The sequence below is a fragment of the Pseudomonas sp. MWU16-30322 genome (assembly GCF_020515535.1).
Lineage (GTDB): Bacteria > Pseudomonadota > Gammaproteobacteria > Pseudomonadales > Pseudomonadaceae > Aquipseudomonas > Aquipseudomonas fluorescens_H.
In genome coordinates this window covers 1-54,201 of record NZ_JAIWYL010000007.1, presented here as the reverse complement: position 1 = coordinate 54,201, position 54,201 = coordinate 1, and the positions used below count along the sequence as shown (strand labels likewise).

Below are 54,201 nucleotides of genomic sequence, written 5' to 3'. Positions count from 1 at the left end.
GGAAGTTACCATTAACACGCACACCGAAGGCGACAAGGTCATTCAGGAATACAGCCGCAGTGGCTTCGTGTATGCGATCAAGGTCACGCCGAAGGGCGGTAAACCGTATTTCCTGGTGCGCGCCGATGGTTCGGACGCGAACTACATCCGTTCCGACCAGCCGGATATGCTGATTCCGTCGTGGGAAATCTTTACCTGGAAGTAAGATTCCCGACTTTTAATCGGCGCCGCTTGATCGCGGCGCCCGAACTGAGCAGTTTTTAACCATGTCTGTGTTCACCCCCCTGGCTCGGCCCGAGCTGGAAACCTTTCTCGCCCCTTACGGGCTCGGCCGTCTGCTTGATTTCCAGGGGATCGCCGCCGGCAGCGAAAACACCAATTTCTTTATCAGCCTGGAGCAGGGCGAATTCGTCCTGACCCTGGTCGAGCGCGGCCCGGTGCAGGAAATGCCGTTCTTCATCGACCTGCTCGACGTCCTGCACGAGGCCGATCTGCCGGTGCCCTACGCGCTGCGTACCACCGACGGCGTGGCGCTGCGTGAGCTCAAGGGCAAACCGGCGCTGCTGCAGCCGCGCCTGTCCGGCAAGCACATCAAGGTCGCCAACGCCCAGCATTGCGCGCAGGTCGGCGAGTTGCAGGCGCATCTGCACCTGGCGACCCAGGGCGAGCGCATGATCAAGCGCAAGACCGATCGTGGCCTGGACTGGATGCTGGAGGAGGGCACCGAGTTTCTTTCGCACCTGAGTGACGAGCCGCGTGCGTTGCTGCACAAGGCACTGGAAGAAATCACCCTGCAGAAAGACAAAATTCTCGCGCTGCCACGGGCCAACATTCACGCCGACCTGTTCCGCGACAATGCGATGTTCGAAGGCACGCACCTGACGGGTCTGATCGACTTCTATAACGCCTGCTCGGGGCCGATGCTCTACGACGTGGCGATTGCCTTGAACGACTGGTGTTCGGACGAGGAAGGTTTGATTGACGGGCCGCGTGCCCGCTCATTCCTCGGTGCCTATGCGGCGCTGCGCCCGTTCACGGCCGCTGAAGCGGAGCTATGGCCGACCATGCTGCGTGTGGCGTGTGTGCGGTTCTGGTTGTCGCGGTTGATCGCCGCCGAGCAGTTTGCCGGGCAGGACGTGCTGATTCACGATCCGCAGGAGTTCGAGCAGCGTTTGGCGCAGCGGCAGCAGGTGCATACACCGCTACCTTTCGCCCTTTAAAAGCTTCGCGAGCAGGCTCGCTCCCACAGGGTCTCGGCGATCCTGTGGGAGCGAGCCTGCTCGCGAATGGGGGCAACACCTATGCCGGGGATTACAACGATTCCAGGCACCCGGCCAAATCGTTGCCCAGCTTCTCCAGCACCTGCTCATACCCCTGAGCTGTCGCCGGCGTATAGCCGCCCAGTGCATCCAGCTCCGCCAGCTTCACCGGCAGGCCTGCCACCAGGGTTTCCGCCAGGCGCGGACGCAGCGGGGGTTCACTGAACACACAGGTCTTGCCCACTTCCTGCAGGCGCTTGCGCATCGCGGCGACATGCTGCGCGCCCGGTTGGACTTCGGCGGCCACGCTGAACACGCCAGTGTGCTTCAGGCCGTAAGCGTCTTCGAAGTAATCGAACGCCTCGTGGAACACGAAGTACGGTTTGCCCTCGACATCGGCCATGCGCTTCTTCAAGCGTGCATCCAGTGCGTCGAGGCGCTCATCGAAAGCCTTGGCGTTGCTCTGATAGCGTTCGGCGTTGGCCGGATCGGCTGCGCTGAGGTCGGCAGCCATTTTCTCGGCAATGACCCGCGCGTTGACCGGCGATAGCCACAAATGCGCGTCCAGCGTGCCCGGGCGATGATCGTGATCATGCTCGTCGGCGTCTTCGGCGTGGGAGTGGCTGTCTTCGGCGAAGCGGCGCAGCTTCATGCCCGGCAGATCCTGCACGGCCACGCTTGGCAGCGTACGACCGTTGAGCACGCGGGGCAGGAAACCTTCCATGTCCGGGCCGATCCAGTACAGCAGATCCACCGATTGCACCTTGCGCACGTCGGACGGGCGCAGCGCGTAGTTATGCGGCGAAGCGCCCGGCGGCAGCAGTACTTCGGGAATCGCCACGCCGTCCTGCACGGCCGCGGCAATCAGCTGCAACGGTTTGATGCTGGTGAGGACCTTGACCTCGGCCTGAGCCGAACCGATCAGCAGAAAACTGGCGATAAACGCCACAAAAACAGAAAAAAGTCGGGACACGATGACCACTCAAGGAGGCGAGAACGGGTAACATAATAACGTCTCTATCAAAACTCGTCGCCGCCCATGCCTATTACACCGATTGCCAGCCGTCCACACGACCACTCTCATTGCGTGCACAGCGCACTGACCGAGGCCGATACCTTGTGCGCCCAGAAAGGCCTGCGCCTGACTGCGTTGCGCCGGCGGGTGCTGGAGCTGGTGTGGCAGAGCCACAAGCCGCTGGGCGCCTACGACATTCTGGCGGTGCTCAGCGAGCAGGACGGCCGCCGCGCCGCGCCGCCGACCGTGTACCGCGCGCTGGATTTCCTCCTGGAAAATGGCCTGGTGCACCGCATTTCTTCGCTCAACGCCTTTGTCGGTTGCGTGCATCCGGAACATGCGCATCAGGGCCAGTTCCTGATCTGCCGCGACTGCCACGCCGCCATTGAGCTGGAACAGAAAGCTATCAGCGACGCGATCATCAATAGCGCCAAGGATGTCGGTTTCATCGTCGAAGCACAGACCGTCGAAGTGGTCGGCCTGTGTTCCGGTTGCCAGGGGGCCTGATGAGCAACCCGTTGATCCGTCTGGAGCACGTCGCCGTCACGTTTGCCGGGCAGACCGTGCTGGACAACATCGAGCTGAGCGTCGAGCCGGGGCAGATCGTCACCCTGATCGGTCCCAACGGCGCCGGCAAGACCACACTGGTGCGCGCCGTGCTTGGCCTGCTGAAGCCTGACAGCGGCAGTGTCTGGCGCAAGCCGAAACTGCGCGTCGGCTACATGCCGCAAAAACTTCACGTCGACCCGACCTTGCCGCTGTCGGTGCTGCGCTTCCTGCGTCTGGTGCCGGGTGTTGATCGCCCGCGTGCGCTGGCTGCGCTGAAGGAAGTCGGCGCCGAGCACGTTATCGACAGCCCGGTGCAGAACGTTTCCGGCGGCGAAATGCAGCGCGTGCTGCTGGCCCGGGCGCTGTTGCGCGAGCCGGAATTGTTGGTGCTCGACGAGCCGGTGCAGGGCGTGGATGTCGCCGGCCAGGCCGAGCTGTACAGCCTGATCACCCGCTTGCGCGACCGGCATGGTTGCGGGGTGCTGATGGTCTCGCACGATTTGCATCTGGTGATGAGCACCACCGATCAGGTGGTCTGCCTCAACCGACACGTCTGCTGTTCCGGGCATCCGGAGCAGGTCAGCGGCGATCCGGCGTTCGTCGAGCTGTTCGGCAAGAATGCGCCGAGTCTGGCGATCTATCACCACCATCACGACCACGCCCACGACCTGCACGGTTCGGTGGTCAAGGCGCCCGCTGCGGGCCACACCCACGTTCACGGAGACCACTGCAAGCATGGCTGATTTTCTGTTGTATGCCCTGCTTGCAGGTCTGGCGCTGGCGCTGGTGGCCGGGCCGTTGGGTTCGTTCGTGGTCTGGCGGCGCATGGCCTATTTCGGCGACACCCTGTCCCACGCCGCGCTGCTTGGCGTGGCCCTGGGCTTTCTGCTGGATGTCAGTCCGACGGTGGCGGTGACCGTCGGCTGCCTGCTGCTGGCGGTGCTGCTGGTGACGTTGCAGCAGCGTCAGCCGCTGGCGTCGGACACGCTGTTGGGGATTCTCGCGCCGAGTACGCTCTCTCTTGGCCTGGTGGTACTAAGCTTCATGCATGAAGTGCGGATCGACCTGATGGCCTATCTGTTCGGCGACCTGCTGGCGATCAGTCCGACCGATCTGGCGTGGATCCTCGGTGGCAGCGCGGCAGTGCTGGTGCTGCTGGTGACGCTGTGGCGGCCGCTGCTGGCGATTACCGTGCATGAGGAATTGGCCAGGGTCGAAGGCCTGCCGGTGGCGGGTCTGCGCATGGCGCTGATGCTGTTGATTGCGGTGGTGATCGCGGTGGCGATGAAAATCGTCGGTGTGTTGCTGATTACTTCGCTGTTGATCATCCCGGCGGCTGCGGCACAACGTCACGCCCGTTCGCCGGAACAGATGGCGCTGGGCGCGAGCCTGCTGGGCATGCTCGCCGTGTGTGGCGGGCTGGCGCTGTCATGGTTCAAGGACACCCCGGCGGGGCCGTCAATCGTTGTGACGGCAGCCGCACTGTTTCTGCTGAGTTTTGTTCTGCCCCGTCGAGGGGTGTAGACTTGCTCGCTTTTTGCGCAAATAGAGAGTCGCAGGAATGAAGCCGTTCGCCTCCCGTTATCTGCTCCTTGTCGCATTTTCCGTGCTGCTGGGCGCCTGCCAAAGCACGCCGCCGGTGGCCGAAGCCCCCGACGCGCGGGCCACGGCCATCGCACAGCTGGAGCAAAGCCTGGCCAGCAGCGAACTGGCCACCGCCGAAGACCAATTGGCCGCCTTGCAGGCACAGAACCCCAACGATCAGTCGCTCGAGCAATACCAGCGCCAGTTGGCCGAGGCCTACCTGCGCCGTAGTCAGATCGTGTTGCAGAAAGGTGATGTGAACGCGGCAGCGACCGCACTGAGCCGTGCCCGCGCCCTGATGCCCAAGGCCCCGGCGCTGACCGGTGGCGTCAACGGCGCGATCACCGAAGCCCGTAAAGCCGAGCTGGAGAAAGCCGAAGCGGCGCTGCTGGCAGCCGAAGCCAAACCGAAAGCCAAGGTCATCGATCCGACTGCCGAAAGCACCACGGTGGCGCTGAACATCAACGATAGCCGCAAACTTCGCCGGCAACTCGACGCGATCGCCGCCGATGTGGTGAATTACGAATGTGCCGTGAGCATTCAGGCACCGCGTACTCAGGATTACCCTTGGCTGGCGACTCTGCTGAGCAAGCGGGTGAAGAAACTGAATCCGGATTTCGAGTTGCGCATCGAGAAGCAGATTCTGCGCACGGTGCCGGCGCAGATGGTTCTGATTCCAGCTAAACCCTGAAAAGCTTCGCGAGCAAGCCCGCTCCCACAGGTTCAGCGTGAACCCTGTGGGAGCGAGCCTGCTCGCGAAGGCGTCCTCTCAGGCAGCCAGTTTCCTTAAGCTGGAACAGCTTTGGCCTTAGGCTCGCGATCCCAAACCCGATGCTGCCCGATTGCCGCGAAGAACGGCTTGGTCAACCCCGGCACATCCTTGCCCTGCAGCAACCCCGCATCCGCCTCAAGCTTCAGCAGGTCCTGCAACTGCTTGGCCTCGCCGTGCAGCGCAATCGCCTTCAGGTGCTTGTACGCCTCCAGCAGGTAGTGCAACGCTACACCGTCAGCGCTCAACGCCTTGATCGACGCCGCGCCACCCGGCACGAACACCGCATCGAAGATCACCGAAGGCATGCCTTCCATGGAAGCGTCCACCGGCAGGGCTTTGCCGTCGGCCGTCTTCACCGGTGCCGACGTCGGGCCGAGCAGCTTGGCGTGGGCACCTTCCGCTGCCAATGCCTTCTTCATGGCATCAATTGCCGCACCATCGACACCGTTCGCCGCAAGAATCGCCACTTTTCGGGTTTTGATGTTCTCTGGCAGCAGATTGGCCTGACTCAGCGCTGGCGAATGATCGAACGAAGTCTTGCGCACCTCGACCGTGCCTTTGCTTGGCGCCGGCAGCCCGAGGTTGGCCGCGACACGTTTGGCCAGTTCCAGGTCGATATTGGCGAGAATCTCATTCACCTGCCGTGCACGGATGAACTCGCGCTCAACCTTGCCCAGCTCGAAGCTGTAGGCGGCGATGATGTGTTCCTGCTCGTGCTTGCTCATGCTGTTGAAGAACAGTCGCGCCTGCGAGAAGTGATCGCTGAACGATTCGCTGCGCTGGCGGATCTTGGCGGCGTCGATGCGTTCCGGATAAGTCTCGAAACCACCGTCCTGCGCGGCTGGCGGGGTTTCTTTCGGCCAGCCGCCATCAATCGAGTTCGGCTCGTAGGACGCGCGCCCCTTGTCGATCACCGTGCGGTGTTGGGCATCGCGCTGGCCGTTGTGGAACGGTGCCACCGGGCGGTTGATCGGCAGCTCATGAAAGTTCGGCCCACCGAGTCGGCTGATTTGCGTGTCGGTGTAGGAAAACAGCCGGCCTTGCAGCAGCGGATCGTTGGAGAAGTCGATCCCCGGCACGATGTGGCCCGGGCAGAACGCGACCTGCTCGGTCTCGGCGAAGAAATTGTCCGGGTTACGGTTCAGGGTCATCTTGCCCAGCGGGGTGATCGGCACAATTTCTTCGGGGATCAGCTTGGTCGGGTCGAGGATGTCGAAATCGAAGTCGTGCTCGTTTTCCTCCTCAATGATCTGCACACCCAGCTCCCATTCCGGGTAGTCGCCCATCTCGATGGCTTCCCAGAGATCGCGACGGTGGTAGTCGGTGTCTTTACCGGCGAGCTTCTGCGCCTCGTCCCACACCAGCGAGCAGGTGCCGGCGGTCGGGCGCCAGTGGAATTTGACGAAGCGCGATTTGCCCTCGGCGTTGACCAGGCGGAAGGTGTGCACGCCAAAGCCCTGCATGCTGCGCAGGCTTTTCGGGATCGCCCGGTCGGACATCGCCCAGATCACCATGTGCGCCGATTCCGGCACCAGCGAAACGAAGTCCCAGAACGTATCGTGGGCCGAGCCGCCGGTCGGGATTTCATTGTGCGGTTCGGGTTTTACCGCATGGACGAAGTCGGGAAACTTGATCGCGTCCTGAATGAAAAACACCGGCATGTTGTTGCCGACCAGATCGAAGTTGCCCTCGTCGGTGAAGAACTTCACCGCGAAACCGCGTACGTCACGCACGGTATCGCCGGAACCGCGCGGCCCCTGCACCGTGGAAAAACGCACGAACACCGGGGTCTTTTTCCCCGGATCCTGCAGGAAGCCGGCCTTGGTCAGCGTCGAATGGTTCTCGTAGGCCTGAAAGAAACCATGGGCGCCAGTACCGCGCGCGTGAACGATGCGCTCCGGAATTCGCTCATGGTCAAAATGCGTGATCTTTTCCCGCATGATGAAGTCTTCCAGCAACGACGGCCCGCGTGGGCCGGCCTTGAGGGTGTTCTGGTTATCGGCGACCTTCACTCCCTGATTGGTGCGCAGGGCCTGGCCGGTCGCGTCGGAGCGAAACTTCTCCAGACTGTCGAGTTTGGCGTTGGTGTTGGCGCGATCCTTGGTATCGGTTCCGGCCAGTTGGCTTTTGTCGGTCGTAGGTTTCTTGCTGCTCATCAGACGTAAACTCCTCGGTTGACCCCGTTTCAACGGGGACTCTTGAGCGTTTCCGGGCACGGTTACCCAGGGTTTCAAGTCGCTTAACTAGTGACCAATGAGCAGGAATGGGCGTTCCTTTTTTATGACCTTTGATCTTGTTATTGCCAAATCGAAGGTTAATTGCGAAATAAATGCTAAGAACCTCTATACGGACAGGCTAAAATGCGCGCCCGGCTAACCGCTGATCCTTTTCTAACGCGCCCCACAAGGTTCGCTACGTGATCGAGTTTCAAAACGTCCACAAAACTTACCGCGTCGCCGGTAAGGACATCCCCGCCCTGCACCCGACCAGTCTTTCGATTGAAAACGGTCAGGTCTTCGGCCTGATTGGCCATTCCGGTGCGGGAAAAAGTACCCTGCTGCGTCTGATCAATCGCCTGGAAGACTCCAGCGGCGGCAAGATCATCGTCGACGGCGAAGAAGTCACCGCGCTGGACGCCAACGGCCTGCGGCGCTTCCGTCAGCAAGTCGGGATGATCTTCCAGCACTTCAACCTGCTCGCCTCCAAGACCGTGGCCGACAACGTCGCGCTGCCCCTGACCCTGGCGGGCGAGCTGTCGAGCAGCGAGATCAATCAGCGTGTCGCCGAGTTGCTGGCGCGGGTCGGTCTGTCCGATCACGCCAAGAAGTACCCGGCACAATTGTCCGGCGGTCAGAAACAACGCGTCGGCATCGCCCGCGCCCTGGCGACCAAGCCGAAGATCCTGCTGTGCGACGAGGCCACCAGTGCCCTCGATCCGCAGACCACCGCGTCGGTCCTGCAACTGCTGGCCGAGATCAACCGCGAACTGAAGCTGACCATCGTCCTGATCACCCACGAGATGGACGTGATCCGTCGCGTCTGCGATCAGGTGGCAGTGATGGACGCCGGGGTGATCGTCGAGCAAGGCTCGGTGGCCGATGTGTTCCTGCATCCGCAGCACCCGACCACCAAGCGTTTCGTCCAGGAAAGCGAGCAGATCGACGAAAGTGAACAGCGCGATGACTTCGCTCACGTGCCGGGTCGCATCGTACGTCTGACCTTCCAGGGCGAAGCAACCTACGCGCCGTTGCTCGGTACCGTTGCCCGGGAAACCGGGGTCGACTACAGCATCCTCGCCGGTCGCATCGACCGCATCAAAGACATTCCTTACGGGCAATTGACCCTCGCCGTCACCGGTGGCGACATGGAAGCGGCATTCGCCCGCTTCACCGCCGCTGACGTTCATATGGAGGTGCTGCGTTAATGGAAGCCCTGATGAGTTTCTTCACCAATATCGACTGGTACGAAATCTGGCTGGCCACCGGCGACACCATGCTGATGCTTGGCGGATCGCTGCTGTTCACCGTGTTGCTCGGCTTGCCGTTGGGCGTGTTGCTATTCCTCTGCAGTCCGCGTCAGTTGCTGGAAAGTCGTGGCCTCTACGCCTTCATGTCGCTGGCGGTGAATATCCTGCGCTCGCTGCCGTTCATCATTCTGCTGATCGTGATGATCCCGTTCACCGTGCTGATCACCGGCACTTCGCTGGGCGTGGCCGGTGCGATTCCACCGCTGGTGGTAGGTGCGACGCCGTTCTTCGCGCGTCTGGTGGAAACCGCGCTGCGTGAAGTCGATCGCGGCATCATCGAAGCCACCCAGTCGATGGGCGCGACCACTCGGCAAATCATCATGAACGCCTTGCTGCCGGAAGCCCGTCCAGGCATCTTCGCAGCGATTACGGTGACCGCGATTACCCTGGTGTCCTACACGGCGATGGCCGGTGTGGTCGGCGCCGGTGGTCTGGGTGACCTGGCGATCCGTTTCGGTTACCAGCGTTTCCAGACTGACGTGATGATCGTCACCGTGGTGTTGCTGCTGATTCTGGTACAAGTGCTGCAAATGGTCGGCGACCGACTGGTCGTGCATTTCTCGCGCAAATAACCGGTTTTTGTAAATCAAGAGATGAGCCGGCCATTCGCTGGCAGGCGCCACACGGGCGCCTTATAAGGAGTTAGCTGAATGAAAAAACTGATCGCTGCTTTCGCTGCCGTAGCCGCTTTTTCGGCCCACGCTGAAACCCTGACCGTTGCCGCCACTCCGGTGCCGCACGCGGAAATCCTCGAGTTCGTGAAGCCGGCCCTGGCCAAAGAAGGCGTGGAACTGAAGGTCAAGGTCTTCACCGACTACATCCAGCCGAACGTACAGGTTGCCGAAAAGCGCCTGGACGCCAACTTCTTCCAGCACCAGCCGTACCTCGATGAGTTCAACAAAGCCAAGGGCACCAACCTGGTGGCTGTGACCGGGGTGCACCTGGAGCCGCTGGGCGCCTACTCGAGCAAGATCAAGGATCTGAAAGACCTGCCAAGCGGCGCCAACGTGGTGATCCCGAACGACGCCACCAACGGCGGCCGTGCGCTGTTGCTGCTGGCCAAGGCTGGCCTGATCACCCTGAAGGATCCGACCAACATTCTGTCGACCCCGAAAGACATCGCGCAGAACCCGAAAGACCTGAAAATCCGTGAACTGGAAGCCGCGACCATCCCGCGCGTGCTGACCCAGGTCGATCTGGCGCTGATCAACACCAACTACGCGCTGGAAGCCAAGCTCGATCCGTCCAAGGACGCGCTGGCGAAGGAAGGCAACGACTCGCCGTACGTCAACATCCTGGTGTCCCGTGCCGACAACAAGGACAGCGATGCGATGCAGAAACTGGCTGCTGCCCTGCACAGCCCGGAAGTGAAGAAATTCATCACCGAGAAGTACAAAGGCGCGGTATTGCCGGCGTTCTGATTTAGATTGCTGCAAAAAAAAGGGGGCGCCATGAGCGCCCCCTTTTTTTTGCCTGAAACACCGTCCTTGTGGGAGCGGGCTTGCTCGCGAAAGCGGTGTGTCAGCCAACATTTCTTTATCTGACCCACTGCATTCGCGAGCAAGCCCGCTCCCACAGGGGATCTCTGTTGGTCTTACTTGCGGTTAAGCATCACCGGCAGTTGCGCCACCAGTTTGGCGTTGTTCAGCGGCGCACGGATGAAGCCGCGCTGCGTGCCGTCCGGGCCGATCACCGCCAGGTTGCCGCTGTGATCCACGGTGTAATTCGGCTTGCTGGTGTCCGCCGGAATGAACGGAATACTCACCGCATTCGCGACCTTCTGCAGCTCTTCGATCGATTTCGGCGTCAGGCCGACGAACTGTGGATCGAAGTATCCCAGGTACTGCTTCAACTGCTGCGGGGTGTCGCGGTTCGGGTCGACGCTGACCAGCACGATCTGCAGTTTATCCACAGCATCCTTGGGCAACTCGCTCTTGATCTGGCGCAGTTGGGCGAGGGTGGTCGGGCAGATGTCCGGGCAGAAGGTGTAGCCGAAAAACAGCAGGCTCCACTTGCCTTTCAACTCGTCGATGGCGACCGGCTGGCCGTCCTGATTGGTCATGGTCACGCCCGGCAACGTGCGGCTCTGCGGTAGCAGGATGATGCCGGCGTCGATCAGCGCGGTGGGGTCGCCCTGGCCCTTGCCACTCAGCACTTTGTTGACGGTAAGTCCCAGGATCAGCGCGATCACGGCGACGAGGATGAAGACGGTTTTCTGGGTTCGAGTCATAGGTTCAACAGTAAGTAGTGGTCTACGAGCAGGGCGATGAACAACAGGAACAAGTAATAAATAGAGTACTTGAAGGTGTTGATCGCCGCGTGCGGCCGAGTGCCACGGTACAGCACCACGGCCCATTGCAGAAACCTTGCGCCCAGCGCGAGGGCGCAGATCAGGTAGAGCACGCCGCTCATGTGAATCACGTACGGCAGCAGGCTCACCGCGAGCAGCGCGAAGGTGTACAGCAGAATATGCACCTTGGTGTAGTGCTCGCCGTGGGTCACCGGCAGCATCGGGATGTCGGCCTTGGCGTATTCCTCCTTGCGATGGATCGCCAGCGCCCAGAAGTGCGGCGGGGTCCAGGCGAAGATGATCAGCACCAGCAGCAACGGTTCGGCGCTGACATGGCCGGTGGCGGCGGTCCAGCCGAGCAGCGGAGGAGCGGCGCCGGCAAGACCGCCGATGACGATGTTCTGTGGCGTCGCACGTTTGAGGAAGCCGGTATAGATCACCGCGTAGCCGAGTAACGAAGCGAGGGTCAGCCACGCGGTCAGCGCATTGGTGAACGTCAGCAGCATCGCCTGCCCGAGCAGCGCCAGCACCAGCGCAAAGGTCAGCGCCGCTGCCGGCGAAACCCGGCCCTCGGCCAATGGCCGTTTGTGCGTGCGCGCCATCACCGCGTCGATACGCCGATCCACCACATGATTAACCGCCGCCGCGCCGCCGGCACACAACGCAATCCCCAGATTGCCGAACACCAGCACCGTCCACGGCACCCCGGCGCGGGTCGCGAGGAACATGCCGACCAGCGAGGTGATCAGCATCAGCACCACCACTTTCGGCTTGGTCAGCTCCAGATAGTCACGCCACAGCGCTTGCGCGGGACGTTCGCCGATCAGAAGCGCCATGGCGTTTCTCCTTTAATGGTGATGGGCGCCGCCACGTGTTTGCGCGGGCTGAGGCGCCAGCGGGCGAGCACCGGCTGTTTGACCCGAACCAGACTGGTGCGCGCGTGATAATTGACCAACACCATGGTCAGCAGCAGCGCTGCGCCACCGGCGTTGTGGGCCACGGCCACCGGCAGCGGCAGATGGAACAATACGTTGCTGATACCGAGGGTGATCTGTGCGCCGAGGGCGACCAACACCAGTCCGGCGAGTCGGGTCATGCCGACGGCTTTCAGTTGCCAGGCCAGACCGAGCAGGACGATCGTTACCAGCAGCGCGCCGATGCGGTGGGTCAGGTGAATCGCTGTGCGCGCATCGCTGTCGAGTTGGCCGCCGAGATAATTGGGGCCGATGTGTTGGGTCAGATGAAAGCCGTTGGCAAAGTCCGCTGGCGGCAGCCACTGGCCGTGGCAGGTCGGGAAGTCGATGCAGGCCACCGCCGCGTAGTTGGAGCTGACCCAGCCGCCGAGGGCAATCTGGCCGATCACCAGCAACAGCCCCGCCGTCGCCCAATACTGCAAGCGCTTGGGCACGGTCAGCGCCGGTAGCACGCCGGACAGGCGCAAGGTCAGCAGAAACAGCAGACTCAATGTCGCAAAGCCGCCGAGCAGATGCCCGGTGACCACTTGCGGCCAGAGCTTGAGCGTCACCGTCCACATGCCGAACGCCGCTTGGGCGAGCACCACCGCCAGCAGAAACAGTGGCAGCTTCAGCGGCTGCCCCGGATGCCGACGATTGACCCAGGCGCGCCCGGCCAGAATCGCAATCAGCAGGCCGAGAGTGCCGGCGAAGTAGCGGTGGATCATCTCGTTCCAGCCCTTGTGCGCCACCACCGGCGAGTCGGGGTAATGCAGCTCGGCATGGGCCAGTTGGGCTTCGCTTTTCGGCACGCTGATAAAACCGTAACAGCCCGGCCAGTCCGGACAGCCCAAGCCTGCGTGGGTCAGGCGGGTGTAGGCGCCGAGCAGCACGACGATCAGTGCCAGCAGGGTGGCAAACAACGCGAGGCGAAATCCAGGTTTGGCCATGACGATGCCCTTATCCGATGTTCGACAGTTTCAGCAGGTGGCGCAGGTCGTTGAGCAGATCCTTGCCTTTGACACTCGGGTCGTAGCGCAGCACCAGGTTGCCGTGGGGGTCGATGATCCACAGTTGCGGCGTGGCCTTGTCGCCGGTGGTCTTGCTGAACGCAGCGCTGTCCAGTGGATAGCGTTGCAGCTGCGGGTATTCGCGGGTCAGCTTGGCCTCGTAGTCGGCGCTCAACGGTTGCGCGGCGGCGAGGGCGTGGCTGGCGCGACCGGCGTCGCGACCGAGGCCGATCTGGATCTGCCGCGCGAGGTACACCAGTTGCTGACAGTCCACCGCGCAATCCTTCGGCGCGGTCACCAGCATCTGCCAGCGCTGTTCATCGGCTTGTACGCCGAGGTCGGCGCGGGTCTGGCCGTTGCCGATCAGTTCGCCGTGGTAGCTGCGACCTTCCGGTACCCAGAACTGCAGTTTGTACATGCCGGTCGCCAGCACCATCGGGCCGACCACGCCGAGCAGAATCAGCAGCAGCTGAATCCGCCCGCGGCGGCGGGTGGCCGGGGTTTTCGCCTCAGACATGCTGGGTGGATTCATGGCCGTTCCCATGGTGTTTCTCCTTTGCGTTGTGCAATCCAAGGTAGAGGTAGAGGCCGAGCAGGGCGGTGGCCATGGCGAACCACTGCACGGCGTATCCAAGGTGTTTTTCCGGGCCCATGGCGACAACCGGCCAGTCGGCCTCATAGCTGGCGGGGCCGGGTTCGGCACGAAGTTCGTAGGCGAAGCCGTCGCGTTCGAGGGTTTTCCACAGCTTGGCCGGCTCCACGGCGGTGATCGTTTGCGGCCAGGTGCTGCTGGCCGGGTCGGCGTGCAACTGAAAGGTCGCGCCGGGGGCGACGTAGACCCAGGCATCCAGGTTGACCGCGTCGGTGGGGGTAGCAAATTGCGGCGTCACCCGGCGATCCGGCCATGGCAGCCAGCCGCGATTGACCAGCAGCCACTGGCCGGTGGCCCGATCCTGAAACGGTTGCAGCAGCTCGATACCGACCTTGCCGTTGCGCTGGCGGTTGTCGAGCAGCAGGCTGTGGGCGCCATCGAACTGGCCGTACAGATGCACGCGGCGAAAGGCCGGGTCGGCGCTGTGCAGCAATTCGCTGCTGGCCATCGGATCAGCCGCGCGGCGCTCGGCGTAAGTGGCGAGCAGGGCGGTTTTCTCCGCCCCCCGGCCCAGTTGCCAGAAGCCCAGTGACACCAGCAGCGGCAACAGCAACGCCACCACCACGGTCGGTATCACGCCCGGCCGGAAGCGCTTCATGGCCGTGCCACAAAGTCAGTCGTCGCGATCGCTATACTCAACTGCATCGCCTGTCCCCCGGAGTCTTCCCATGCTCAAAGCAGCCATCGTCCTGCTGCTGATTGCCACGGTGATCAGCCTGTTCAGCGGCCTGTTTTTCCTGGTCAAGGACGACAGCAGTTCCAATCGCCTGGTGATCGCCTTGAGTGTTCGGGTGGCATTGGCCGCGGCCACCGTCGGCCTGATCGCCTGGGGCTTCTACAGCGGCCAACTGGTGTCGCACGCGCCTTGGTGATCAGCGCTCAGAGTACGTAAACGAAGACGAACAAGCCGATCCACACCACATCGACGAAGTGCCAGTACCAGCTCGCCGCCTCGAAGCCGAACTGATGCTCGGCATCGAAATGGCCCTTCATGATGCGCATCAGCATCACGAACAGAATGATCGTGCCGATGGTCACGTGGGCGCCGTGGAAACCGGTGAGCATGAAGAACGTCGCGCCGTAAATGCCCGAACCCAGCGTCAAACCCAGTTCGTGATAGGCGTGCATGTACTCCTCGGCCTGCAATGCGAGGAAGCCGCAGCCCAGCAGCACGGTGATCGCCAGCCAGATTTTCAGCGCACCGCGATGGCCTTTTTTCAAGGCGTGGTGGGCGATGGTGATGGTCACGCTGGAGCTGACCAGCAGAATCGTGTTGATCAGCGGCAGGCCCCACGGGCTGATGACTTCCTTGGGCGGCGGGAACAGTTTCGGGTCCGGGGTGTGCAGCAGCGGCCAGGTGAACTGGAAGTTCGGCCAGAGCATGTGCGCGATGCCTTTCGGGCCTTCACCACCCAGCGCCGGGCCGGAAATGTGCCGCACGTAGAACAGTGCGCCGAAGAAGGCGACGAAGAACATCACCTCGGAGAAGATGAACCAACTCATGCCCCAGCGGAACGAGCGGTCGAGCTGCGGGCTGTACAGCCCGGCGCGACTTTCCTTGATCACCGCCCCGAACCAGCCGAACAGCATGTACGCCAGCAGCAGCCCGCCGACGAAAAAGATGTATGGGCCGTGGGATTCCGGGCGCGCTGCCTTCAGATCGTTGAACCAGGTCGCCAGGCCGTACACGGTGGTAACCATGCCGATGGTGGCGACGATCGGCCATTTGCTCTGGGCCGGAACGTAATAGTGCTCATGAGTTGCCATTTATTGTTCTCCTTATCGGGCACGCTTAACCGCCAGTGTTTGCAGCCACCGGTGGATGACGGGCGGTGATATCGAACAGCGTGTAGGACAGCGTCAGGTGCTTCACGTCCTTGGGCATGTCGCGGTCAATGATGAAACGCATCGGCATCTCGATCTGCTGACCGGGCTGCAGCACCTGCTGGGTAAAGCAAAAGCATTCGGTCTTGTGGAAATACGCCGCCGCTTCGCTGGGCGCGATACTCGGCACGGCCTGGGCGCTCATCGGTTTGTCGGTGGGGTTGCGGGCGACGAAGATCATCTCGTTTACGCCGCCGGGATGGGTCACCAGTTCCTCACCCTTGGGGTAGAACTCCCACGGCATGTCGGCGTTGTTCATCGACAGAAACTGCACGCGCACCTGCCGCGAGTTATCCACCACCTGCTCACCCTCGTACTGCCCGGCGGTCTTGCCGTTGATGCCGAAGGCCTTGCACATCACGTCGTAGATCGGCACCAGGGCAAAACCGAAGACAAACATTGCCACCACCACGCCGAGCAGGCGGATGACCAGTTTTTTCAGCGAGATCGAGTCAGCCATGAGTCAAGCCTCCCTCGAAGGTGCGAGTGAGCCTTTGTGGCGAGGGAGCTTGCTCCCGCTGGGTTGCGCAGCAGCCCCAAAAGATTTTCTGGGCGCTGCGCACCCAAGCGGGAGCAAGCTCCCTCGCCACAGGGGATGTGTCAGCAGAGAAGCGTTTCATTTCACTTCCGGCGGCGTAGTAAAGGTGTGATACGGCGCCGGTGACGGCACGCTCCACTCCAGGCCTTCGGCGCCATCCCACGGTTTGGCCGGTGCCGGTTCGCCGCCACGGATGGTCTTGATCACGATGAACAGGAAGAAGATCTGCGTGGTTCCGAACATGAAAGCGCCGATCGACGAGACCATGTTGAAGTCGGCGAACTGCAGGTTGTAGTCCGGAATCCGTCGCGGCATCCCCGCCAGCCCGACGAAGTGCATCGGGAAGAAAGTCAGGTTCATGCCGACGAACGACAGCCAGAAGTGCAGCTTGCCGAGGGTTTCGTCGTACATGTGCCCGGTCCACTTCGGCAGCCAGTAATAGGCTGAGGCAAAGATCCCGAAGATCGCCCCCGGCACCAGCACGTAGTGGAAGTGCGCGACCACGAAGTAGGTGTCCTGGTACTGGAAGTCCGCCGGGGCAATGGCCAGCATCAGCCCGGAGAAACCGCCGATCGAGAACAGGATCACGAACGCCACGGCGAACAGCATCGGCGTTTCGAAGGTCAGCGAGCCTTGCCACATGGTGCTGGCCCAGTTGAACACTTTCACCCCGGTCGGCACGGCGATGAGCATGGTCGCGTACATGAAGAACAACTCGCCCACCAGCGGGATGCCGACCACGAACATGTGGTGCGCCCAGACGATGAATGACAGGAACGCGATGCTCGCCGTGGCGTAGACCATCGAGGTGTAGCCGAACAGCGGCTTGCGCGAGAAGGTCGGGATGATCTGGCTGACGGCGCCGAAGGCCGGCAGGATCATGATGTACACCTCGGGATGGCCGAAGAACCAGAACACGTGCTGGAACAGCACCGGGTCACCGCCACCGGCGGCACTGAAGAAACTGGTGCCGAAGTGGATGTCCATCAGCATCATCGTCACGCAACCGGCCAGCACCGGCATCACCGCGATCAGCAGGAACGCGGTGATCAGCCAGGTCCAGACGAACAGCGGCATTTTCATCAGGGTCATGCCGGGGGCGCGCAGGTTGAGGATGGTGGCGATCACGTTGATCGCGCCCATGATCGAACTGATCCCCATCAAGTGGATGGCGAAGATGAAGTAGGTGACGCTTTCCGGCGCGTAGGTGGTGGACAGCGGCGCGTAGAACGTCCAGCCGAAGTTCGGTCCGCCACCCGGCATGAACAGGGTCGAGACCAGCAGCAGAAACGCCGCCGGCAGCAGCCAGAAGCTGAAGTTGTTCATCCGTGGCAGGGCCATGTCCGGCGCGCCGATCATCAACGGGATCATCCAGTTGGCGAGGCCGACGAACGCCGGCATCACCGCCCCGAACACCATCACCAGGCCGTGCATGGTGGTCATCTGGTTGAAGAACGCCGGTTCGACGATCTGCAGCCCGGGCTGGAACAGTTCGGCGCGGATCACCATGGCGAACGAGCCACCGAGCAGGAACATGCAGAACGCAAACCACAGGTACAGCGTGCCGATATCCTTGTGGTTGGTGGTCAGCACCCAGCGCATCAGGCCTTTGGCGGGGCCGTGAGCGTGGTCGGCATGACCGTGGTCATCGATTACAGCGCTCATGGCCGGTCTCCTTTACGTGAGTGGACGGGGCTGGCCAGGGCGCGTTGCCCCGGCCGGTTCACGAAGTACGCGATAGACCGGCTCATTTGCTTTCCGCCTGTTTGAGCTCCAGCACTTCTTTTGGCGTGACCATGTCGCCCTTGTTGTTGCCCCAGGCGTTACGTTCGTAGGTCACGACCGCTGCGATATCGACTTCCGACAACTGCTTGCCGAACGCCGCCATGGCGGTGCCGGGCTTGCCAAAGTACACGCGGTGCAGGTGGTCGGCTTTCGGCCCGGTGGCAATCGGCGAGCCCTTGAGCGCCGGGAACATCGGCGGCAGACCCTGGCCCTCGGCCTGGTGACAGGCTACGCAGGTGGTGTGATAGATCTTGTCGCCGCGCTCTTTGAGTTCGTCGAGGGTCCATTCCTTGCTGGTCAGCTCTTTGAGCTGCGCGGCTTCGGCTTTGCGGTCGGCCAGCCATTTGTCGTAATCGGGCTTCTCTTTGACGTCGACCACGATCGGCATGAAGCCGTGATCCTTGCCGCACAATTCGGCGCACTGCCCGCGATAGATTCCGGGCTTGTCGATGCGGGTCCAGGCTTCGTTGACGAACCCGGGGATCGCATCGCGCTTGACCGCGAAGGCCGGCACCCACCACGAGTGGATCACGTCGGCGGAAGTCACAAGGAAGCGCACCTTGGCGCCGACCGGCAGCACCAGCGGCTTGTCGACTTCGAGCAGGTAGTGCTCGCCCTTGGCTTCCTTGTTGTGGATCTGTTCGGCGGGGGTGGCCAGGTTGCTGAAGAACTCGACATCCTGACCGAGGTATTTGTAGTGCCACTTCCACTGGTAACCGGTGATCTGGATATCGATATCCGGCTCACTGGTGTCGTACATGCGGATCAGGGTGGCGGTCGCCGGAACGGCCATCGCCACCAGGATCAGGAACGGCACGACGGTCCAGAGGATCTCGACGGTGGTACTTTCGTGGAATTTTGCGGCGACCTGCCCGGTCGAGCGGCGATGCACGATCATCGACCAGAACATGGCGCCGAAGACGATGATCCCGATCACCACACAGATCCAGAAAATGGTCATGTGCAGGTCGAATACTGCGTGACTGATTTCAGTCGCTCCAGGCGCCATATTCACAGTCCAGGCCGCATTGGCCGGGCTGAAAATCGACCACAACAGGAGGCCCATCCAGACGTGTGGATGTCGCATCATTGCGGGTTCCCCTTATCGTTCTTGTTATCCCGCCGGCTTTCGCCTGCGGCAAGGGAGCGGCTGCATCAGACTACGAACTTGAATCGCCGGGCCTTGCTGCGGGTGCAGTCGGGCGTCATCAGCTAACTCCATTCAATGGCGAGTATAGACAGCGGCGGAGAATTGCAACGCGATCGCGTAAATGATCTGAAACAGCCGGGACTTGCGCTCAAGGGCACGAATGGAGAAGGATGCAGACGAGTGGTGGCAAACCGATATAACGCAGGTGTATCAAGGATGAAATAATTATGACAAATGCGTCTTAGCATTTTTCGTAAGCCAGCTAAGTTATGTCTTCCCTATTTCATTGCCTTGTTTCCTGGAGTTTTCATGAACACCGCCGCATTGCGCGAGCAGATCCAAAAAGCCCGACAAACCGAAAATGAAACCGGACGCCTCAAGCGTCAGCTGGAAGCCAAGTTGCCTCATTTGCATTCCGCCATTCAGTTGCCGGACGCCAACCGCGAAGAAGCGTTGACGAAATTCGTCACCGCCTATATCGACGAAGTACCAGACATGCTGGACGCAGCCAATGAAGTTGCCAGGGAAGCGGGAATCGAGTCGCAGATCAAACCGGTGCTGAAAATCGCCGAGCAGTACTTCCTTCAGCCGCCGGTCGGCCTGGACAGCCTGTTGGACGAAGCCTATCTGGCGCACCGCTTTGTCGAAGAGGTCAACGACCTGTACATCAAGCACCTCGGCCAGCCACTGATCCCCTTGGACATGACGGTCGCCAACCTGATTGCTCACCAATTGCTCGGTGAGGAATTTGCCAATCAACTGGACGAAGTGGTGCATCACACCATCGACGAGATGCTCGACGACGATAGTTTTGCGCTGGAATCGGTAGAGGCCTACCGCGACAAACTGAGCAGCCCGGATACCGGTGCCGCGTGGAAGCGCTGGCCGTGCATGGGCCGCCGCCTGGGTGTGGGCCTGGAGCTGGATCAGCCAGCCGCCTGATTCAAAGCCCGGTACAAATCGCAATTGTGGGAGGGGGCTTGCTCCCGAAGGCGGTGGGTCAGTCAATATCAATATCGACTGATCCACCGCCTTCGGGAGCAAGCCCCCTCCCACAGGGTTTATTTGTATATAAGGGATTTAACCTGCCGCACCGATCCTGGTATTAGTCCGAACCCGTCCCTCCAACCGTCGCTTCAACCCGCGCGACTCGATCAACAGCTTCGACCCCTTCGCCGCATTCGCCCGGCCCCACTCTTCCAGCAACTCCAGACACGAATGGTCGATGTAGCTCAGGTTATTGAGCGGCACATGCACCGTCGTCCCCGCCGGAATGCTGCCCAGCACCTGAGTCAGCGCCGGCACCTTGAGAAAGGTCGCCGCACCGACCAGACGTAACTCCATCTCACCGTCCTGCGGCAGGTCGATCAGGCTGATCTTCAGGCGTGAAGCCTTGAAGGCCAGTTTCAACATCGTCAAACCGAAACCGATCAACACACCGGTCAGCAGGTCGGTGAAGATGATCGCCAGCGCCGTGGCGGCGTAGGTGAACATCGGCATCCGCCCGTAACGGCCCAGGCCGCGAAACGCTTTCAAGTCCACCAGTTTGAACCCGGTGTACACCAGTACCCCCGCCAGACTCGCCACCGGAATGCTCTGCAGCACGCTCGACAGCAACAGCACGAATGCCAGCAGCCACAGACCATGGAAGATCGTCGAGTATCGGGTGGTCGCGCCGGCCTGCACGTTGGCCGAACTGCGCACGATTACCCCGGTCATCGGCAGCGCACCGACCAGACCGCAGAGCATGTTGCCGACACCTTGCGCTGACAGTTCACGGTCGAAATCCGAGCGCACGCCGTTGTGCATGCGATCCACCGCGGCGGCGGACAACAGCGTTTCGGCGCTGGCGATAAACGCCACGGCAAACGCAGCGATCAGCAGGGTCGGGTCGGCGAGGCTGAGCAGGTCCGCCGGTTTCAGCCAGTCGATGGCTTCGGCCAGATTCTCCGGCACCTCGACGCGTTTGACCTGCAGCGCCAGCAGCAGGCTGGCACCCGTGGCCAGACCGACACCGAGCAGCGCGCCGGGAATGAAGCGCAGCGAATGCGGGCGAAACTTCTCCCACAGCCACATCACCGCAATGGTCGCCAGCCCGAGCAACCCGGCCTGCCAGCCGAACGACGGCAAGGCCTGCGCCACCGCGCCGGGGAAGGCCGTGAGGTTATCCAGGCCGGACGGTTGTGGCTTGGCATCGAGCATCACGTGCACTTGTGAGAGCACGATCAACACGCCGATCCCCGCGAGCATGCCGTAGACCACCGCTGGTGCCGTGACCCGAAACCAGCAACCGAGCTTCAGGCGCCCGGCCACCAGTTGCAGGAAACCGGCGAGCAGCAGAATCGGCCCGAGCATCTCGATCCCATGCTGGCGCACCAGCTCGAATACCAGCACTGCCAGACCCGCCGCCGGCCCGCTGACCTGCAACGGCGAACCCGCCAGCCACCCGACCACCAAGCCACCGATAATCCCGGTGATCAGGCCTTTGGCTGGCGGCAACCCTGACGCAATCGCAATGCCCATGCACAGCGGCAGCGCGACCAGAAACACCACCACCGAAGCCAGCAGCTCCCGTGGCAGAACCGCTTTCAATTGAGCAGCACGCATGGTGACTCTCCCGAAGTTTTCTTCAGGCATGGCGAGGCCGGGCCGCTGAAACAGCGGCCGGCGTCAAACCACACAGATTTTTAGGAAGATTTAGAAGCGCGCTTTGGGCGTCGCCACCGGAATCGGATGGCTGCCGTCGAGCGGCAGGAAGCGTCCCTGATCCGCGTCGTAAGCTTTGATTTCGCTGGTTTCGATGTTGTAGACCCAGCCATGGATGAACAGTTGACCGTTCGCCATGCGTGAGGCTACCGAAGGATGGGTACGCAAGTGCTGCAGTTGGGCGATGACGTTCTCCTCGGTGAGGATCGGCATGCTTTCTTTTTCGTCGGTGCAGTTACAGTTTTCGTGCACCATGGTTTTTGCCACTTCGGCGTGGCGCAACCAGGCTTTGACCGTCGGCATTTTTTCCAGGCTGTCCGGGTTGAGTACCGCACGCATGGCGCCGCAATCGGAATGGCCGCAGATGATGATGTGCTGCACGCCCAGTGCCAGTACCGCGTATTCGATGGCGGTGGAAACGCCGCCGTTCATCTGGCCGTAAGGCGGCACGACGTTGCCGACGTTACGGGTCACGAACAGATCACCGGGGGAGCTCTGGGTGATCAGCTCGGGCACGATGCGCGAGTCGGCACAGGTGATGAACATTGCCCGTGGCGATTGCGCCGTGGCGAGTTTCTTGAAGAGTTCTTCCTGCTGGGGGAAGACCTCATGATGAAAATGCAAAAAGCCGTCAACGATCGTTCGCAGCGCTGCATCGGCGGATTCCGCCCCAGTGACGGCTTGCGCCGACGCAGCCAACGGCTGTTTATCCTTGTCACTCATGATTCATCCTCTTTGGCGGATTCGGGGAGTCGTTCCCGTGTATTCCGGTATGAAGCCAGTGGCTGTTTAAAACATCCGGGCCATCCCGACCCGTCAGTCACTCGATGAACAAGGTAGCCGCCGAAACTTAACTCAAACTGAATCAAGCGCTCTAAAACGTGTGTTCCAGATCACAAAAAACGTGACTGGCGTGTTTCGACGGAAGGATTCCAACCCATCAACCGTAGGCTAATTGTCGCTAAATCAATGACATCTGGCGACCCGGCGGACAGAAGGCAGTGCAATCGAGGTTGTAGCCTTCACGGTGGTTCAAACCGAGACGTTTAATGGCTTTGGCGAAACGCTGCGCAAGCAGGTCGGCGAACGGTCCCTCGCCGCGCATCCGTGCACCGAAACGGCTGTCGTAGAGCTCGCCGCCACGGCTCTGGCGGATCAGGCTCAGCACATGGGCGGCCCGCTGCGGATAGTGCGCCTGCAGCCATTCCTCGAACAGCGGCGCCACCTCCAGCGGCAGGCGCAACATCATGTAGGCGGCGCTTTGCGCGCCAGCGGCGTGGGCTTCGGCCAGCAGGCTTTCGATTTCGCTGTCGTTGATCATCGGAATCATTGGCGAACACAGCACCCCCACGGGAATGCCTGCTTCGCGCATCACCCGGATCGCTCGTAATCGGGCTTTGGGCGCGGCGGCGCGGGGTTCGAGGATGCGTTTGAGTTCGTCGTCCAGCGTGGTCAGGCTGATCATCACCGCCACCAGTCGTTGCTGCGCCAGTTCGGTGAGCAGGTCGAGGTCGCGCAGGATCAGCGAACCCTTGGTGACAATGGTCACCGGATGCCGGTAGCGCAGCAGCACTTCGAGGGTCTGCCGGGTGATCTTGTGCTCGCGTTCGATGGGCTGATACGGATCGGTGTTGGAACCCAGATTGATCGGCGCGCATTGATAGCCTTTTTTCCCAAGCTGCTCCTCCAGCACCTGGGCGGCGTTGGTCTTGGCGATCAGCCGGGTTTCGAAATCCAGCCCCGGCGACATGTCCCAATAGGCGTGGCTCGGTCGCGCATAGCAATAGATGCAACCGTGCTCGCAGCCGCGGTAGGGATTGATCGAGCGGTCGAACGGCAGGTCAGGCGAGGTGTTGCGGGTGATGATGGTTTTCGCGGTCTCGATCATCACCTCGGTGTTCTGCGTCTCGGGCACTTCCTGGTACCAGCCGTCGTCCTCGACCACCGAGCGATTCGGCGCAAAGCGGTTGTGCGGGTTGGTCGCGGTGCCGCGACCGCGAGGTGGCAATGGAGTAGACATGAAAACGCCCCGATACTGTATATGCACACAGTATCGGGGCGTAGCACATCTGACTAGTGCCGTCGGGCGATTGCTCAGTTGTTGTGTTGCGTCACCTGACCGAGGTCATCACCGGACGTGGTCTGCATATCATCCTTGCGCAGCGCGGCCACATCACTGGCCTTGACCGGTGCCCCTTTGTTGCCCCAGCTGCCACGAATGAAACTCACCACATCCGCCACTTCCTGATCCGACAACCGCCAGGCGTACGCCGGCATGGTGAAGGTCGATGGCGCGGTGTGTGTGGCCGGCAGGGTGCCGCCCTTGAGCACGATGTGGATCAGTGAGGTCGGGTCTTCCGATTGCAGCACCGGATTGCCCGCCAGCGCCGGGAACACTCGGGTGTAACCATGGCCGTCGGTACGGTGGCAGGCCGCGCAGTTGTCGATGTACACCGCCGCGCCGCGCTGGCTGTCGTCGCCGTTCCACAGGGCTTTGGCCGCTTTCTCGTCGTACTGGTGCGGCTGATCGTTTGGATCAACGGCCGGCAGCGACTTGAGGTAACGAGCAATTGCGGTCAGGTCGGCATCGGTCATGTACTGCATGCTGTGGGTGACCACATCGCTCATGCCGCCGAACACTGCGCTGCGGTCGCTGCGTCCGGTCTTGAGGAACTGCACCAGCTGCTCTTCGTTCCAGCTGCCCAGGCCATCCTTGTGATCACCGCGCAGACTCTTGGCGATCCAGCCTTCCAGCGGTGCACTGCCGGCGAGGAAGTTTTTGCCGTCGGTGGCGCTCAGGGATTTTTCTTGCATGGTCAGGGCCCGTGGCGTGTGGCAGGCGCCGCAATGGCCGAGGCCTTCGACCAGATAGGCGCCGCGATCGATCACCGGATCATCCGAGGTGGCCTTGTAGTCCTCGACCTTTGGCGCGAACAGCCAGCGCCAGCCCATCAGCGGCCAGCGCATGCTCAGCGGCCATGGAATGTCGCTGGCCTTGTTCTCTTGGGCCACCGGTTCGACGCCGTGCATGAAGTAAGCGTAAAGCGCTTGCATGTCGGTTTCGCTGACCCGGGCGTAGGACGGATAGGGCATTGCCGGGTACAACGTACTACCGTTTTTGGCGACGCCGTGGCGCACCGCTTTGTCGAAGTCCTCGAAGCTGTAGTCACCCAGACCGGTTTTGTCCGGGGTGATGTTGGTCGAGTAGATCGTGCCGATCGGCGTTTCCATCGGCAGGCCGCCGGCGAACGGTTTGCCGCCCTTGGCGGTGTGGCAGGCCACGCAGTCACCCGCGCGGGCGAGGTATTCGCCTTGTTTGATCAACGCTTGATCGACGTCGGCGGCGTGCACGGCAGCACTGCCGAGCAGGGCCAGGGTGGCGATAACGAGATTTTTCATGGTCATCGCTCCTTAAGCCTGAACCAGCGGGCCGGGGTTTTTCAGGTATTGCTCGCGAATCGCCTTGGCCGACCAGTAGGTCAACGCCGCCACCAGCCCGGTCGGGTTGTAACCCAAGCCCTGCGGGAACGCCGAAGCTCCCGGCACGAACACGTTGTGCACGTCCCAGCTCTGCAAGTAACGGTTCAGAGCACTCTTCTTCGGATCGGTGCCCATGATCGCGCCACCGTTGAGGTGGGTGGTCTGGTAGGCCGCGGTATTGAAGTGATCACCGACCTGCTTGCCGATCACCGCAATGGCTTTCGGGCCCATGGCTTGGGCGACCTTGCCCATTTTCTCGACCATGAAGCGGTTCATCTTGATGTCGTTTTCCTGCCAGTCGAAGGTCATGCGCAGCAGCGGCAAGCCGTAGGCATCGCGGTACACCGGATCCAGATCGAGGTAGTTGCCACGGTAGGACTGATGCGCGCCGTGGGCGTCCATCGACACCTGGTGGGTGTAGTAATCGGCGGTCGCGCGTTTCCACTGGCTGCCCCAGGCTGGGGTGCCGGGCGGGTTCGAGGTGCCGGCAATCGGACGGCTGCCCGCCTGGTTGACCCACATTGGCGAGCCGCCGACGAAGCCATGCGGACCGTGGTCGAAGTTGTCGGCGTTGAAATCGTCCAGCGCCACGCCGTTGCCGCCGGCGCCGATGAAGTTGTTGGTGTGGGTGTCCTTGTCGAAGAACGCCTTGATGGTCGCCATGTTCTGGTAGGCGAAGTTACGCCCGACCACGCCTTCGCCGCTGATCGGGTCGTACGGTTTGCCGATGCCCGAAAGCAACATCAGGCGCACGTTGTGCAGCTGGAAGGCGCCGAGGATCACCAGATCCGCCGGTTGCTCGATCTCGCGGCCCTGGCCGTCGATGTAAGTCACGCCGGTGGCTTTGGACTTGGTGCTGTCGAGATTGACCCGCAGCACATGGGCGTTGGCGCGCAGCTCGAAATTCGGCAGCGGACGCAGCGCCGGCAGAATGTTCACGTTCGGCGAAGCCTTGGAATACATGTAGCAAACGTAACCGCTGCAGAATCCGCAGAAGTTGCACGGGCCCATCTGCGCGCCGTAGGGATTGGTGTAAGGGCCTGAAGTATTCGCCGAAGGCAGGTTGTAGGGTTTGTAACCGACTTCTGTCGCCGCTTTGCCGAACAGTTGTGCGGAAACGGTGTTCTTCTGCGCTTCCAGCGGGAACGGATTGGAGCGATCCGGTGCGTACGGGTTACCGCCCTTGCCCTGACCGACCAGTTGGCCTTTTACAGTCCAGGCCTGGCCGGAGGTGCCGAAGACTTTTTCGGCGAAATCGAAGAACGGCTCCAGCTCTTCATAGCTGACGCCGAAGTCCTGGATGGTCATGTCCTTGGGGATGAAACTCTTGCCGTAGCGTTCTTCGTAATGGCTGCGCATGCGCAGTTCGATCGGATCGACACGAAAGTGCACGCCCGACCAGTGCAGACCGGCGCCGCCGACACCATTGCCCGGCAAGAACGCACCCAACTGGCGGTTCGGCAGGGCGATGTCGTTGACGCTGTGGCGGATGGTGACGGTTTCTTTCGAGATGTCCTGAAAGAGTTTTTTGCGCACGCTGTAGGTGAGTTCGTCGATCACCTGCGGATAGTTGCCGTCGGGATAGGTGTCCTGCATCGGCCCGCGTTCCAGCGCCAGCACGTTGAGCCCGGCTTCGGTCAGCTCCTTGGCCATGATCGCGCCAGTCCAGCCGAAACCGACGATCACTGCGTCGACCTTCTTCATTACCGTTGCCATGCTCAAGCCCTCTCGCCGCGAATCGAAACTGCCGGGAAGGGGTATTGCTCGTTGCGTTCCACCCAATCCATGAAATCGGCGCGGGCGCCGGGGAAGCCGATCATGGTCCAGCCGACCATGCCTTTATTGCCACCGTGGATCGGGTCGCAGAAGAACCCTTCCTTGGTGTTTTGCAGCAGCAGGCTGAAGAAAATCTTCGCGGGAACCGCCTCGAACTGCGGTTTTCCGGCTTCAAGTTGCTTGAGCAGATCGTCTCGGGTAGCGCTGTCTTGCTCGGCAAATGTTTTACCGTTGAGCGATTTTGCCCACTGATCCGTCGCGGCGATGCCCAGGCGATAGATCTCTTTTGGCACCAGTTTGCTCTGCCAGCCCATCTCCGGCGCGGCGTCGGCGTTGAACGGGCCTTGCATGTACCACAGGGCACCGGCGGCGTACGGGGTGTTCATCTGGCGGTCGATGTATTCCGGCACGCCGGCTTCCAGGGCGCCCGGGCCTTGCTCGTCGTTGGGGATCAATTGCGCCACGGCGGCGTTGATGAAGGCCCATTCCTCGGCGGTGAAATAGCTCGGCTGATAAGCACTGGCGTCCGCCTTGACCGGTGTGGCTGCTGGCGCCGCCGGGGTAGCCTCAGGCGCAGCTTGCAACACGCTGCTGCCCAGACCGGTACCGGCGAGGGTGACCACGGGAATCAGGGTCAGGGATTTGCGCAGGAACTCACGCCGGGGGTTGTCTCGATCTGCATCAGACATGGGGGTGCACCTCATCAGGCATTGATGGTTGTCCGTTTCTGCGAACGGCTTGAGCATTTTTTCGTCGCGGCGTGGCCCGGTGCTTGACCGGGAAAAGGGGGACGCCTGCAACATCGTGTGACAAATGGTAGCAGGCTACACATCGGGATGAACCGATTCAGCGGAAAAAGCCGCCATTTTTTATCTGGCGCTCAATGAAATCGTGCGGATTCACGATTCTTTGACAAGTGCCTCACAGGGCTTTGACTGAAGGACGTAGAAGCTGCGAGGCCTCTCATTGATGAATTCCGATACGGTCAGCCCAGCATGTCTCGAGTGCGCCTTTTTTCTGCTTTGTGTTTGTCGCTTGTTGCCCTGCTGCATTTGATGCCGGCCCAGGCTGACGCCTCTGCGCCGTCGCGCCCGCCGGAGTGGGCGCAGCCGGTGGAAGTGCAATACAACCTGTTCCAGATGTCGCCCACGCTCTACCGCAGTGCCTTGCCGGATGGCGGCGTGGTGCCGTTGTTGAAAAATCTGAAAGTGGTGACGGTGATCAACTTCCTGCCGGAAGCTGACAGCAATTGGTTGTCCGAGCCGGGTATCAATCAGGTGCAGTTGCCGTATCGCACCAACCACGTTGATGACAGCGATGTGCTCAAGACCCTGCGCGCGATTCAGGCTGCCGAAACCAATGGCCCGGTGCTGATGCATTGCAAGCATGGCTCTGACCGCACCGGCCTGATGGCGGCGATGTACCGGATTGTGGTGCAGGGCTGGAGCAAGGAAGACGCGTTGCGCGAAATGACCGAAGGTGGTTTTGGCGAAAGCGGTCACTTCAAAGATAGCGTGCGCTACGTGATGCAGGCTGATGTCGACAAACTGCGCACCGCGCTGGCCAACGGCGATTGCAGCACCAGTGCCTTTGCCACCTGCTCGATGAAGAGCTGGTTTCAGTCGGTCAACCTCAAGTAAGCCGCACCCTCCACGGCATTGCACCGTGGAGGGTCAATCGCCGGCTCAGTCTTCGGACTTTTTCTTCAGTTTCGGATTCGGGAAAAACTGCACGGCCTGGACCGTCTTGTCCGCCGCCGGCTTGAGCGCGCTGGTATTGACCCGCGTGCCCAACTCCTTGGGAACCGACAACCCCTGCTCGTTCAGCGTATCCGAGTAACCGCAGGCCACGCACTCGCGGTGCGGCACGCTGTCCTCGTTCCACATCATCAGTTTGTCCGGCTCGCTGCACGCCGGGCAGACCGCCCCGGCGATAAAGCGCTTCTTGGTAATCACAGGTGCCTCACTCATGCTGCTGCGTCCTCACTCAGGCCGCTATGGCGCAAGAGTGCGTCAATCGATGGCTCACGGCCACGGAAGTCGACGAACAGCACCATCGGCGCCTGCGAACCGCCGCGCGCCAGAATCGCTTCGCGGAAGGCGCGACCGGTCTCGGCGTTGAGCACGCCGTCTTCTTCGAACTTGGAGAAGGCATCGGCTGACAGCACTTCCGCCCACTTGTAGCTGTAGTAACCCGCCGCGTAACCGCCGGCGAAGATGTGCGCGAAGCTGTTGGGGAAGCGGTTGTACGCCGGTGGACGCATCACCGACACCTCGTCGCGCACGCCCTCCAGCACTTGCGCCACGCTGCGGCCGTCACCGTGGGTGGCGTGCAGTTCGAAGTCGAACAGCGAGAATTCCAGCTGACGCACCATCATCAACCCGGACTGGAAGTTCTTCGCCGCGAGCATTTTTTCCAGCAGGTCTTGCGGCAGTGGTTCGCCGGTTTCGTAGTGACCGGAGATCAGCGCCAGGCCTTCCGGCTCCCAGCACCAGTTTTCCATGAACTGGCTTGGCAGCTCGACCGCATCCCACGCCACGCCGTTGATTCCGGAGACACCGGCGTGATCGACACGGGTCAGCAGGTGATGCAGGCCATGGCCGAATTCATGGAACAGGGTGGTCACTTCATCGTGGGTCAGCAGCGCAGGCTTGCCGCTGTCGGCCGGGGTGAAGTTGCACACCAGGTTGGCCACCGGGCTTTGCAGCACGCCGTCGACGGTGCGGCGACGGTCGCGGGCGCCGTCCATCCACGCACCGCCGCGCTTGTTGGCGCGTGCATACAGGTCGAAGAAGAAGCGGCCGACATGCTGGCCGTTTTCCTTGATTTCGAACAGGCGCACGTCCGGGTGCCAGGTATCGAAGCCTTTCAGTTCAGCGATTTCGATGCCGTACAGGCGCTGGACGATGGCGAACAGACCGCCGAGGACTTTATCGATCGGGAAGTAGGCGCGCAGGGTTTCCTGAGCGACGCTGTAGCGTTGCTCGCGGAGTTTTTCCCCGTAGAAACCGCTGTCCCAGCTTTGCAGATCAGCGCAGCCCTGTTCGGCGGCGTACGCGCGCAGCTGCTGCAGATCCTGCGCGGCGAACGGCTTGCTGCGCTTGGCCAGGTCGCGCAGGAAGCTCAGCACCTGATCGCTGGACTCGGCCATTTTGGTCGCCAGGCTCAGCTCGGCGAAACTGGCGAAGCCCAAGAGTTTTGCCAGCTCCTGACGCAGGTCGAGGATCTCTTCCATCACCGGGCCGTTGTCGTTCTGACCGGCGTTCGGGCCTTGATCCGACGCACGGGTGCAGTAGGCGGTGTAGACTTCTTCACGCAGCGCGCGGTCCTGGGCGTAGGTCATCACCGCGTAGTAGCTCGGGAATTCCAGGGTGATCAGCCAGCCATCAAGGCCTTTGGCCTGTGCGGCGGCGGCCATTTGCGCCTTGGCCGAATCGGTCAGGCCGGCGAGGGCGGCTTCGTCGGTGACGTGCTTGGTCCAGGCTTGCGTGGCGTCGAGCAACTGGTTGGAGAAGCGGCTGCCCAGCTCGGACAGTTTGCTCTGCACTTCGGCGTAACGCTTCTGTTCGGCTTCCGGCAGGTCGATACCCGACAGACGGAAATCGCGCAGGGCGTGTTCCAGAATGGTTTTTTGCGCCACATCGAAACCGGCGGCTTCCGGGCTGTTGGCCAGCGCTTCATAAGCCTGGAACAGTTCGCGGTTCTGGCCCATCTCGGTGGAGTAGGCGCTCAGGGCTGGCAGGCACGACTCGTAGGCTTCGCGCAGTTCAGCGCTGTTGCACACGGCGTTGAGGTGGCTGACCGGGCTCCAGGCAGCGCCGAGACGATCATTGAGTTCGTCCATCGCCAGCACCAGGCCGGCCCACGTCGGATTCTGGCCCTGGGTCTTGAGAATTTCGGCGATAGCGGCGCGGTTGTCGGCCAGGATCGTTTCGATGGCTGGCAGCACGTGTTCGGCACGGATCGTGGAGAACGGCGGCAGGTCGTAGGACTGCAGAAGAGGGTTGTTCACGCTCACGGTTGGCACCTTGGCTGGAAGAAACATGCGCCCATCTTAATTACAATCGACACTCACCGCAGCTATCGGCGACAGAGAGAGAACTTATCGTGCCCGTTCGCAAGTACCAGAATCACACCCCGCAACTCGGCAAAGGCGCGTTTGTCGACGCCTCGGCGGTGGTGATCGGCGACGTCGAAATCGGCGAAGACAGCTCCGTGTGGCCGCTGACCGTGATCCGTGGCGACATGCACCGCATCCGCATCGGTGCGCGCACCAGCGTGCAGGACGGCTGCGTGCTGCACATCACCCACGCCGGCCCGTTCAACCCGGATGGTTTCCCGCTGCTGATCGGCGATGACGTGACCATCGCCCACAAGGTCATGCTGCATGGCTGCAGCGTCGGCAGCCGCGTGTTGATCGGCATGGGCAGCATCGTCATGGACGGCGCGGTGGTCGAGGATGATGTGATCATCGGCGCCGGCAGCCTGGTGCCGCCGGGCAAGCGCCTGCAAAGTGGCTTCCTCTACGTGGGGAGCCCGGTGAAGCAGATCCGCCCGCTGACCGACAAGGAACAAGCCTTCTTCACCTACAGCGCGGCGAACTACGTGAAGCTCAAGGACCTGCATCTGGCCGAAGGCTACGACCAGCTCTGAAACGACTTACACCTGCTCAGGATTTCTCATGCATTACCAGACCGTACTGTTCGACCTCGATGGCACCCTGACCGACCCGCGTGAAGGCATCACCCGTTCCATCCAGTTTGCCTTAAGCAAACTCGGCATCGACGAGCCGGACCTGACCAGGCTCGAACACTTCATCGGCCCGCCGCTGTTGCAGGCGTTCATGCAGTTCTATGGCTTCGACGAGGCCAAGGCCTGGCAAGCGGTGAATTTCTACCGCGAGCGCTTCAAGGTCACCGGCCTGTACGAAAACCGTGTGTTCGAGGGCGTCACGCCGCTGCTGGAAACCCTCAGCGGGCAAGGGCGACAGCTGTATATCGCGACCTCCAAACCTTGGGAGTTCGCCCGGGAAATCGCCCGGCACTTCGACTTCGCTAAACACTTCAAGGTGATCTACGGCAGTGAGCTGGATGGCACGCGAACCAATAAGGTCGAGCTGATTGCGCACCTGATCGCCGAAGAAGGGCTGGATCCGGCCAATACGCTGATGATCGGCGACCGCAAGCATGACCTGATCGGTGCGCGCAGCAACGGCGTGGATGCGGCGGCGGTGGGGTATGGGTTTGGCAGCTTTGAAGAGTTGAGTGCCGAGGCACCGGCTTATCACTTTGAAACACTGGCGGAGTTGCACCAGGCGTTTTTGCGGCGCTGATCAGTCAGTCTTCGCGAGTAAGCCCGCTCCCACAGAGTGAATGCATTTCAACTGTGGGAGCGGGCTTGCTCGCGAAGGGGCCGGTTCAGCCAATGCGCAATCAGGATTCGGCCAGCGCTCTAAGTGCCGCCTTACGCTCAGCCACCGGCCGCTCACCCAACCTCTCGACCTCAACATAAAACCGCACCCAATCCCCCCCGACCTGCCTGAACAACGCCGCAAACGCCGGCACCCACTGGTCATACAGCCCGAACGGCAACAACCGCGCATTATTCAACGGCGCATTGACCCAAGTGTCATAACGCTTGTCGCCGCCCCACTGGCTGTCGCGCATCACCCGGTAATCCTGGCGAAACCGCTCGAACTCCGCCGCTTTGCGCGCGCGCATCTGTTCGGCTGGCAACGGCTGCGTATAGAGCTTCTCCAGACGTGAACGGGTCTCGAGCACCAGTACGGTGAACTGGTCGCGCTGGGTGATCAACGAGCTGTTCTCCGGCGGCAAGCCGCGAAACGCGCGCCACTGGCGGGTGCCTTCCTGTTCGACGAAGGTGGCGTAAGACTCGTTGAACTCGGTGTCGTCTTTCACGTAGAAGCGCTGATGCGCCAGTTCGTGAAAGATCAGCGTGGCCACGCGTTCGTCGCCCCAGCCCATCATCGAATTGAGAATCGGGTCATTGAACCAGCCGAGCGTCGAGTAGGCCTCGACGCCGCCAATCGACACGTCCATGCCCTGCAGGCGCTGGATCGCCGCCTCGCCACGGGCCGCGCTCTGACTGTAATACCCACGGTAGGCCACGCACCCGGCAATCGGGAAGCAATGGCTCTGGGGCGTCAGGGAAAACTCCGGAGTGGCGAACACGTTCCACACCACATAGGGCCGGCCGATGTCGGCATATAGCCGATAGCTCTGGTTGTCCGGCAGGTGCAAGTGCTCGCTGGCGAAGACTCGGGCCTTTTGCGACTGGACCAGGTGCGCGCGCAATGTTGCGTCGCGGCTCTGGTCGGCAATTACCTTCGCCACCGGCTCACGCGCCCGCAGCAACTGCAACTGGCCGCCAGCCAACTGGCTGTAATAGCTGACGCTGGAACAACCGTTGAGCAACAAAAGCATCACACCCGGAAACAAAATCCGAAAAACGCGATCAAGTAACCCATGGCTTGGAAGCGGCCTGCTCAAAATAAAAATCCTTTGGAAAGTCTGCCCGCAAGACTATCCCGCCATTTGGAGCTTCGCTATGCGCATGTTGATGCTGACAGGAGGCCTGCTGACGCTGGCCGGTTGTGCCGGATTCGGAATGCCCGATCCTGACCCCTCGCAAGCCTGGATCGATCTCGATGCCCGGCAACAGGACACCGCGCTGCAAGCGCTGAAAGTCGATGACAAGGTGACCGTCGACAAACGTTATTTTGAAGTTGAGCCCGGCAGCCACCAATTGCAGGTGCGCTATCAATTCCCGGTCGAAGCCACCAACATCGGCCCCGATGCCGAACCGCTATGGCGCGACTGCCAGTTGAATGTGAAATTCAAGGACTTCAACGCCGGTCAGCGTTATCAGCTGCAAGCTGGCAGCATCGGTTTCCGACCATGGGCCAAGCTCTATGACGAGCAACACAATGTGGTCGGCCAGGGCACACCGGCAGGCTGTCAGCGCACTTGATCGGGGTTATGCTTAAGGTCTGAATCCTGAGACATCCATCATGCGCAAGTTGATGCTGTTGCTCGCGTTTGGCGTCATCGCCGGCTGCCAGACTCCATTACCACCGGTCGATCCACAAATGGCCTGGGTCGATTTCTCGACGCCGACCCCGGGCGGCAAATTGCTCATGGCCGAGCGCCTGGACAATCAACGCCTGAGCGACGGGCGTTTCTTCCAGGTCACCCCCGGCAGCCATGAGCTGCGGGTGCGTTACGACTTCGAAGTGTTTGGCGGCGGCGGCAGTCTGATGACCGGTCCTGTCGAGCGACTGTGCTATCTGTACATCCGCTACGACCATTTCGAGGCCGGGCAGCGTTACATGCTGGAGGGCCGTTCACTCGGCTTCACACCAAGCGCACGGTTGTACAACGCCAAGCGTGAGATCGTTGCCGAGGATCACGACATGGACTGCCTCAGCTGAGATGAGTCAGTTGCTGTTTTTCTGATAGATGATTGCTTTTCTGCCGTAATCGCATTTGCCAACGACCATCGCCGCGTCATGTTTGTCTGCCTCTTCCTTGCTCACAATTTCCAGTGTGTAGGAGGGCACGGCATTCGCCTGGATCTTGATTTCGATTTCTTTCTTGAGTTCTTCGCAGTCTTTGGGTGCGGCGAGAACCGAGGTGGCCAGTGCACTGCAGAGGATCGCCAAGCCAATACGTTTCATTTTGAAGCTCCCTGGGGCAGCGCGCACGGGCGTGCGCTGAACCTGCTGTCACTTATTCGACCATATTTTTGCAGCGCGGGTTCTGACTTCGCTCACATCTTCAGAGACTGTGGTGCTATTCAGATCGCCTTCGCGAGCAAGCCCTCTCCCACATTCGAATGCATTTCAAAGGTGGGAGCGGGCTTGCTCGCGAATAGGTCAGTCAGCGCTGACTCAGCTGACCAGCGAAGCCTCAAGGGTAATCTTCGCATTCAACACCTTGGACACCGGGCACCCTTCCTTGGCCTTGTTGCTCAGCTCTTCAAACTGCGCCTGAGTAGCGCCCGGGATTTTCGCCTTGAGGATCAGTTTGATCGCGGTGATGGCAAAGCCACCTTCGACCTGATCCAAGGTGACTTCAGCCTGGGTGTCGATGCTCTCGGCCTTCAGGCCCGCATCACCGAGAATCATCGAGAACGCCATGGAAAAACAGCCGGCATGCGCCGCGCCGATCAGTTCTTCCGGGTTGGTACCCTTGCCGCCCTCGAAGCGGGCCTTGAAGCCATACGGCGCTTCTCTGAGGACGCCAGTCTCGGTAGAGATCGAGCCGATGCCGGTTTTCAGATCGCCTGCCCAATGCGCGGATGCTTTCTTCACGATAGCCATGTCTGCCTCCTCAAGATCTGGCGCGGAACGCCGCGCCGTCGTGGTTTTTGCTTGCAAGGCTTCTGAGGATAGACGCCGGGACAAAGTTCAGCCCGAGTGAATCGTTGACTTTTTTAGTAGGATTTTTCCCTCAGCTATTGAAACTCGGGTATATGCCCTCATTGCACAGAACACGCTTATGAATTCGGCAGGTTTTCGTTCGCAAGAAAAAACCTGCAGACCACTCGGAGACGCAGGTTTATGAAGCAACTGTCCGATGTAAAGTTTTCCACCCTCGATCTGGTGCCCGTGCGCGAGAACGGCAGCCCGGCGCAATCGCTGCGCAATTCGCTTGATCTGGCGCAGCATGTCGAGAAATTCGGCTATACGCGCTTCTGGGTCGCCGAACACCACAACATGGACGGTATCGCCAGCTCCGCCACCTCGGTGCTGCTGGGGTATCTGGCCGGCGGCACCTCGACAATTCGTGTCGGCTCCGGCGGGGTGATGCTGCCCAACCACGCGCCGCTGGTGATCGCCGAGCAGTTCGGCACTCTCGAAAGCCTGTATCCGGGACGCATCGATCTGGGTCTGGGCCGCGCGCCCGGCTCCGACCAGATGACCGCCCGCGCCCTGCGTCGTGAGCGCTCCGGCAGTGCCGATGACTTCCCGGAAGACGTCGCCGAGCTGGCGCGCTTCCTCGGCCCGCGCACTCCGGATCAACGGGTGATCGCCATGCCCGGCACCGGCACCAACGTGCCGATCTGGTTGCTCGGTTCCAGCCTGTTCAGCGCGCAACTGGCCGGTGAGCGCGGTTTGCCTTATGCCTTCGCCTCGCACTTCGCCCCGCGTTTCATGCACGAGGCGATTCGCGTCTATCGCAACCACTTCAAGCCGTCGGCGGTACTCGACAAACCTTATGTGATGCTCGGTGCGCCGCTGGTGGCGGCGGATACCGATGAGCAGGCCGACTACCTGGCGACCTCGGTGTACCAGCGCATTCTCGCGTTGATGCGCGGGCAAAGTCTGGTGCAGCGCCCGCCGGTCAAGAGCATGGATGGCCTGTGGCTACCCCATGAGCGTGAAGCAGTGGGCGATTTCCTTGGTCTGGCGATGGTCGGCAGCCCGCAGAAAATCCGCGCGAAGCTGGAGGTACTGGTCGAGCAGACGCAGGCTGATGAGCTGATTTTCACCTGCGACCTGTATGAGCATGCCGATCGCCTGCATTCCTATGAGTTGCTGGCCCAAGTCATGAAGGGTTGACTCTGGAATACGGCCCTTGTGGGAGCGGGCTTGCTCGCGAAGACGGAGTGTCAGACACCTTGGATGTCGGCTGACATAACGCTTTCGCGAGCAAGCCCGCTCCCACATTGGGAATGTGTTGCCCACAAAAAAGCCGACGCCTTCGCGTCGGCTTTTGCATTTCAAGTCAAGTGCGATCAACCGCGTTTGTAGACGATTAATTTACTGCCACCTTCGCAGGTGCCGACGGTTTGGCCATTGGCACCGGTATTGCCGGCCTTGTCGACAATCTGCAGCGCGTAACCATGTACGCCTTTGGCTTCCAGCTTGTCCTTGATTTCCTTCTCCAGCTGATCACACGGCTTGCCAGCAGCAAACGCGCCACCCGCAAGGCTCAACAAACCTACTGCCAATATGAACTTCTTCATCGGTCGCACTCCCTGGTCGGATTAAAAGAGGCGGGCACCGGCGGTGCCGATGCGCTCACCTTGTAGCGCTTTGCCATTCCTATGGCACTCGGCCAGCGCGCAAGTTCAGAAGCGTAGCCCAAACTCAGCTGCTGGCAATGCGGAAGCCGACTTTGAGTGTTACCTGGAAATGCGCCGCCTTGCCGTCCTTGATGTGGCCACGGGTATCGACCACTTCAAACCATTCCAGATGCTTGATGCTCTTGTTGGCTTCGGCCAGCGCGTTGTTGATGGCGTCTTCGATGCTGCTGGTGGACGAGCCGACCAGCTCGACTTTCTTGTACGTGTGATGGTCACTCATGGCGATCTCCTGGATGTGTGGATTTGAGACTAGCAGTGAATCTGCACTGATGATTTCGGCGGCTCGATGCAAGTGAAGTTCAGATTTTCTGCACTTTCTCAAACCGCTGAAGTCCCAAACAACACACGCCACTCATCACCAATGCAGGAGAGCCACCATGGCCAACACCTCTTTACGTAAAGCCTCGTTGCAAAGCATGGAAGCCGAGATCGAGAGTCTGCTCAAATCGTTGGAAAGCTTGAAAGACGACGCTTCGGACGAGTCGCGCAAGACCCTCAAGGCGCTCAAGAGCAACGCTGAAAGCGCGCTGAAACATTCGCGCAGCCTGCTCAGCGATGCCTATGAAGAAGTCAAAGTGAAAACCCGCGAGACCGGCATCGCTACCCGCGATTACGCTCAGGAACATCCTTGGACCACCGCCGGTGTGGCGGTCGGTGCAATCGGTCTGCTGGCCGCCTACTTGCTGTTCAAGCGCGGCGAGTGATCTGACTGGCGCAGCTCATTCTTGAGCCACTGCGCCAGTTGCCGGGCGCGCCCGTCTGCGGCGCGCTTGGGTAGCCACAACGCCAGTTGCGCCGGGGTTTCGCAAAAGCCCCACGGCGCAACCAGGCGACCGGCCTTCAAGTCCTCGGCCACCAGCGGCTCTGGCGCGATTGCCACGCCGAGTCCGGCCACTGCGGCTTCCAGCAGATAATACAAATGCTCAAAACCTTGCCCCCACTTCAACGCCTTGGCGTCGAGGTGATTTTGCTGTGCCCAGCTCGGCCAGGCTTGCGGGCGGGACGTGGTGTGCAGCAGCGGTTCGCTGAGCAAGGCTGATGCCGGCGCGGTTTGCAGGCGCTGATAACCGCTGAACAGCGGGCTCATCACCGGCCCGATGCGTTCCGCCGCCAGCTCGTACACCTGCATGTCGGCCGGCCATGGCGGCTCGGCGAACAGCAGCAAGGCATCGAGTCCGGGGCGCCGCGGGTCGAGATCGCCTTCACCGGCCGACAGATGCAGACGCAAGTCCGGCAAGTCCGCGTTGAGTCGTCCCAGGCGTGGAATAAACCAGCGCGCCAACAGACTGCCGGAGCAGCCGAGTACGAACGGCGCATCAGCGGTGCTCTGCGTCAGCTCGGCGCAGACGCTGCGCAAGCGATCAAAGGCCTCACCGCTGGCGTCCCGCAGACGCACTCCGGCATCTGTGAGTTTAAGGCCACGGCCGTCCTTGACGAACAAGCTGACGCCGAGGTGCTCCTCCAGCACCTTGAGCTGACGGCTAACCGCGCCGTGGGTGACGTGCAGCTGTTCGGCCGCCTGACTGACGCTGCTCAGTCGGGCGGTGGCTTCGAACGCGCGCAAGGCGTTCAGCGGGGGAAGGTCGTGGCTCATGGTATCTGTGAGTTTTCCTGACAGGTTGCGGCGATCTTATCGGTTTTCAGCCTGGAAGGTCAGGGGTAGAGTGGACGCCATTGTCTTCTTACCCGAATTCACCTGGAGCACATCATGACCCAGACTTCGAACACCTCCAACCTGCGTAGCGGCCCGGACGATAACGGCCTGTTTGGCGCGTTCGGCGGCCGCTACGTGGCGGAAACCCTGATGCCGTTGATCCTCGATCTGGCCCGTGAATACGAAACGGCCAAGGAAGATCCGGCGTTCAAAGAAGAACTGGCCTATTTCCAGCGTGACTACGTCGGACGTCCGAGCCCGCTGTACTTCGCCGAGCGTCTGACCGAGTTCTGCGGCGGCGCGAAGATCTACCTCAAACGCGAAGAGCTGAACCACACCGGCGCGCACAAGATCAACAACTGCATCGGCCAGATCCTGCTGGCGCGGCGCATGGGCAAGAAACGCATCATCGCCGAGACCGGCGCTGGCATGCACGGCGTGGCGACGGCCACCGTGGCCGCACGTTTCGGTCTGGACTGCGTGATCTACATGGGCACCACTGACATCGAGCGTCAGCAGGCCAACGTGTTCCGCATGAAGCTGCTGGGCGCCGAGGTGATCCCGGTAGTGGCCGGCACCGGCACCCTGAAAGACGCGATGAACGAAGCGCTGCGTGACTGGGTGACCAACGTCGACAGCACCTTCTACCTGATCGGCACCGTGGCCGGCCCGCACCCGTATCCCGCCATGGTGCGCGACTTCCAGGCGGTGATCGGCAAGGAAACCCGCGAGCAGCTGCAAGCTAAGGAAGGTCGTCTGCCGGATAGCCTGGTGGCGTGCATCGGCGGCGGTTCCAACGCCATGGGCCTGTTCCACCCGTTCCTCGATGATCAGAGCGTCGAAATCATCGGCGTCGAAGCGGCCGGTTACGGCATCGAAACCGGCAAGCACGCGGCCAGCCTCAACGGCGGCGTACCGGGTGTGCTGCACGGCAACCGCACGTTCCTGCTGCAAGACGACGATGGCCAGATCATCGACGCCCACTCGATTTCCGCCGGCCTCGACTACCCGGGCATCGGCCCCGAGCATGCCTGGTTGCATGACATCGGCCGCGTCCAGTACACCTCGGTGACCGACGACGAAGCCCTCGCTGCGTTCCACCAGTGCTGCCGCCTCGAAGGCATCATCCCGGCGCTGGAAAGCGCTCATGCGTTGGCTGAAGTGTTCAAACGCGCACCGAAACTGCCGAAGGATCACCTGATGGTGGTCAACCTCTCCGGCCGTGGCGACAAAGACATGCAGACCGTCATGCATCACATGGAACAGTCGAAGCAGGAGAAACACTGATGAGCCGCCTGCAAACCCGTTTTGCCGATCTCAAAGAACAGAATCGCGCCGCGCTGGTGACCTTCGTCACCGCCGGTGATCCGGACTACGACACTTCGCTGGCGATCCTCAAAGGTCTGCCGGGCGCTGGCGCCGACGTGATCGAGCTGGGCATGCCGTTCACCGACCCGATGGCCGACGGCCCGGCGATTCAACTGGCCAACATCCGTGCGTTGGGTGCCAAGCAGAATCTGGCGAAAACCCTGCAAATGGTTCGCGAATTCCGCGACGGCAACAGCGACACACCGCTGGTGCTGATGGGCTACTTCAACCCGATCCACATGTATGGCGTTGAACGTTTCATCGCTGACGCCAAGGAAGCGGGCGTCGACGGTCTGATCGTGGTTGACATGCCGCCAGAGCACAACAATGAACTGTGCGATCCGGCGCAGGCTGCGGGCCTGGACTTCATCCGCCTGACCACGCCGACCACCGACGATGCGCGTCTGCCGAAGGTGCTCAATGGCAGCTCGGGCTTCGTTTACTACGTGTCGGTGGCCGGTGTGACCGGTGCCGGTGCGGCAACCCTGGAACACGTCGAGGAAGCGGTGACTCGTCTGCGTCGACACACTGACCTGCCGATCAGCATCGGTTTCGGTATCCGGACTCCGGAGCAGGCGGCGTCCATCGCTCGTTTGGCCGACGGTGTGGTGGTGGGTTCGGCACTGATCGATCATATCGCCAATGCGACCACGCCGGCCCAGGCTGTCGATGGTGTGCTGGGTCTGTGCAAGGCGCTGTCCGAAGGCGTGCGTCAGGCCCGCGTCAGCTGAAAGTAAAGTTCCTGATACAGAGGAATTAGCGTCTCGCTGCGCAACCTAATGAGCAAGACCGAGGGATTCAGAACCACGTTCTGAATCCCTTTTTGCTGTTAGTGCAGTGAGGAAAAACCCCCATGAAAATGCCGAAACGTCTGATTGCCAGTCTGGGCGTGCTGATGATCAGCGCGACACCGCTGCTCGCCAGCGCCGATCAGCGTGACGATTATGGCCACGGCGGCCCGCAACCGGGCCATTACGAGAACCACGGTGACGATCACCGTGGCCCGCAAAACGACCACCGTGGCGGTCCGCCGCGCGATTTTGGTCCAGTGCGCCAGACCATTCGCGACAACCACGGCTACTTCGTGCGCGGTGCACCGCCACCGCCGGGCATTCGTCTGGAGCGCGGCCGGCCGTTGCCGCACGGTTACTACGGCGAGCGGCTGGACGGGCGGGCGCTGAGCCGTCTGCCGGTGTATCCGGGTTATGAGTGGCGCCGTGCCGGCGGTGACATTGTGCTGATCGCGGTAGGTACCGGGATCGTCTACGAAATTCTGGACGGTGTTTTGAACTGATCGACAGATCCTAAAAAGATCGCAGCCCTACGGCTGCGATCTTTTTTTCAGGGCAGCTCAAGTCCGCCGGATGCCTTGTGCAATTTGCGCAAATGCTCGCCAACCTGCTTCACGTTGGCCTCGCAGGCCGCAATTTCCGCAGCGCGCTTGGGCTCCAGCAGTGCTCGTACTTCTTTGTCCAGGTCGCCGCTCAGCGCCAGCAGTTGTTTCTGGCGCTGGCTGCTTTCAGCTTCCAGACGACCGAATTCGCTTGGCTGCGGCAGGCCGTAGCCATGGGAGTCGAGCAACTCCGCCGGACGGCTGAGGAAGCCGCTGTTGGCAAGAATCTCCTGCAAGGTCGCGTTGGCTTTGTCCATGCCGCCGTTTTCCAGCTCCCGAGCGCCAAGGTAGCGCTGCTTGACCTCATCCTGGGCCAGCAATAACTGGCGACGGTAGCTCGCCTGTTCCAGCAGCAACAACGCGGCACTGGTGCGCAGGTCTGCACGCTCGAACCACTGACGACGTTCTTCGGCGGCAAGTGAGAGCCACTCTTCGACGCTGGTCTGTTTGATCGGCAACTGCTTCTTCAACACATCGAACATCGCCTGATAGCGATCACGGAACGAGTCGAATCGGTAGCCCAGCCGCAAGGCCTCTTTTGGATCGTCCAGCACGCTGGTGTCGGCCAGGCCACGGCCTTTGAGCACTTCGAGCAAACCGTTGGGCATGATGCTGTCCAGACCGACGAGTTGCTTGTTGTTGCTGCCGCTGCGCAGCAGTTTCAGGCTTTCCACGGCGCAGTTGTTGGACAGGAAGAAGTAGTTGCCGTCGTAGCTCCAATGCATCTCGGCGGCGTGTTCGACCACCTCTTCAATCTCGGTACGCGACAGGTTCAGCGGCACCGAAGCGAGACTGCGCATTTCGGTTTTGGTGTACTCGTCGATCACTTGCGCCAGTGGCAGTACGAACAGCCGTGATGGGTACTTGCCGACCAGTCCGTCCCAGCTCGACAGCTGCACATCACCGACGAAAGCGCGGTAGGACAGTACCAGATGTTGATCCAGATCGAGCCGGCAATCCGGACCCCGTGGTCGGCCGGGTGCACAGATCACCAGGCGCAACATGCTGTGGCCCCAGCGGCTGACCCAGTTCTGGTTGGCCTCCGCCAGCAGGTAGTCGACGGCGTAAACCCGTTCCGGATCGACCTGGCCCAGCGGCTGTTTGGCAAAGTCGTTACCGGCGTTGAGAAAGGCAAAGGTCTTGCTGCAGGTGTCCTTGGCGGGCGGGGTCCAGCCAAAGCGTTCCTGGTAGTAGCGATAGAGCGCCGGACGCCGACAGGCGTAGCTCGGGTCGAGGAGGAAATACTCCATGTTGACCGCGACGAACTCCTTGGGGCTGGAGATCTCGTAAAGGTCCGGGCTGCGGGCGATCTGCCGGTTGTGCTGTTCGCGTTCGCCGCGGCGCCCGACGTATTGCTGCCAGCCGGCGAGGTCGAGCAGGCGTGGGTCATCGCTGAGGGTGAAGCGGCGACCGTTCTGGCCGCGGCATTCATCGGGAATGCCGATCAGGCCCGCGCTGTTGCTGCGCCGAGTGCAGCGCTGGATCAGCGTGCGTTCGGCGGCGGGCCACAGGCGGGCGCGGTCATAAATGTGGGTGAGTTCGTGCAGCACGGTTGCCAGCAGTTCCTGGCGCACGGTGCCGTGGGGGCGGTTGGTTTTCTCTTTGGCCGCGCTACCGTCGGTGAGGCCGGCGAGCAGTTTGCGGTTCAGATCGAGTTCGGAGACCAGCGCCGCTTCGCCATAGGCGTTGTCGGGCATTTCGTCGGTCCAGCCGACATCGATGCGCCGGTCCAGTTGCTCGATGAAGCGCGGCGGCAATTTCTGCATCGCTTCATCGAGCAGCGCCTGGCTGGCCTGTTGTTCGGCAGGGCTCAGGCCGTCGGTCTTGAGCCGCAATTGCAGGCTGGCGTGGGCGCTGTTGCCCAAGAGCAACAACGCGCTGGCCAGCAGCCAGGCGCTCAGTGACTTCACAGGGCGAGAATGGCTTCGGCCAATACCTGGTCGCTGGCGTCGCGGGCTTCCGGCACGCGGCTGCGCAAGGTATTGAAGGCCGCTTCGAGGTTGGCGCCACGAATGTCGCCATTGCTGGCGACGAAGCTGGCGGCATCGTCGTGGGCTTCACGGATGATTTTCGAGTCGCGAATCGAGGTGGTGGTGTCTGAGGTGAAATCAACGGTGCGCTGGGAGGCGCGAACGATGATGTTACTGGTGGCTACCAGGGTGTGCGCCTGGGCCACATCGGCCAACAACAACAGGCCAAGGGCGGCAGCAATCAGCGGGCTACGCATGGAACGACTCCGGAGGGGCAATGTTAACGAGGGATCAGGATAGCTATTGGACGAGAATTGCCTGCGCCAGTTCAAGGTCGCCAGCATGAAGTTTTGGTCGGCTCTTGCGTAGGTAATGCAGTGCGGATTCGAGCTGCGCGCCTCGCAATTCACCGTCACTGGCAACAAACGCAGCCGCATCATCGTGAGCAGCGATGATCAGTTTACGGTCGAACGGCGCGGAAGACACCATGCCGGTCGCCCAAAGGCTGACAACGGTGTTTTGCGTGGAGACATCAAAGGCATCGACCGACGTCGCCCAGCAGGCGCTGATCAGGACAGAAGGGAAAAGCAGTTTGAGTAAACGCATGGGGCTCGATAACTGTTAACGAGCCCCAAGGCTAGCGCAAACGCCCGGGCCAGAGCCAGCGGCGAAACATCGGGACACGACTGGCGTGTCCCTTCAAGCAATGCAGGATCAGATCGCCAGGATGGCTTGCGCCAGCTGAGCATCAGTCGCGTTCAATTGCGGTGCCTGATGGCGAATAAGGTCAAGAGCGCTTTCCAGTTTCACGCCGCGGATCTGGCCTTCGCTGGCGACGAAGCTGGCAGCGTCGTCCCGAGCGGCGATTACAACCTTGTTGTCGCGCAGGGACGAGGTGGCATCGGAGGTGGCGTCGGAAGAGGACTTCAATGCGCCAACCAATGCGTCGGTGGTCACGATGAAGCTGGATGCGCTGGCATTGGCAGCCACGGCCAGCAAGGCGGCAGCGCTGAGCAGGCGAAGACGGGACATGGTGGATCTCCTGAAAGTAAACCGTATAGAGAGGTGGCTTGTGTCTGATGAGTCAGACGCGGGTTACAGAAGATTCGCCACGTTCTGGCGGCGATATTAGGCCTGCGCGCCGGGTTCGCACAGTGGGCAAAATGCTAGCGCCAGAAGGGTTTCTTCAGTTCATTCAGTCGATCGGCGTGGCTTAAGCCCAGATCCGCCAGATCGCGGTTATCCAGTTGAGCCAGCAAGCGCCGCGTCCTGGCGCGCTCCAGCCTTTGCCACAGGCTTCGAAACAGGCGCCGCAGCGGGTACGGGTTACGGAGAGGTTGAGCCGAAATTTCCGAAACATCCTGTAAGTCTTTCATGGCGTTTCCCTTAAGCCGAGATGGGTTAAGGACATGCTGCGCCCGATGCAGTTTGGCAGGCAGATACACCAATGAAAAATTGTACTGGTTCAGATGTTGATTGTTGGAAACTGTACTTGTACTTCCAATCACAAGCTGTACGGGCGTTTTCGAACCCTGAAACGACAAGACCCGTCGCGGTTTCCCGCGACGGGTCTTGTGTGTTCGATTCGGGTTGCTGGCGGTGGGTCTAACGACCAGAGCCAGCGACGCTACTTAGCGCCAGAACGGCTTGCTCAGCTCTTCGTAGCGTTGTGCTTCGCTGATACCGGCGTCAGCCAGCAGACGCGAATCCAGACGAGCCAGTTGGTGGCGGCTGGAGATGCGGCGCTGCCACAACATCAGGTTGGCGATAACGCGCAGAGGCAGGGAAGCCTGGGTTTTTGCAGCTTTGTCTTCGAAGAACAGTTCGGAACTGAGTGTACGTTCCATGGTTGACATCCTTCCGCTTGTGGCGGGATCAGGTAGTGGTTTGACTGGTGCCCATGATCCTCTCGTTTGCCTAGTCTCTCTAGATACAGTTCAACTGTATTGTGAGTGACCAGTTAACTGTTTATAGGGGGTGTACGGGTCAAAATTGAGCAAACTGTACCTGTCTGCACTTAACTGGTGCATTTTTGCTCGATTCGGGGGAGGCGGTAGGAAAAAGCTGTAGGAAAACACCGGTACAGTAGTACAGTTTTTTCCAGAAGAGGCTGATGAAAAAACCGCCGACACAAACTGTGTTTGCATCGGCGGTTTGACTGTGTGAATTACACCGCCAGCATGTGCCCGGTTTCTTCCAGGTTTATGTGCCAGCTCAAGGCGTCACGCAGAATGTGCGGGGTGTGGCCACCGATGGCGCACGCTGCGGTGAAGTAGTCGTTCAGCGCCTGGCGATAGTCCGGGTGCACACAGTTGTCGATGATCACCCGAGCGCGTTCGCGTGGGGCCAGGCCGCGCAGGTCAGCCAGACCGACTTCGGTCACCAAAATGTCGACGTCATGCTCCGTGTGGTCAACGTGGCTGACCATCGGCACCACGCTGGAAATCGCGCCGCCCTTGGCGATCGATTTGGTCACGAATACCGCCAGGTGCGCGTTGCGCGCAAAGTCCCCCGAACCGCCGATACCGTTCATCATCCGCGTGCCGCAGACGTGGGTGGAGTTGACGTTGCCGTAGATGTCGAACTCCAGCGCGGTATTGATGCCGATAATGCCCAGGCGACGTACGACTTCCGGATGGTTGGAGATCTCCTGCGGACGCAGCACCAGTTTGTCCTTGTACTTCTCCAGGTTGCCGAACACGTCGCTGTTGCGCCGCTCCGACAAAGTGATCGAGCTGCCCGACGCAAAGCTCAGCTTGCCGGCGTCGATCAGGTCGAAGGTCGAGTCCTGCAGCACTTCGGAGTACATGGTCAGGTCTTCGAACGGCGAGTCGATCAGGCCGCACATCACAGCGTTGGCGATGTTGCCGATCCCGGCCTGCAACGGGCCGAGCTTATTGGTCATGCGCCCGGCGTCGACTTCCTGCTTGAAGAAGGTGATCAGGTGCTCGGCGATGGCGTTGGTGTCGACATCCGGTGTCGACACCGTGGACGGCGAGTCCGCCTGTTGGGTGATGACGATGGCGACAATTTTCTCCGGCGGGATCGGGATCGCGGTGCTGCCGATGCGATCGTCGACTTTCACCAGCGGAATCGGCGTGCGCGTCGGGCGATAGGTGGGGATATAGATGTCATGCAGGCCTTCGAGGTTGGCGTTGTGCGCCAGGTTGATCTCGACAATCACCTGCTTGGCGAAAATCGCGAAGCTCGCCGAGTTGCCCACCGAGGTGGTCGGCACGATGTGGCCTTGCTCGGTGATGGCCACGGCTTCGATCACTGCGATGTCCGGCAGCTTCAGTTGCTGGTTGCGCAGTTGCTCGACGGTTTCCGACAGGTGCTGGTCGATGAACATCACTTCGCCGGCGTTGATCGCCTTGCGCAAGGTGCTGTCGACCTGAAACGGCATGCGCCGCGACAACACGCCGGCCTCGGTCAGTTGCTTGTCGAGGTCGTTGCCCAGGCTGGCGCCGGTCATCAGGCTGATCTTCAGCGGCGTGACCTTGGCTCGCTCGGCCAGTGCGTGAGGGACGGCTTTGGCTTCGCCAGCGCGGGTGAAGCCGCTCATGCCGACGGTCATGCCGTCTTCAATCAGCGCGGCGGCGTCGGCGGCGCTCATCACTTTATCCAACAACGAAGGCAGGCGAATACGGTCACGGTACATGGATTATTTTCTCGGGAAGCGAGTAGCAGGATGCGCAGTCTAGTGAATTTCGCGGGCGCCTGTCCCGCTACCAAGGTCGCAAACGAGGCGTCTATTTAGCGGGTTTGAAGTAAAACACTGTTACTGGATCTGCAACAACGTGGCAAATTGTCCGACGTTTTGCGCAAACAAAAACGCCCCGACAAGTCGGGGCGTTGGGTGCCGCCACGGAGGATTACTCGACCGCTTTGACCATGTCTTCGATGACTTTCTTCGCGTCGCCGAAGACCATCATGGTCTTGTCCAGGTAGAACAGTTCGTTGTCCAGACCGGCATAGCCGCTGGCCATCGAGCGCTTGTTGACGATGATGGTCTTGGCCTTGAACGCTTCGAGAATCGGCATGCCGGCAATCGGCGATTTTGGATCGTTCTTGGCAGCCGGGTTGACCACGTCGTTGGCACCGAGCACCAGCACCACGTCGGCCTGGCCGAACTCGGAGTTGATGTCTTCCATCTCGAACACCTGGTCGTAAGGCACTTCGGCCTCGGCGAGCAGCACGTTCATGTGCCCCGGCATGCGACCGGCCACCGGGTGGATCGCGTACTTCACGGTCACGCCACGGTGGGTCAGCTTCTCGGTCAGCTCTTTCAAGGCATGCTGCGCGCGGGCCACCGCCAGGCCGTAACCCGGGACGATGATCACGGTGTCGGCGTTGGTCAGCAGGAACGTTGCGTCGTCGGCCGAACCGGACTTCACCGGACGGGCTTCTTTCGCACCGGCCGGGCCAGCATCAGCCGTGTTGCCGAAACCGCCGAGCAGTACATTAAAGAAAGAACGGTTCATCGCCTTGCACATGATGTACGAGAGGATCGCGCCGCTCGACCCCACCAGCGAACCGGCAATGATCAGCATCGAGTTGTTCAGCGAGAAGCCAATGCCCGCTGCCGCCCAGCCCGAATAGCTGTTGAGCATCGACACCACCACCGGCATGTCGGCGCCGCCGATCGGGATGATGATCAGCACGCCCATCACGAACGCCAGGGCCAGCATCAGTGCGAACGCTGCGAGGTTGCCGGTGAGCATGAAGGTCACGCCGAGCACCAGTGTCGCCAGACCGAGTACCGCGTTCAGCTTGTGCTGACCGGCAAACTGTACCGGCGCACCTTGGAACAGGCGGAACTTGTACTTGCCCGAGAGCTTGCCGAAGGCGATCACCGAACCGGAGAAGGTGATTGCACCAATCGCCGCGCCGAGGAACAGCTCCAGACGGTTGCCCGCCGGGATCGAGTCGCCCAGTTGTTTGACGATACCCAGTGACTGCGGCTCGACGACGGCGGCAATGGCGATGAACACCGCCGCCAGACCGATCATGCTGTGCATGAACGCGACCAGTTCCGGCATCTTGGTCATTTCGACGCGCTTGGCCATGATCGAACCGGCAGTGCCGCCGATCAGCAGGCCGACGATCACGTAACCGATGCCGGCAGTCGCCAGTTCAGCACCGAGCTTATAGATGAGGCCGATGGTGGTGAGGATGGCCAGCGCCATGCCGAGCATGCCGAACAGATTGCCGCGCCGCGAGGTGGTCGGGTGCGACAGGCCTTTGAGGGCCTGGATGAAACAGATCGACGCGATCAGGTAGAGCGTCGTGACGAGATTCATGCTCATTACTTCGGCGCCTCTTCTTTTGCTTTCGGGGCTTTCTTCTTGAACATCTCAAGCATGCGGCGGGTGACCAGGAAGCCACCGAACACATTGACCGCAGCCAGCGCTACGGCGAGGGTGCCCATGGTCTTGCCCAGCGGCGTGACGGTGAGCGCGGCGGCCAGCATGGCGCCGACGATCACGATCGCCGAAATGGCGTTGGTCACTGCCATCAACGGCGTGTGCAGCGCAGGTGTAACGTTCCAGACCACGTGGTAACCGACATAAATCGCCAGCACGAAGATGATCAGGTTGTAGATACCGGGGGAGATAAGCTCTTCCATCGTCTGAATCCCTGCTTAGGCGTTTTTGCGGATGACTTGGCCGTCGCGGCACATCAGGCACGCGGCGACGATGTCGTCTTCGAGGTTGACGTCGAACTGGCCTTCTTTGGTGAACACCAGCTTGAGGAAGTCCAGCAGATTGCGTGCGTACAACGCCGAGGCGTCTGCAGCGACTTCACCCGCCAGGTTGGTCGGGCCGACGATGGTCACGCCGTTCTCCACCACGACCTGATCAGCCACGGTCAGCGGGCAGTTGCCGCCCTGAGCTGCTGCGAGGTCGATGACCACCGAGCCTGGCTTCATCTGCGCCACGGTTTCCGCGCTCAGCAATACGGGTGCGTTGCGGCCCGGGATCAGTGCGGTGGTGATGACGATGTCGGCCTGCTTGGCGCGTTCGTGCACAGCCTGGGCCTGACGTTGCATCCAGCTCGCCGGCATCGGGCGAGCGTAACCGCCGACACCGATCGCGCATTCACGCTCTTCGTCAGTCTCGTAAGGCACATCGACGAACTTCGCACCGAGGGATTCGATCTGTTCCTTCACTGCCGGACGCACGTCAGACGCTTCGATCACCGCACCCAGACGTTTCGCCGTGGCAATCGCCTGCAACCCGGCCACGCCCGCGCCGAGAATCAGCACGCGCGCCGCTTTCACGGTGCCCGCAGCGGTCATCAGCATCGGCATGAAGCGCGGATAGTAGTGCGCGGCCAGCAACACAGCCTTGTAGCCGGCAATGTTCGCCTGCGACGACAGCACATCGAGACTCTGCGCCCGAGAGGTACGCGGCGCCGCCTCCAGGGCGAACGCAGTAATCCCGCACTCGGCCATTTTGGCGATGGTGTCGTTATTGAAGGGGTTGAGCATGCCCACCAGCACCGTGCCGCGCTTGATCAGCGCCAGTTCGGTGTCGCTGGGGGCGACCACTTTGAGAATCAGCTCGGCAGCGAACGCATCGTTGGCACTGCCAATGGTTGCGCCCGCCGCTTCATAGGCACTGTCGACAACGCTGGCTTTGACGCCGGCGCCGGTTTGCACAGTGACCTTATGACCTTGGCTGATCAGCTTTTTAATGGTTTCCGGGGTTGCAGCAACCCGTGTTTCACCGGTCTGGGTTTCGAGAGGAACACCAATGTGCACGTCAAATCTCCTGCGTGATCTTATTGAGTAAACCCAGGCACTGCGGATGGTGCGACTGGGGCGGCCGATCAGCACGATCCCGCCAAATCAGGGCGGGGCGCGGCATTTTGCAGGCGAACTTTATGCCCTTCAAGGGATTATGACGGGTGACGGAAAATTAACTACAAGTCATCCCGTGACCGAATGTCGCAGATGGCCAGCTGAATCCCTTGCAGGCCGTGCCTTGTAAGGATTCTGGCTGAATTTGAAAAAATTTCTCATCGGCGGCGTGAATAGGCCGTAATGAGTCGTGAATAGAGGCTCAAAGCCACGTCCGCAGGCGCTTGTGGGACGTCTGTACGACTTTCGGATACAGTCTGCGATTTTGCGACAAATACTTATATCTGTAGGGCTTTGATTTTCCTGACTACCGGGTTAGTAATCGCTGTAAGGCCTTATCCTTCTAGGCTGTAGCTCTTTGCCTGGTTGACCAGCCAATCGCGAAAAGCCTTGAGTGATGCCGATTCGACCTTTCGCTCCGGAATCATCAGGTAATACGCCTTGATGCTGGAGAGCGCACTCGGGTTGGCGATCACCAAGCGTTTCTCGGCCAGTTCGCGCTGAATCAGGAACGGTGGAATCAGCGCGATGCCCATGTCGTGCATGGCCGCTTGGGCCAGCATGGAGAATAGCTCGTAGCGCGGGCCTGTCATGTCGCGTGGGATGTTCAGGTTCAGGGAGTTGAACCACTGCCGCCAGGCGTAGGGACGGGTGGTTTGCTGCAACAGAGGCAGGTCGGCAATCTCGTTGGGCGTCAGATGTTTCTTGCTGCCGAGGAGAGCGGGGCTGCACACCGGCATCGGATTTTCGCCCATCAGCCTATGGGATTCGGTACCCGACCAATCGGCGTCGCCAAAATAGATCGCCGCGTCGAAATCAGTGTCGGCAAACAGGAACGGGCGGGTGCGGTTGGTCAGGTTGACCGTTACTTCCGGGTGTTTGAGCTGGAAGTCCTTGAGCCGTGGCAGCAGCCATTGCGTGCCGAAGGTGGGCACCACCGCCAGTTCGATCACATTTGTGCCCTGCTGGCCCATCACCGAAAGTGTGTCGCGCTCGACGGCGTCGAGTTGCGTGGCCACCCGGCGACTGTAGGAAAGGCCTGCTTCCGTCAGCTTCACTCCGCGTCGCGAGCGTCGGAACAGTTCCACACTGAGGAACTCCTCAAGACTGGCGATCTGTCGGCAAATGGCGCCCTGGGTGAGGGAAAGTTCTTCGGCAGCCTTGGTAAAGCTCTCGTGCCGGGCGGCGGCTTCGAAGCTGATCAGGGCCGTGGTACTGGGGATCTTCCTGCGCATGTACTGCAACCTCACTAATGCGCCGCATAAAAGGCATCCAGCGACGTTTCGGAGTGAGAAATTAGCACAACAGGATGCGAAATCCTCGTTTGCCGCGCTGGCGAACCGGGCCTAGGATCAATGCCACGTTAATTCACCGATTTTGCGAGGACGCACTCATGGGCGGTAAAGCTAGCTTCAACTGGATCGATCCCCTGCTGCTGGATCAACAGCTCACCGAAGAGGAGCGCATGATCCGCGATACCGCCGCCCAATTCGCTCAGCAGAGCTTGGCGCCCCGCGTGCTAGAAGCTTTCCGCCATGAGAAAACCGACCCGGCAATCTTCCGCGAAATGGGCGAAGTCGGCCTGTTGGGGGCGACCATTCCTGAGCAGTACGGCGGTAGCGGCTTGAACTACGTCAGCTACGGTCTGATCGCCCGTGAAGTAGAGCGCGTCGACTCCGGCTACCGTTCGATGATGAGTGTGCAGTCCTCGCTGGTGATGGTGCCGATCAACGAATTCGGTACAGAAGCACAGAAACAGAAATACCTGCCGAAACTGGCGTCTGGCGAATGGATCGGCTGCTTCGGTCTGACTGAGCCAAACCACGGTTCCGACCCGGGCGCAATGATCACCCGTGCGCGCAAGGTCGACGGCGGCTACAGCCTGACCGGCGCCAAGATGTGGATCACCAACAGCCCGATCGCCGATGTGTTCGTGGTCTGGGCTAAGGACGATGCCGGCGACATCCGCGGCTTCGTACTGGAGAAAGGCTGGAAGGGCCTGAGCGCTCCGGCGATTCACGGCAAGGTCGGTCTGCGCGCATCGATCACCGGCGAAATCGTCATGGACAACGTATTTGTGCCGGAAGAGAACATCTTCCCGGACGTGCGCGGTCTGAAAGGCCCGTTCACCTGCCTCAATTCCGCACGCTATGGTATTTCCTGGGGTGCCTTGGGCGCTGCCGAGTTCTGCTGGCACACCGCTCGTCAGTACACCCTCGATCGTCAGCAGTTCGGGCGTCCACTGGCTGCCACTCAACTGATCCAGAAGAAGCTGGCCGACATGCAGACCGAGATCACTCTGGCGCTGCAAGGCTGTCTGCGTCTGGGGCGCATGAAGGATGAAGGCACGGCTGCGGTCGAAATCACCTCGATCATGAAGCGCAACTCCTGTGGCAAGTCGCTGGATATCGCTCGCATGGCCCGTGACATGTTGGGCGGCAACGGCATCTCCGATGAGTTCGGCGTGGCCCGTCACCTGGTCAACCTGGAAGTGGTGAATACCTATGAAGGTACCCACGACGTTCACGCGCTGATCCTCGGTCGCGCGCAAACCGGTCTGCAGGCGTTCTATTAACAGGAGAGCGACCATGGGCGCGCTGTCGCATCTGCGGGTACTGGATTTATCGCGTGTGCTGGCCGGGCCGTGGGCCGGGCAGATTCTCGCCGACCTTGGCGCCGAGGTGATCAAGGTCGAGCGCCCGGGCAATGGCGATGACACGCGTGCCTGGGGGCCGCCCTTCCTTAAAGACGCTTATGGGGAGAACACCAGCGAGGCTGCCTATTACCTGTCGGCCAACCGCAACAAGCAATCAGTGACGATCGACTTCACTCGGCCTGAAGGGCAGAACCTGGTACGGGAGCTGGCGGCGAAGTCGGACATTCTGATCGAGAACTTCAAGGTCGGTGGGCTGGCTGCCTATGGGCTGGACTATAAGTCGCTGAAGGCGATCAATCCGGATCTGATCTATTGCTCGATCACTGGCTTCGGTCAAACCGGGCCGTATGCCAAGCGTGCGGGTTATGACTTCATGATTCAGGGGCTGGGCGGGCTGATGAGCCTGACCGGTCGCCCTGAAGGTGATGAAGGCGCCGGGCCGGTGAAGGTGGGAGTGGCGCTGACGGACATTCTTACGGGGCTGTATTCGACCGTGGCGATACTGGCGGCGCTGGCGCATCGTGATCACGACGGTGGCGGGCAACACATCGATATGGCTTTGCTGGATGTACAGGTCGCATGCCTGGCGAACCAGGCAATGAACTACCTGACTACCGGCAATGCGCCAAAACGTCTGGGTAATGCACACCCGAACATCGTGCCTTATCAGGACTTCCCGACGGCCGACGGTGATTTCATTCTTACCGTTGGCAATGACGGCCAGTTCCGCAAGTTTGCCGAGGTGGCGGGCCAGCCGCAGTGGGCGGACGATCCGCGATTCGCGACTAACAAGCTGCGGGTGGCTAACCGTGCGGTGTTGATTCCGCTGATCCGTCAGGCGACGGTGTTCAAGACCACCGCCGAATGGGTGGCTCAGTTGGAGCAAGCGGGTGTGCCGTGTGGTCCGATCAATGATCTGTCCCAAGTGTTTGAGGATCCGCAGGTGAAGGCGCGTGGGCTGGCAATAGAACTCCCGCATGCGCTGGCGGGGATGGTTCCGCAGGTGGCGAGTCCGATCCGGTTGTCGCAGACGCCTGTCGAGTACCGTCGCGCGCCTCCGTTGTTGGGCGAGCATACGCTGGAGGTTTTGCAGCGGGTGCTGGGTCTGGGCGCAGGTACAGTGGATGCGCTCAGGGCGGATGGAGTGCTTTGAACGTCCCTTCTATATAGAAGGAGTGGTTTTCCTTCTTATATATAGAGGGTTTTGTACGTTTTTTAACCGATCCGTAAGTTGTTGAAAGAAAACTGAAATTAAA

59 protein-coding genes (1 of these 59 only partly in view) are annotated in these 54,201 nt (G+C 60.9%); 23 read left to right on the top strand and 36 right to left on the bottom strand.

All coding sequences use genetic code 11. The features are described from left to right. Positions 1 to 205, top strand: the 3' portion of a protein-coding gene (locus LCH64_RS15635; RefSeq protein WP_003220313.1) for a DUF2782 domain-containing protein. 92 nt of this gene lie to the left of the window's left edge; the window shows 205 of its 297 coding nt (coding positions 93–297); its start codon lies beyond the left edge, outside the window; its stop codon occupies positions 203 to 205. A 61-nt stretch (positions 206 to 266) separates the two neighbouring features. Continuing rightward, complete coding sequence (locus LCH64_RS15630; RefSeq protein WP_226500693.1) at positions 267 to 1,220, top strand: homoserine kinase; 954 nt, start codon at positions 267 to 269, stop codon at positions 1,218 to 1,220. Between the two features lie 91 nt (positions 1,221 to 1,311). Here the strand turns inward: LCH64_RS15630 and LCH64_RS15625 are convergent, their stop codons facing one another. After that, complete coding sequence (locus LCH64_RS15625) at positions 1,312 to 2,232, bottom strand: zinc ABC transporter substrate-binding protein ZnuA (RefSeq protein WP_103484039.1); 921 nt, start codon at positions 2,230 to 2,232, stop codon at positions 1,312 to 1,314. 66 nt (positions 2,233 to 2,298) lie between these two features. On the opposite strand from LCH64_RS15625, the gene LCH64_RS15620 reads away from it, so the two are divergent. Genes LCH64_RS15620 through LCH64_RS15605 form a run of 4 tightly spaced genes read left to right on the top strand, consistent with a single transcriptional unit; the run spans position 2,299 to position 5,098 of the window. Further along, the gene (locus LCH64_RS15620) at positions 2,299 to 2,781 is read left to right on the top strand and encodes a Fur family transcriptional regulator (protein ID WP_003220319.1); all 483 of its coding nucleotides are present in this window, start codon (positions 2,299 to 2,301) and stop codon (positions 2,779 to 2,781) included. Further along, entirely contained in the window at positions 2,781 to 3,566 is a 786-nt protein-coding gene (znuC, locus tag LCH64_RS15615) for a zinc ABC transporter ATP-binding protein ZnuC (RefSeq protein ID WP_226500692.1), read from the top strand. Before LCH64_RS15620 ends, znuC begins: the two co-directional genes overlap by 1 nt. Further along, positions 3,559 to 4,347, top strand: coding sequence for a zinc ABC transporter permease subunit ZnuB (znuB, locus tag LCH64_RS15610; protein ID WP_003220321.1), 789 nt, complete (start codon positions 3,559 to 3,561; stop codon positions 4,345 to 4,347). Before znuC ends, znuB begins: the two co-directional genes overlap by 8 nt. Before the next feature lie 37 nt (positions 4,348 to 4,384). Continuing rightward, complete coding sequence (locus LCH64_RS15605) at positions 4,385 to 5,098, top strand: PA5502 family lipoprotein (protein ID WP_003220324.1); 714 nt, start codon at positions 4,385 to 4,387, stop codon at positions 5,096 to 5,098. A gap of 95 nt (positions 5,099 to 5,193) precedes the next feature. Here the strand turns inward: LCH64_RS15605 and katE are convergent, their stop codons facing one another. Continuing rightward, positions 5,194 to 7,335, bottom strand: coding sequence for a catalase HPII (gene katE, locus LCH64_RS15600; protein ID WP_226500691.1), 2,142 nt, complete (start codon positions 7,333 to 7,335; stop codon positions 5,194 to 5,196). Between the two features lie 260 nt (positions 7,336 to 7,595). On the opposite strand from katE, the gene LCH64_RS15595 reads away from it, so the two are divergent. The 3 genes from LCH64_RS15595 (at position 7,596) to LCH64_RS15585 (ending at position 10,126) form a co-directional block, all read left to right on the top strand. Beyond that, complete coding sequence (locus tag LCH64_RS15595) at positions 7,596 to 8,603, top strand: methionine ABC transporter ATP-binding protein (RefSeq protein WP_027610230.1); 1,008 nt, start codon at positions 7,596 to 7,598, stop codon at positions 8,601 to 8,603. Beyond that, the gene (locus tag LCH64_RS15590) at positions 8,603 to 9,277 is read left to right on the top strand and encodes a methionine ABC transporter permease (RefSeq protein WP_003220331.1); all 675 of its coding nucleotides are present in this window, start codon (positions 8,603 to 8,605) and stop codon (positions 9,275 to 9,277) included. Before LCH64_RS15595 ends, LCH64_RS15590 begins: the two co-directional genes overlap by 1 nt. A 78-nt stretch (positions 9,278 to 9,355) precedes the next feature. Further along, positions 9,356 to 10,126 carry a MetQ/NlpA family ABC transporter substrate-binding protein gene (locus LCH64_RS15585; protein WP_226500690.1) on the top strand — a complete coding sequence of 257 codons (771 nt, stop codon included), beginning with the start codon at positions 9,356 to 9,358 and terminating at the stop codon, positions 10,124 to 10,126. A 173-nt stretch (positions 10,127 to 10,299) separates the two neighbouring features. Here LCH64_RS15585 and LCH64_RS15580 read toward each other — a convergent pair whose 3' ends face one another. Genes LCH64_RS15580 through LCH64_RS15560 form a run of 5 tightly spaced genes read right to left on the bottom strand, consistent with a single transcriptional unit; the run spans position 10,300 to position 14,208 of the window. Continuing rightward, entirely contained in the window at positions 10,300 to 10,935 is a 636-nt protein-coding gene (locus LCH64_RS15580) for an SCO family protein (RefSeq protein WP_226500689.1), read from the bottom strand. Continuing rightward, entirely contained in the window at positions 10,932 to 11,831 is a 900-nt protein-coding gene (cyoE, locus tag LCH64_RS15575; protein ID WP_003220336.1) for a heme o synthase, read from the bottom strand. The genes LCH64_RS15580 and cyoE overlap by 4 nt, the downstream gene beginning before the upstream one ends. Next, positions 11,819 to 12,898, bottom strand: a complete 1,080-nt coding sequence (locus LCH64_RS15570) for a COX15/CtaA family protein (RefSeq protein ID WP_226500688.1) — start codon at positions 12,896 to 12,898, stop codon at positions 11,819 to 11,821. Before LCH64_RS15570 ends, cyoE begins: the two co-directional genes overlap by 13 nt. Positions 12,899 to 12,908: 10 nt before the next feature. Next, positions 12,909 to 13,502, bottom strand: a complete 594-nt coding sequence (locus LCH64_RS15565; protein WP_201136132.1) for a hypothetical protein — start codon at positions 13,500 to 13,502, stop codon at positions 12,909 to 12,911. Next, complete coding sequence (locus LCH64_RS15560; protein WP_103519935.1) at positions 13,468 to 14,208, bottom strand: SURF1 family protein; 741 nt, start codon at positions 14,206 to 14,208, stop codon at positions 13,468 to 13,470. Before LCH64_RS15560 ends, LCH64_RS15565 begins: the two co-directional genes overlap by 35 nt. Positions 14,209 to 14,278: 70 nt before the next feature. Here LCH64_RS15560 and LCH64_RS15555 point away from each other — a divergent pair, with 70 nt between their 5' ends. After that, positions 14,279 to 14,482, top strand: coding sequence for a twin transmembrane helix small protein (locus LCH64_RS15555; RefSeq protein ID WP_003220344.1), 204 nt, complete (start codon positions 14,279 to 14,281; stop codon positions 14,480 to 14,482). A gap of 7 nt (positions 14,483 to 14,489) precedes the next feature. Here LCH64_RS15555 and LCH64_RS15550 read toward each other — a convergent pair whose 3' ends face one another. The 4 genes from LCH64_RS15550 to coxB all read right to left on the bottom strand — a co-directional run bounded on the left by LCH64_RS15550 (position 14,490) and on the right by coxB (position 18,907). After that, positions 14,490 to 15,377 (bottom strand): cytochrome c oxidase subunit 3, encoded by an 888-nt coding sequence (locus tag LCH64_RS15550; RefSeq protein ID WP_103483956.1) that lies wholly within the window; start codon positions 15,375 to 15,377, stop codon positions 14,490 to 14,492. 25 nt (positions 15,378 to 15,402) lie between these two features. Next, entirely contained in the window at positions 15,403 to 15,954 is a 552-nt protein-coding gene (locus LCH64_RS15545) for a cytochrome c oxidase assembly protein (RefSeq protein WP_226500687.1), read from the bottom strand. Between the two features lie 156 nt (positions 15,955 to 16,110). Then, a complete protein-coding gene (gene ctaD, locus LCH64_RS15540) occupies positions 16,111 to 17,697 on the bottom strand; it encodes a cytochrome c oxidase subunit I (protein ID WP_103483955.1) in 1,587 nt (528 codons plus the stop codon). An 82-nt stretch (positions 17,698 to 17,779) separates the two neighbouring features. After that, positions 17,780 to 18,907, bottom strand: coding sequence for a cytochrome c oxidase subunit II (gene coxB, locus LCH64_RS15535; RefSeq protein WP_003220352.1), 1,128 nt, complete (start codon positions 18,905 to 18,907; stop codon positions 17,780 to 17,782). A gap of 369 nt (positions 18,908 to 19,276) precedes the next feature. On the opposite strand from coxB, the gene LCH64_RS15530 reads away from it, so the two are divergent. Next, positions 19,277 to 19,909 carry a hypothetical protein gene (locus LCH64_RS15530; RefSeq protein WP_226500686.1) on the top strand — a complete coding sequence of 211 codons (633 nt, stop codon included), beginning with the start codon at positions 19,277 to 19,279 and terminating at the stop codon, positions 19,907 to 19,909. A 138-nt stretch (positions 19,910 to 20,047) separates the two neighbouring features. Here the strand turns inward: LCH64_RS15530 and LCH64_RS15525 are convergent, their stop codons facing one another. From LCH64_RS15525 to LCH64_RS15500, 6 genes are all read right to left on the bottom strand, one after another. Further along, positions 20,048 to 21,574, bottom strand: coding sequence for a SulP family inorganic anion transporter (locus LCH64_RS15525; RefSeq protein ID WP_226500685.1), 1,527 nt, complete (start codon positions 21,572 to 21,574; stop codon positions 20,048 to 20,050). Positions 21,575 to 21,664: 90 nt separating this feature from the next. Beyond that, a complete protein-coding gene (locus LCH64_RS15520; protein ID WP_226500684.1) occupies positions 21,665 to 22,396 on the bottom strand; it encodes a carbonic anhydrase in 732 nt (243 codons plus the stop codon). 238 nt (positions 22,397 to 22,634) lie between these two features. Beyond that, the gene (locus LCH64_RS15515; RefSeq protein ID WP_226500683.1) at positions 22,635 to 23,693 is read right to left on the bottom strand and encodes a PA0069 family radical SAM protein; all 1,059 of its coding nucleotides are present in this window, start codon (positions 23,691 to 23,693) and stop codon (positions 22,635 to 22,637) included. Positions 23,694 to 23,767: 74 nt separating this feature from the next. Beyond that, entirely contained in the window at positions 23,768 to 25,072 is a 1,305-nt protein-coding gene (locus LCH64_RS15510; RefSeq protein ID WP_226500682.1) for a cytochrome c, read from the bottom strand. 12 nt (positions 25,073 to 25,084) lie between these two features. Continuing rightward, positions 25,085 to 26,869, bottom strand: coding sequence for a GMC family oxidoreductase (locus LCH64_RS15505; protein WP_003220366.1), 1,785 nt, complete (start codon positions 26,867 to 26,869; stop codon positions 25,085 to 25,087). Positions 26,870 to 26,871: 2 nt separating this feature from the next. Next, complete coding sequence (locus tag LCH64_RS15500) at positions 26,872 to 27,618, bottom strand: gluconate 2-dehydrogenase subunit 3 family protein (protein WP_226500681.1); 747 nt, start codon at positions 27,616 to 27,618, stop codon at positions 26,872 to 26,874. Positions 27,619 to 27,924: 306 nt separating this feature from the next. Here LCH64_RS15500 and LCH64_RS15495 point away from each other — a divergent pair, with 306 nt between their 5' ends. Continuing rightward, positions 27,925 to 28,569, top strand: a complete 645-nt coding sequence (locus LCH64_RS15495) for a dual specificity protein phosphatase family protein (protein ID WP_103483948.1) — start codon at positions 27,925 to 27,927, stop codon at positions 28,567 to 28,569. A gap of 45 nt (positions 28,570 to 28,614) precedes the next feature. Here the strand turns inward: LCH64_RS15495 and LCH64_RS15490 are convergent, their stop codons facing one another. Together LCH64_RS15490 and prlC are read right to left on the bottom strand one after the other, a co-directional pair. Beyond that, the gene (locus LCH64_RS15490) at positions 28,615 to 28,899 is read right to left on the bottom strand and encodes a YheV family putative zinc ribbon protein (RefSeq protein WP_003220371.1); all 285 of its coding nucleotides are present in this window, start codon (positions 28,897 to 28,899) and stop codon (positions 28,615 to 28,617) included. Beyond that, entirely contained in the window at positions 28,896 to 30,974 is a 2,079-nt protein-coding gene (prlC, locus tag LCH64_RS15485; protein ID WP_226500680.1) for an oligopeptidase A, read from the bottom strand. The genes LCH64_RS15490 and prlC overlap by 4 nt, the downstream gene beginning before the upstream one ends. Before the next feature lie 62 nt (positions 30,975 to 31,036). Here prlC and LCH64_RS15480 point away from each other — a divergent pair, with 62 nt between their 5' ends. Both LCH64_RS15480 and LCH64_RS15475 read left to right on the top strand, forming a co-directional pair. Next, on the top strand, positions 31,037 to 31,582 hold the full coding sequence (locus tag LCH64_RS15480; RefSeq protein WP_103519928.1) for a gamma carbonic anhydrase family protein: 546 nt from the start codon (positions 31,037 to 31,039) through the stop codon (positions 31,580 to 31,582). Positions 31,583 to 31,610: 28 nt separating this feature from the next. Next, on the top strand, positions 31,611 to 32,261 hold the full coding sequence (locus LCH64_RS15475) for an HAD family hydrolase (protein WP_226500679.1): 651 nt from the start codon (positions 31,611 to 31,613) through the stop codon (positions 32,259 to 32,261). A gap of 100 nt (positions 32,262 to 32,361) precedes the next feature. Here LCH64_RS15475 and LCH64_RS15470 read toward each other — a convergent pair whose 3' ends face one another. Then, on the bottom strand, positions 32,362 to 33,438 hold the full coding sequence (locus LCH64_RS15470) for an aminopeptidase (protein ID WP_226500678.1): 1,077 nt from the start codon (positions 33,436 to 33,438) through the stop codon (positions 32,362 to 32,364). Positions 33,439 to 33,496: 58 nt separating this feature from the next. On the opposite strand from LCH64_RS15470, the gene LCH64_RS15465 reads away from it, so the two are divergent. Further along, the gene (locus tag LCH64_RS15465; protein ID WP_003220379.1) at positions 33,497 to 33,919 is read left to right on the top strand and encodes a hypothetical protein; all 423 of its coding nucleotides are present in this window, start codon (positions 33,497 to 33,499) and stop codon (positions 33,917 to 33,919) included. Positions 33,920 to 33,959: 40 nt separating this feature from the next. Continuing rightward, the gene (locus LCH64_RS15460; RefSeq protein WP_003220381.1) at positions 33,960 to 34,379 is read left to right on the top strand and encodes a hypothetical protein; all 420 of its coding nucleotides are present in this window, start codon (positions 33,960 to 33,962) and stop codon (positions 34,377 to 34,379) included. Between the two features lie 6 nt (positions 34,380 to 34,385). Here LCH64_RS15460 and LCH64_RS15455 read toward each other — a convergent pair whose 3' ends face one another. Both LCH64_RS15455 and LCH64_RS15450 read right to left on the bottom strand, forming a co-directional pair. Beyond that, complete coding sequence (locus LCH64_RS15455) at positions 34,386 to 34,625, bottom strand: DUF1161 domain-containing protein (RefSeq protein ID WP_201136122.1); 240 nt, start codon at positions 34,623 to 34,625, stop codon at positions 34,386 to 34,388. A 213-nt stretch (positions 34,626 to 34,838) separates the two neighbouring features. Next, on the bottom strand, positions 34,839 to 35,270 hold the full coding sequence (locus LCH64_RS15450; protein ID WP_007962818.1) for an OsmC family protein: 432 nt from the start codon (positions 35,268 to 35,270) through the stop codon (positions 34,839 to 34,841). Between the two features lie 240 nt (positions 35,271 to 35,510). Between LCH64_RS15450 and LCH64_RS15445 the strand changes: the two genes are divergently transcribed. Further along, the gene (locus LCH64_RS15445) at positions 35,511 to 36,512 is read left to right on the top strand and encodes an LLM class flavin-dependent oxidoreductase (RefSeq protein WP_226500677.1); all 1,002 of its coding nucleotides are present in this window, start codon (positions 35,511 to 35,513) and stop codon (positions 36,510 to 36,512) included. A gap of 176 nt (positions 36,513 to 36,688) precedes the next feature. Here LCH64_RS15445 and LCH64_RS15440 read toward each other — a convergent pair whose 3' ends face one another. Together LCH64_RS15440 and LCH64_RS15435 are read right to left on the bottom strand one after the other, a co-directional pair. Continuing rightward, entirely contained in the window at positions 36,689 to 36,919 is a 231-nt protein-coding gene (locus LCH64_RS15440; protein ID WP_226500676.1) for a DUF1161 domain-containing protein, read from the bottom strand. A 124-nt stretch (positions 36,920 to 37,043) separates the two neighbouring features. After that, positions 37,044 to 37,259, bottom strand: a complete 216-nt coding sequence (locus tag LCH64_RS15435) for a dodecin (RefSeq protein WP_003220389.1) — start codon at positions 37,257 to 37,259, stop codon at positions 37,044 to 37,046. Positions 37,260 to 37,416: 157 nt separating this feature from the next. On the opposite strand from LCH64_RS15435, the gene LCH64_RS15430 reads away from it, so the two are divergent. After that, positions 37,417 to 37,743 (top strand): DUF883 family protein, encoded by a 327-nt coding sequence (locus tag LCH64_RS15430; protein WP_003220391.1) that lies wholly within the window; start codon positions 37,417 to 37,419, stop codon positions 37,741 to 37,743. Here the strand turns inward: LCH64_RS15430 and LCH64_RS15425 are convergent. Continuing rightward, entirely contained in the window at positions 37,716 to 38,633 is a 918-nt protein-coding gene (locus tag LCH64_RS15425) for a LysR family transcriptional regulator (RefSeq protein WP_226500675.1), read from the bottom strand. The genes LCH64_RS15430 and LCH64_RS15425 overlap by 28 nt on opposite strands. Before the next feature lie 114 nt (positions 38,634 to 38,747). On the opposite strand from LCH64_RS15425, the gene trpB reads away from it, so the two are divergent. From trpB to LCH64_RS15410, 3 genes are all read left to right on the top strand, one after another. Beyond that, the gene (gene trpB / locus LCH64_RS15420; RefSeq protein WP_226500674.1) at positions 38,748 to 39,980 is read left to right on the top strand and encodes a tryptophan synthase subunit beta; all 1,233 of its coding nucleotides are present in this window, start codon (positions 38,748 to 38,750) and stop codon (positions 39,978 to 39,980) included. Then, positions 39,980 to 40,792 (top strand): tryptophan synthase subunit alpha, encoded by an 813-nt coding sequence (gene trpA, locus LCH64_RS15415; RefSeq protein WP_226500673.1) that lies wholly within the window; start codon positions 39,980 to 39,982, stop codon positions 40,790 to 40,792. The genes trpB and trpA overlap by 1 nt, the downstream gene beginning before the upstream one ends. 122 nt (positions 40,793 to 40,914) lie before the next feature. After that, positions 40,915 to 41,355, top strand: coding sequence for an anti-virulence regulator CigR family protein (locus tag LCH64_RS15410; protein ID WP_226500672.1), 441 nt, complete (start codon positions 40,915 to 40,917; stop codon positions 41,353 to 41,355). A 47-nt stretch (positions 41,356 to 41,402) separates the two neighbouring features. On the opposite strand, the gene LCH64_RS15405 is transcribed toward LCH64_RS15410, so the two are convergent. The 11 genes from LCH64_RS15405 to LCH64_RS15355 form a co-directional block, all read right to left on the bottom strand. After that, positions 41,403 to 43,364: a DUF4105 domain-containing protein gene (locus LCH64_RS15405; RefSeq protein ID WP_226500671.1), complete on the bottom strand. Its 1,962-nt coding sequence runs from the start codon at positions 43,362 to 43,364 to the stop codon at positions 41,403 to 41,405. Further along, positions 43,361 to 43,681, bottom strand: a complete 321-nt coding sequence (locus tag LCH64_RS15400) for a DUF2388 domain-containing protein (protein WP_003220401.1) — start codon at positions 43,679 to 43,681, stop codon at positions 43,361 to 43,363. Before LCH64_RS15400 ends, LCH64_RS15405 begins: the two co-directional genes overlap by 4 nt. Before the next feature lie 43 nt (positions 43,682 to 43,724). Continuing rightward, complete coding sequence (locus LCH64_RS15395; RefSeq protein WP_003220403.1) at positions 43,725 to 44,030, bottom strand: DUF2388 domain-containing protein; 306 nt, start codon at positions 44,028 to 44,030, stop codon at positions 43,725 to 43,727. 108 nt (positions 44,031 to 44,138) lie between these two features. Continuing rightward, the gene (locus tag LCH64_RS15390) at positions 44,139 to 44,456 is read right to left on the bottom strand and encodes a DUF2388 domain-containing protein (RefSeq protein ID WP_226500670.1); all 318 of its coding nucleotides are present in this window, start codon (positions 44,454 to 44,456) and stop codon (positions 44,139 to 44,141) included. Positions 44,457 to 44,590: 134 nt separating this feature from the next. Continuing rightward, a complete protein-coding gene (locus LCH64_RS15385; protein WP_226500669.1) occupies positions 44,591 to 44,800 on the bottom strand; it encodes a DUF1127 domain-containing protein in 210 nt (69 codons plus the stop codon). Positions 44,801 to 45,055: 255 nt separating this feature from the next. Next, a complete protein-coding gene (locus tag LCH64_RS15380; protein ID WP_003220409.1) occupies positions 45,056 to 45,271 on the bottom strand; it encodes a DUF1127 domain-containing protein in 216 nt (71 codons plus the stop codon). Between the two features lie 320 nt (positions 45,272 to 45,591). Next, on the bottom strand, positions 45,592 to 47,085 hold the full coding sequence (locus LCH64_RS15375) for an acetyl-CoA hydrolase/transferase family protein (protein ID WP_003220411.1): 1,494 nt from the start codon (positions 47,083 to 47,085) through the stop codon (positions 45,592 to 45,594). Positions 47,086 to 47,299: 214 nt separating this feature from the next. Beyond that, positions 47,300 to 48,733 (bottom strand): NAD(P)(+) transhydrogenase (Re/Si-specific) subunit beta, encoded by a 1,434-nt coding sequence (locus LCH64_RS15370; protein WP_007962843.1) that lies wholly within the window; start codon positions 48,731 to 48,733, stop codon positions 47,300 to 47,302. Next, on the bottom strand, positions 48,733 to 49,053 hold the full coding sequence (locus tag LCH64_RS15365) for an NAD(P) transhydrogenase subunit alpha (protein WP_003220416.1): 321 nt from the start codon (positions 49,051 to 49,053) through the stop codon (positions 48,733 to 48,735). Before LCH64_RS15365 ends, LCH64_RS15370 begins: the two co-directional genes overlap by 1 nt. A gap of 15 nt (positions 49,054 to 49,068) precedes the next feature. Then, entirely contained in the window at positions 49,069 to 50,190 is a 1,122-nt protein-coding gene (locus LCH64_RS15360; RefSeq protein ID WP_226500668.1) for a Re/Si-specific NAD(P)(+) transhydrogenase subunit alpha, read from the bottom strand. Positions 50,191 to 50,624: 434 nt separating this feature from the next. After that, positions 50,625 to 51,524, bottom strand: a complete 900-nt coding sequence (locus LCH64_RS15355; protein WP_226500667.1) for a LysR family transcriptional regulator — start codon at positions 51,522 to 51,524, stop codon at positions 50,625 to 50,627. A 158-nt stretch (positions 51,525 to 51,682) separates the two neighbouring features. Between LCH64_RS15355 and LCH64_RS15350 the strand changes: the two genes are divergently transcribed. Both LCH64_RS15350 and LCH64_RS15345 read left to right on the top strand, forming a co-directional pair. After that, a complete protein-coding gene (locus tag LCH64_RS15350; protein WP_003220420.1) occupies positions 51,683 to 52,864 on the top strand; it encodes an acyl-CoA dehydrogenase in 1,182 nt (393 codons plus the stop codon). 13 nt (positions 52,865 to 52,877) lie between these two features. Further along, positions 52,878 to 54,098: a CaiB/BaiF CoA-transferase family protein gene (locus LCH64_RS15345; protein WP_226500666.1), complete on the top strand. Its 1,221-nt coding sequence runs from the start codon at positions 52,878 to 52,880 to the stop codon at positions 54,096 to 54,098. Positions 54,099 to 54,201: the final 103 nt, after the last annotated feature.

Coding starts and splice junctions, on each gene's coding strand:
- LCH64_RS15630 (WP_226500693.1), top strand. CDS start 267: ATGTCTGTGTTCACCCCCCTGGCTCGGCCCGAGCTGGAAACCTTTCTC.
- LCH64_RS15620 (WP_003220319.1), top strand. CDS start 2,299: ATGCCTATTACACCGATTGCCAGCCGTCCACACGACCACTCTCATTGC.
- znuC (WP_226500692.1), top strand. CDS start 2,781: ATGAGCAACCCGTTGATCCGTCTGGAGCACGTCGCCGTCACGTTTGCC.
- znuB (WP_003220321.1), top strand. CDS start 3,559: ATGGCTGATTTTCTGTTGTATGCCCTGCTTGCAGGTCTGGCGCTGGCG.
- LCH64_RS15605 (WP_003220324.1), top strand. CDS start 4,385: ATGAAGCCGTTCGCCTCCCGTTATCTGCTCCTTGTCGCATTTTCCGTG.
- katE (WP_226500691.1), bottom strand. CDS start 7,335: ATGAGCAGCAAGAAACCTACGACCGACAAAAGCCAACTGGCCGGAACC.
- LCH64_RS15590 (WP_003220331.1), top strand. CDS start 8,603: ATGGAAGCCCTGATGAGTTTCTTCACCAATATCGACTGGTACGAAATC.
- LCH64_RS15585 (WP_226500690.1), top strand. CDS start 9,356: ATGAAAAAACTGATCGCTGCTTTCGCTGCCGTAGCCGCTTTTTCGGCC.
- LCH64_RS15580 (WP_226500689.1), bottom strand. CDS start 10,935: ATGACTCGAACCCAGAAAACCGTCTTCATCCTCGTCGCCGTGATCGCG.
- cyoE (WP_003220336.1), bottom strand. CDS start 11,831: ATGGCGCTTCTGATCGGCGAACGTCCCGCGCAAGCGCTGTGGCGTGAC.
- LCH64_RS15570 (WP_226500688.1), bottom strand. CDS start 12,898: ATGGCCAAACCTGGATTTCGCCTCGCGTTGTTTGCCACCCTGCTGGCA.
- LCH64_RS15565 (WP_201136132.1), bottom strand. CDS start 13,502: ATGGGAACGGCCATGAATCCACCCAGCATGTCTGAGGCGAAAACCCCG.
- LCH64_RS15560 (WP_103519935.1), bottom strand. CDS start 14,208: ATGAAGCGCTTCCGGCCGGGCGTGATACCGACCGTGGTGGTGGCGTTG.
- LCH64_RS15555 (WP_003220344.1), top strand. CDS start 14,279: ATGCTCAAAGCAGCCATCGTCCTGCTGCTGATTGCCACGGTGATCAGC.
- LCH64_RS15550 (WP_103483956.1), bottom strand. CDS start 15,377: ATGGCAACTCATGAGCACTATTACGTTCCGGCCCAGAGCAAATGGCCG.
- LCH64_RS15545 (WP_226500687.1), bottom strand. CDS start 15,954: ATGGCTGACTCGATCTCGCTGAAAAAACTGGTCATCCGCCTGCTCGGC.
- ctaD (WP_103483955.1), bottom strand. CDS start 17,697: ATGAGCGCTGTAATCGATGACCACGGTCATGCCGACCACGCTCACGGC.
- coxB (WP_003220352.1), bottom strand. CDS start 18,907: ATGATGCGACATCCACACGTCTGGATGGGCCTCCTGTTGTGGTCGATT.
- LCH64_RS15530 (WP_226500686.1), top strand. CDS start 19,277: ATGAACACCGCCGCATTGCGCGAGCAGATCCAAAAAGCCCGACAAACC.
- LCH64_RS15525 (WP_226500685.1), bottom strand. CDS start 21,574: ATGCGTGCTGCTCAATTGAAAGCGGTTCTGCCACGGGAGCTGCTGGCT.
- LCH64_RS15520 (WP_226500684.1), bottom strand. CDS start 22,396: ATGAGTGACAAGGATAAACAGCCGTTGGCTGCGTCGGCGCAAGCCGTC.
- LCH64_RS15515 (WP_226500683.1), bottom strand. CDS start 23,693: ATGTCTACTCCATTGCCACCTCGCGGTCGCGGCACCGCGACCAACCCG.
- LCH64_RS15510 (WP_226500682.1), bottom strand. CDS start 25,072: ATGAAAAATCTCGTTATCGCCACCCTGGCCCTGCTCGGCAGTGCTGCC.
- LCH64_RS15505 (WP_003220366.1), bottom strand. CDS start 26,869: ATGGCAACGGTAATGAAGAAGGTCGACGCAGTGATCGTCGGTTTCGGC.
- LCH64_RS15500 (WP_226500681.1), bottom strand. CDS start 27,618: ATGTCTGATGCAGATCGAGACAACCCCCGGCGTGAGTTCCTGCGCAAA.
- LCH64_RS15495 (WP_103483948.1), top strand. CDS start 27,925: ATGTCTCGAGTGCGCCTTTTTTCTGCTTTGTGTTTGTCGCTTGTTGCC.
- LCH64_RS15490 (WP_003220371.1), bottom strand. CDS start 28,899: ATGAGTGAGGCACCTGTGATTACCAAGAAGCGCTTTATCGCCGGGGCG.
- prlC (WP_226500680.1), bottom strand. CDS start 30,974: ATGTTTCTTCCAGCCAAGGTGCCAACCGTGAGCGTGAACAACCCTCTT.
- LCH64_RS15475 (WP_226500679.1), top strand. CDS start 31,611: ATGCATTACCAGACCGTACTGTTCGACCTCGATGGCACCCTGACCGAC.
- LCH64_RS15465 (WP_003220379.1), top strand. CDS start 33,497: ATGCGCATGTTGATGCTGACAGGAGGCCTGCTGACGCTGGCCGGTTGT.
- LCH64_RS15460 (WP_003220381.1), top strand. CDS start 33,960: ATGCGCAAGTTGATGCTGTTGCTCGCGTTTGGCGTCATCGCCGGCTGC.
- LCH64_RS15455 (WP_201136122.1), bottom strand. CDS start 34,625: ATGAAACGTATTGGCTTGGCGATCCTCTGCAGTGCACTGGCCACCTCG.
- LCH64_RS15450 (WP_007962818.1), bottom strand. CDS start 35,270: ATGGCTATCGTGAAGAAAGCATCCGCGCATTGGGCAGGCGATCTGAAA.
- LCH64_RS15445 (WP_226500677.1), top strand. CDS start 35,511: ATGAAGCAACTGTCCGATGTAAAGTTTTCCACCCTCGATCTGGTGCCC.
- LCH64_RS15440 (WP_226500676.1), bottom strand. CDS start 36,919: ATGAAGAAGTTCATATTGGCAGTAGGTTTGTTGAGCCTTGCGGGTGGC.
- LCH64_RS15435 (WP_003220389.1), bottom strand. CDS start 37,259: ATGAGTGACCATCACACGTACAAGAAAGTCGAGCTGGTCGGCTCGTCC.
- LCH64_RS15430 (WP_003220391.1), top strand. CDS start 37,417: ATGGCCAACACCTCTTTACGTAAAGCCTCGTTGCAAAGCATGGAAGCC.
- LCH64_RS15425 (WP_226500675.1), bottom strand. CDS start 38,633: ATGAGCCACGACCTTCCCCCGCTGAACGCCTTGCGCGCGTTCGAAGCC.
- trpB (WP_226500674.1), top strand. CDS start 38,748: ATGACCCAGACTTCGAACACCTCCAACCTGCGTAGCGGCCCGGACGAT.
- trpA (WP_226500673.1), top strand. CDS start 39,980: ATGAGCCGCCTGCAAACCCGTTTTGCCGATCTCAAAGAACAGAATCGC.
- LCH64_RS15410 (WP_226500672.1), top strand. CDS start 40,915: ATGAAAATGCCGAAACGTCTGATTGCCAGTCTGGGCGTGCTGATGATC.
- LCH64_RS15400 (WP_003220401.1), bottom strand. CDS start 43,681: ATGCGTAGCCCGCTGATTGCTGCCGCCCTTGGCCTGTTGTTGTTGGCC.
- LCH64_RS15395 (WP_003220403.1), bottom strand. CDS start 44,030: ATGCGTTTACTCAAACTGCTTTTCCCTTCTGTCCTGATCAGCGCCTGC.
- LCH64_RS15390 (WP_226500670.1), bottom strand. CDS start 44,456: ATGTCCCGTCTTCGCCTGCTCAGCGCTGCCGCCTTGCTGGCCGTGGCT.
- LCH64_RS15385 (WP_226500669.1), bottom strand. CDS start 44,800: ATGAAAGACTTACAGGATGTTTCGGAAATTTCGGCTCAACCTCTCCGT.
- LCH64_RS15380 (WP_003220409.1), bottom strand. CDS start 45,271: ATGGAACGTACACTCAGTTCCGAACTGTTCTTCGAAGACAAAGCTGCA.
- LCH64_RS15375 (WP_003220411.1), bottom strand. CDS start 47,085: ATGTACCGTGACCGTATTCGCCTGCCTTCGTTGTTGGATAAAGTGATG.
- LCH64_RS15370 (WP_007962843.1), bottom strand. CDS start 48,733: ATGAGCATGAATCTCGTCACGACGCTCTACCTGATCGCGTCGATCTGT.
- LCH64_RS15365 (WP_003220416.1), bottom strand. CDS start 49,053: ATGGAAGAGCTTATCTCCCCCGGTATCTACAACCTGATCATCTTCGTG.
- LCH64_RS15355 (WP_226500667.1), bottom strand. CDS start 51,524: ATGCGCAGGAAGATCCCCAGTACCACGGCCCTGATCAGCTTCGAAGCC.
- LCH64_RS15350 (WP_003220420.1), top strand. CDS start 51,683: ATGGGCGGTAAAGCTAGCTTCAACTGGATCGATCCCCTGCTGCTGGAT.
- LCH64_RS15345 (WP_226500666.1), top strand. CDS start 52,878: ATGGGCGCGCTGTCGCATCTGCGGGTACTGGATTTATCGCGTGTGCTG.